The organism is Cellulomonas sp. RIT-PI-Y (assembly GCF_025642745.1).
Lineage (GTDB): Bacteria > Actinomycetota > Actinomycetes > Actinomycetales > Cellulomonadaceae > Cellulomonas.
The window spans coordinates 1-57,281 of record NZ_JANZKP010000019.1 but is presented as its reverse complement, the minus strand read 5'-3'; the positions used below and the strand labels follow the sequence as shown (position 1 = coordinate 57,281).

Below are 57,281 nucleotides of genomic sequence, written 5' to 3'. Positions count from 1 at the left end.
TGGCCGCGCCGGTGCACTGGACGGCCCCGAGCCAGGGGGCTCCGGCGGGGCTGCCGATGGGGGTGCAGCTGGTCGGGCGCCCGGGCGGGGAGCGGGTGCTGCTGGGGTTGTCGGCGCAGCTGGAGGACGTGCTCCGGTGGGGGGAGCGGCGGCCGCCGGTGTGGTGAGGCCGTCCCGGGTCAGGCCGGCGGCGCGGTGGAGTCGCGCACGATCAGGTGCGGGCTGATCACGACGCGGTGCAGCGGCCGGCCGGGATCGGCGCGGCGCGCGAGGACCAGGTCCACCGCGGCCCGGCCCACCCAGGTGCGCGGCGGGTGGACGGAGGTCAGCGCGGGGCTGAACAGCCCGGCGACCTCGTCGTCGTAGGAGACGACCGACAGGGCGTCCGGCACCCGCACCCCGCGCTCCTCGCAGTGCTGGACCACGCCCATCGCCTCCGGGTCGGAGTGCACCAGCAGGGCGGTCGTGCCGGAGGAGAGCGCCGCCTCGACGACATGCTCGATCCGGTCCTGCCAGTCGGGTGCGCGGCGGTCGGGCAGGTCGAGGTCGACCACGTCCCGGGTGCCGAGGCCGCAGCGGGCGAGCGCGGCGGCCCAGCCCTGCCGGAGGTCGGCGGCGTGCGGGCTGTGACTGCTGAGCGCGACGCCGATCCGGCGGTGACCCAGCCCGACCAGGTGCTGGACGGCGAGCTCGGCACCGACCCGGTGGTCGGTGACCACGGACTCCATCGCGACGTCCTGCGGGGCCCCGGCGACGGTGCGTTCGAGCAGCACGACCGGCAGGTCCAGCTCGGAGAGCCAGCGCAGCACGTCCTGGGCGTGCGGGCTGTCCAGCGAGGGTGCGGCGAGGATGCCCTGGACGCCGTCGCCGGAGGTGAGCAGGCGTTCGAGCTGGGGGCGTTCGTCCTCGGTCTCGTAGGAGGAGCCCCGCAGTCGCAGTCGCAGTCCGTTCTCCCCGGCCCGCTGCTCCGCGCCGCGGGCGACGCTCGGCCAGTAGTAGTCGAGGGAGGGGACCAGGAGGCCCAGCGCCCCGGTGGGCGGCACGGCGGCGGGCGGGTCCGGCCGGGGTGCCGGCGTGGCGTCCCGCACCGCGGTCGCCCCGCCGTGCACGCGTTCGGCCAGGCCCTCGTCCACCAGCTGGCCGAGGTCGCGGCGGACCGTCACCGGGGTGACGCCGAGCTCGGCGGCCAGGTCCGACACCCGGACGGTGCCCTGCTGCCGCAGTGCGTCGAGGAGCTGTGCGCGCCGGCCCGCGGCCAGGTGCCGGGTCGGTCCGTTCGACACGAGTCCATTCTCCGTTCTGCGGCCGGTCGGCTCCGGGCAGACTCTAGCCGTCCAGGTCGTCCGGCAGGCCTGATCGGGAGCGGGGTGCCGGGCCGGTCGAGTCGCGCACCCGGATCGACGGCCGGACCAGCAGCTGGTGGGCGGGACGGTCCGGATGCGCCGCGCGTTCCTGCAGCAGGGCGAGGGCGGCGTGGCCCAGGGCGCCGCGGTGCGGACGCACGGCGGTGAGCGGGAGGCTGAACAGCCCGGCGACCTCGTCGTCGTAGGCGACGACGGACATCTCGCCGGGGATGTCGACCCCGGCGTGCTCGAAGGCCTGGGTCAGGGCGATGGCGGTGGCGTCGGCGTGCACGAGCAGCGCGGTGGTGCCGGTGCGCAGGCACCCGTCGACGATCGCGGCGACGGCGTCCTCCCACCCGGGTCGGCCCGGGTCCGGGGTGGCCAGGTCGAGGGTGGGGGGGAGCCGCGTCGTCGCGTCGGCCCACCCGCGGCGCAGATTCGGCCCCGTGGGGCTGTTCGCGCTCACCACCAGGCCGACCCGTCGATGCCCCAGCTGCGCCAGGTGGTGCGCCGCGGCGGCGGCACCGGCCGCGTGGTCACTGTGCACCGAGTCGAAGGGCGCCGGTGTGGTCCCGGGCGCGGCCGAGCGCTCGGCCAGGACGGTCGGCACACCCGTCGCGGCGAGCCAGGCGAAGGTGTCGCGGGCGCTGGGGACGTCGGTCCGCGGGGCGATGATCAGCCGGTCGCATCCCAGGTCGGTCACCAGTCGTTCGAGCTGGGGCCGGTCGTCGTCGCTGTCATAGGAGCTGCCGCGCAGCACCAGTCGCATGCCCTGGCCGCGCGCGGCCGCCTGGACCGCGCGCGCCACCCCGGGCCAGTAGTAGTCGAGCGAGGGCACGAGCATGCCGATCGTCACGCCCGGCGCGTCCTGGCCGGAGCGGGTGGCCGCACGATCCCAGGAGGTGGCGCCCGGTCGTGCGGCAGTCCGGGGCAGCGCGACCCCGCCGTGCACCCGGTCGACCAGCCCCTGCTCGGCCAGCCGGGCGATGTCCCGGCGCACGGTCACCGGCGTCACCCGGAGCAGCGTGGCGAGTTCCGCCACCCGGATGGTGCCGCGCTGCTCCACCAGGTCCAGCACCTGGGCCCGACGGTCGGCGGCGAGCGGTCCGAGGGTCGTCACGCGGTCGGTTCCACGGTGACCCGCACCGCCCCGGCGGTCCCCGCGGCGAGGGTGAGGGTGAGCCGGGTGAGCACCGTGCCCCACACGTCGGTGAGCATGGGGTCGTCCAGCGCGCGTTCGTCCAGGTCGACGTGGTCGACGTCCCCCGACCAGCGCAGCCGGACCGTCCCGGCCCCGTCCAGCGCCTCGACACGCAGTCCGTCCTCGACCCGGATCACCCGCCCGGCCATCAGCAGCCGGACGCGGGACGGCGCGTCCCTGGTCCCGTCCAGCAGCCAGCGGTCGTCGACGGTCACCGTGCCGGTGACGCGATCGAGCCCGGCGGTCCGGTGCCACTCCAGCGCCCTGGAGTCCGGGTACGCGGCGGCGAGGTCGAGGTGCAGCGAGGAGCCGGTCCGGCTCACGGTCGCGGCGACGTCCCGCGCCGCGGCCCGGAGGGAGGCGGGCTGCCCGACGCCGGCGACCTCGGGCACGTTGTGCCAGGTGGACTGCATGGTCCAGATGTCGTACCGCGCGGGGGAGAAGGTCTGCCGGGTGTAGGTGGGGCGACCGGCGTCGACCAGCACGGGCACTCCGCCCAGCGCCACGACGAACGAGCCGACGTCGTTGTGGTTGTGGTGCTCGTCGTTGTGCCCGCCCTTGACGGCGAGCGTCAGTCCGGCGGTCGCGCCGGCCCGGGGGCGCGCGAGCAGGACCTGCACGGAGGGGAGCCACACGTCCCGGGGCAGCGGTGAGGTGGCCGGGGCGGCCGTGACCCAGTCGGGGTCGGTCAGGGCGTGCAGCAGTCGCCCCAACCCGGCGGTCTCGTCGGCGACCGGCGTCCCCGGCACCCGGTGCGCGGCGGCGTGCCGGACCGCGTCCCCGTCGTGGAAGGCCCGGGCGGCCCGGTGCAGGGCGTGCCAGGGCGGTGTCGCCGGCGGGCGGGCCTGGCCGTCGGCGACGTTGAGGTACCACCCCGCGCCGAGGTGCATCCGATGCGGGAAGGCGACCGTCTCCCGGAGTCGGTCGATCCCGGTGGCGTCGAGGCTCCCCGCCGTCGCGTGCCGCAGCAGGTCCAGTGCCTCCAGCGCCCGGCACGCGCCGTTCCACCAGTAGGCGTATCCCTCGTCGATCGCGCCGTCCACGGGCAGCGCGGCGACGTACCGGTCCAGGCCGGTGACGATCGCCGCGACCAGCTCCGCCCGGCGGGTGTGGTCGTCGACGAGGGCGAGCGAGGCGACCAGCAGGTTCCCGTGGATCCAGGGGTTCCAGTTGTGCACGTCGCCGTCGAGGCCGATCCAGTGCCAGTCGTCGCGTTCCTCGAACGGTCGCAGGACGCGCCGGTCCACCTCCTGCCGGATCCGCCGGCGCAGCCCCGGCCAGCGACGGTCGAGCGACTCGCCGAGCAGGTGGTCGATCCAGGCGAGCTCGGCGGCGACCTCCGCCGCCCCGAGGTCGAGGAAGGGGGCGTCGACGTCCGGCAGCACGTCGCCACGGTGCTCGGCGAACCGGTCGTGGGCCGGCCAGCACCAGGAGGTCTGCTCGCAGAGCAGGAGCACGCCGTCGGCGACCTCGTCGAGCCGGTCGTCGCCGGGCCGGGCGGCGGCGAGCACGGCGGCGCGGGCCAGGCGGTGCTGACGGGCGAACACCCGTTGCTCGTGATCATCCCGGTCCCCGTCGCGGAACAACCGGGCGACGGAGGTCGCGGTCGTCGCGGGCCAGGGGGTCCCGGCGTCGGCGGGCGCGTCGAGGGCGGCCAGGGTCGCCGGGTCGGCGTCGTCCCAGACGCTCCGGTCGGAGGCGGGCGGGACCGGCAGCGCGCTCGCCGAGGGCCGGAGCGCGGTCGCCAGTGCTGCAGCGCCCGCACGCTCGCCCCAGGCCGTGGTCAGCGGGCCGACGAACGGCTTGACCCTGGTCGCCATCTGTCCTCCGTCGTTCCGGTCCCGTCGTGATCGTTTGTGATCGTAACAGTTCGATGATCGTTAAAGTTCGCTTAGACGCTTGACATGTTCGAAACGTGGCGCTTCACTCAACTCCTGCCAGGACGAGTGATCCAGGACACAACCTGATCGCGATCCCGTCCCGTCCCGCACCGGCTTCGACGGAGAAGACCAGCACCGTGACCGCAACCGCAGCAGCATCCGACGCCTCCGACCGGCGTGTGCAGTCCCCGCACACCGGCTGGACCCGTGGGACCTGGCTGTCGCTCGCCGACAGTCTGCTCGCCGGGGTGCGTCCGTACGCCTCCGAGGGCCACGCCCGGATCACCCCGCCCGGTCCGGCCGGCGGCTACGGCCGGGACGTCGACGGACTGGAGGGCTTCGCCCGGACCTTCCTGCTCGCGGGCTTCCGCCTGGCCGGAGAGCGGGGAGCCGATCCCACGCACCTGGCGCAGTGGTACGCCGAGGGGATCGCCGCCGGCACCGATCCGCACGCCGCCGACCGCTGGGTGCGGCTCGACGAGCACCCCCAGGCCAAGGTGGAGGCCGCCTCGATCGCGCTGGTGCTCGACCTGACCCGGCCGTGGATCTGGGACCGCCTGACCCCCCGGGTGCAGGAGCAGGTCGTCGACTACCTGAGCCCCGCGGTCGGCGACCCCACCTACCCCCGGATCAACTGGGTCTGGTTCCGGCTGGTGGTGCAGACCTTCCTGCGCTCGGTCGGCGGCCCCTGGTCGGCGGAGGACGTCGCCGAGGACCTGGCCACCCACGACACCTTCGCCCGCGCGGACGGCTGGCTGTCCGACGGCGCCGAGCGGTCCTACGACCACTACGTCGGCTGGGCCCTGCACCTCTACCCGACCCTGTGGGCGCGGATGGCCGGTGCGACCGACCTGCGTCCGGCCGCCGCCCGTGCCGCCGACGTCACCGCGCTGGACCGCTACCTCGCCGACGCCGTGCACCTGATCGGCGCGGACGGCTCACCGCTGCTCCAGGGCCGCAGTCTGGTGTACCGGTTCGCGGCCGCCGCGCCGTTCTGGGTCGGAGCCCTGGCGCAGGTGCCGTCGCTCTCCCCGGGCCTCCTGCGCCGGGCCGCCTCCGGGGTGATGCGGCACTTCACCGAGGCCGGGGCACCCGACCGGCGCGGACTGCTCACCCTCGGCTGGCACGGCGCCTGGCCGCGCCTGGCGCAGTCCTACTCCGGGCCGGGATCCCCGTACTGGGCGAGCAAGGGCCTGCTGGGACTCGCCCTGCCGGCCGAGCACCCGGTCTGGACCGCGACCGAGGAGCCGCTGCCGATCGAGTCCGCCGACACCCTGCGGGCGGTCCGCGCTCCCGGCTGGGTGGTGGCCGGGACCCGGGAGGACGGGATCGTGCGGGTGCTCAACCACGGCACGGACCACGCCGTCCCGGGGGCGACCACCGGGGACTCCCCGCTCTACGCGTCGCTCGGCTACTCCACCGCCACCGCCCCGCTGCTGGACGAGGCCGCCTGGACCGAGCCGCTCGACGGAGTCGTCACGCTGGTCGACGCCGCCGGGCGGGTCGGCCATCGCACCGGCTTCGAGACGCTGGAGTGCCGGGTGGACGACGGGACGGTCGGCGTCGCCGCCTCGCGGTCGAGCACGCACTGGCTGGTCCCGGACGCGGTCCAGGAGCAGCACGGCTCCGGGCTGGCGGGCCACGCCGAACCCGCCGGGACGCTGGTGGTGATCTCGCTGGCCCGCGGCCCCCGGGAGCTCCGGCTGGTCCGGGTGGAGGAGGTCGCCCGCACCGGTCTGCGGCTGCGGTACGGCGGCTGGCCGGTCGTCGGCCCCACCACCGAGAGCGCCGTCACCGCCACCACCGTGCACGCCACCGCGGGCGGGCTCACCTCCGGTCTGGCCGTGATCCGGGGCGGACCGTCCCGGTCCGGTGTGCGACAGCGGTCCGACGCCAGCCCGCTCGGCGACCCGGCGCACGTGCCGTGGATCGACCAGCCCGCGGCGACCGGCACCTGGTCCGCGGTGCTGGTGACCCTGTCCCGGCTCGCCGCCGTCCCGGCCGATCCGGTGCGGGTCGAGGTCCGGGACGTCCCGGGTGCCACCGAGGTCCGGGTCCGGTGGCCCGACGGGGTCGGCACCCGGTCGGTCGTCGCGACCCGCGCACCGCACGACTGACAGCTCTGCCCGTTTTTCCCGGCCGGTCACCGTGGCCCGCCGGCACCGACCGGGTCCCAACGGTGGGACCCGGATCTGAGAAGGAGCAACGATGAAGCGCTCACAGATGACCGCTGTCGGCGTCGCCGCCGCGGTGGCGCTCTCCCTCGCCGCCTGTGGTGGCGGGGACGCCGGGTCGGACGACTCCGGCTCGGCCGGCCCGGTCACGCTGAAGATCTCGGGCTGGGCCCTGAACGCCACCCCCGAGTTCCAGGCGCTCGCCGACGGCTATCACGAGGAGAACCCGGACGTCACGGTCGAGGTCGTCGAGTACCGCGACGGCAACGACTACGACACCCAGATCATCTCCGACCTGGCCGCCGGGACCGCCCCGGACCTGTACGTCCTGAAGAACCTCAACAAGCTGTGGACCTTCCAGACCGGCGGGCAGCTGCTGGACGTCTCGGACGTGGCCGGTGAGCTCGACGGCGACGTGTCCGGCGTGGACAGCTACGAGATCGACGGCAAGACCTGGGCGATCCCGTACCGCCAGGACTCCTGGCTGCTCTACTACAACAAGGACCTGTTCGACGCCGCCGGGGTGGACTACCCGGACGGCTCCTGGACCTGGGACGACTACGCCGACGCCGCCGAGACGCTCACCGCGGGGCTGGGCGACCAGGGCGCCAAGGGCACCTACCAGCACTCCTGGCAGTCGCTGGTCCAGGGCTTCGCGCTCGCCCAGACCCCGGACGCGGACCTGCTCAGCGGCGACTACAGCTACCTCGAGCCGTACTACCAGCGCTCGGTCGACCTGCAGGACGCGGGGGCCCAGCAGACCTACGGCACGGTGACCACCAGCTCGCTGACCTACCAGGCCGAGTTCGGCACCCAGAAGGCCGCGATGCTGCCGATGGGCTCCTGGTACATCGGGACGCTGCTCGCGCAGCAGGAGAACGGCGAGGCCGACGACTTCTCCTGGGGCATCGCCCCGGCACCGCAGTTCGACGACAGCACCACCGGCACCGACAACACACCGGTCACGTTCGGCGACCCGACCGCGTTCGGGATCAACCCCGCGATCGACGACGCCAAGCTCGACGCCGCCAAGGACTTCCTGACCTGGGTGGCCGGTGAGGGCGGGGCCACCGTGCTCAGCGAGCTCGGCGTGACCCCGGCGCTGACCAACGACGCGGTCACCGAGACGTTCTTCGGCCTGGACGGCATGCCCGCCGACGACCTGTCGAAGTTCGCGTTCTCCACCCATGACACCCGGCCGGAGAACCCGGTCGCGGCCGAGACGGCCTCGGTGCAGAGCATCCTCAACGACGCCCACTCCGCGATCATGTCCGGCAGCTCGTCGGTGGCCGACGGGATCTCCGAGGCCGAGGACCGGGTCGCCTCCGAGGTCGGACTCGGCTGACCTGCCCGTTCTCCCGGTCGGCGCGCCACGCGGTGCGCCGACCGGGAGCCGGCCGGATCCGCTCCCAGGAGAAGACGAGACATGGCATCCCAGACCATCGCCACCACCCAGGCGGCCCGCCGCCGCCGAGGCCGGCTCCGGCGCCGCAACGCGCTGGTCGGCTGGAGCTTCATCCTGCCGAACTTCGTCGGCTTCGCCGTGCTGACCCTCGTGCCGGTCATCGCGCTGTTCTACCTGGCCTTCACCAGCTGGAACGCGTTCGGCACCGCCCCGTGGGTCGGGCTGGACAACTTCACCCGGCTGATCGGCGACACGTCCTTCCACACCTCGCTGACCAACACCGTCTACTACACGGTCTTCCACATCCCGCTGACCCTGGCGGCCTCGCTCGGTCTCGCGCTGCTGCTGAACCGCAAGCTGCGCGGCGTCGCGTTCTTCCGCACGGCGGCGTTCTTCCCGTACATCACCTCGATCGTCGCGATCGCCGTGGTGTGGAACATGCTGTTCAGCCCCGAGTTCGGGCCGATCAACCAGCTGCTCAGCTTCCTCGGCGTGCAGGACCCGCCCGGGTGGACCACCTCGGCCGACTGGTCGATGCCGGCCGTGATCATCGTCGCCACCTGGCGCGAGATGGGCTATTACATGCTGCTGTTCCTCGCGGGCCTGCAGACCATCCCGCCGGAGCTGTACGAGGCCGCCCGGGTGGACGGGGCGAACGCCTGGCAGCGGTTCCGGAACGTGACCATCCCGTCGCTGCGACCGACGACGTTCCTGGTGATGGTCCTGCTGACCATCGGCTCGTTCAAGATCTTCGACCTGATCCTGGTGATGACGAACGGCGGTCCGGGCCAGTCGACCCTGGTGCTGTCGCAGTTCATCTACCAGAAGGGCTTCGTCGAGAACCAGTTCGGCTACGCCTCGGCCAGCTCCATCGTGCTGTTCGCGATCTGCCTCGCGATCACGATCCTGCAGTTCGTCGTCAACAAGAGGAGGGAGCGCTGATGGCCACCTCGACCCTGCGGCCGGCTCCGCTGACCCGGAGCTCGCGCCCTCCCCGGACCGAGCGCAGCCGCCCGCTGTCGGTGCTCGGCCGCGTCCTCGGCTACCTGGTGCTGATCGCCGCCTCGGCCGCGGTGCTGCTGCCGTTCTACTGGATGGTGATGTCGTCCCTGAAGACGAACAACACCGTCTTCACCGCGCCGATCCAGTGGGTGCCCGAGGTCTTCCAGTGGCACAACTACGTGGACATCTTCACCCGGTCCGACATGACGACCTGGCTGAAGAACACGCTGATCCTGTCGGTGGTGGTGACCTTCCTGCAGGTGCTCACCGGCTCCTTCGCCGCCTACGGGTTCTCCAAGACCCGGTTCCCCGGCCGGGACGCGCTGTTCCTGACCTACCTCGGGACGATCGCGGTGCCCTGGCAGGCGTACATGATCCCGCAGTTCATCCTGTTCTCGAAGCTCCACCTGGCGAACTCGCTGTGGTCGATCATCGCGTTGCAGGCGTTCGGCGCGTTCGGCGTGTTCCTGATGAAGCAGTTCTACGAGACCATCCCCGAGGAGCTGTCCGAGGCGGCCCGGCTGGACGGGTTGTCGGAGTACGGGATCTGGCGGCGGATCATGCTGCCGCTGTCCGTCCCCGCCCTGGCGTCCCTGACCCTGCTGACCTTCGTCAACACCTGGAACGACTACCTCGGACCCCTGGTGTACCTGCGGGACAAGGACCTCTGGACGATCCAGCTGGGACTGCGGACCTTCATCTCGCAGTACAACGCCGAGTACGCGCTGATCATGACCGGCTCGGTGTTGTCGGTGCTGCCGATCGCGATCATCTTCCTGCTCGGGCAGCGGTACTTCGTCGAGGGCATCGCGACCTCCGGGATGAAGGGCTGAGGCGATGCACCGCTGGATCTCCCACGACACCCTGGCCACGGTGATGGACGGCGCGTACCGCATCCTGGTGACGAATTTCCTGCTCGTGCTCGGCACCGCACCGTTCACGGCCGCACTGGTCCTGACCGACCTCCGGCGGAGCTGGCCGGTGCTGATCGTGCTGGCGCCGCTGTCCTTCCCGGCCCTGACCGCCGTCTGCACGGTGTTCGCGGAGCGCCACGACGGCGTCCTGCGCACCTTCGCCCGCGCGTGGCGGGCGACCGCCTGGAAGGCTCTCGGGGTCGGGGCGGCCTCGACGGCCCTGCTCACCGTCCTGGTGGTCGACGTGCGTGCCCTGTTCGGCAGCACGGCCGGCGCGGTCGCGATCCCGGTGCTGGCCGTCGCGGCCGTGCTGGTCGCGGCCACCGGGGTGCACGCCGTGGTCGCGCTGGCGCAGGCACCGGAGGCCCGGCTGCGCGACCTGGTGCTCTGGTCCGCCTACCTGGCCGTGCGGCGCTGGTACCTGACCGCGGCGTCGCTGGTCGTCCTGGGGCTGCTCGCCGCCTTCGTCCTGGCCCGGCCGGCACTCGGCCTGGGCCTGGTCGCCGCCCCGCTGCTGTACGCGGTGTGGGCGAACTGCCGCCACAGCCTGCGCCCGGCCTTCGTCCGCGCGGAGCTCGCGACCGCCTGACCCCGCCGTCCTTTCCCACCGGGCGTGCTGAGACGCCCCCAGCCTGGAGTGACACCTCATGACGACGACCGACGCCCTGGCGTCCTCGACGCACGACGCCGTCGACGCCGCCCTGCGCACCGTCGACGCGAACCTCGCGTTCCTCGGCGACCGCTACCCGGACGACACCACCCGGGACGGGCGGTACCCGCTGCGACCGGCGACGCCCGACCTCCCGGAGGGGGCCAATCGCGGCTGGACCACCAGCTTCTGGCCCGGTCAGCTCTGGCTCGCGCACCAGCTGACCGGCGAGCAGCGCTACCTGGACGCGGCCTCGGGGCACGTCGCCTCCTACGCCGACCGGGTCGCACGCGAGGTCGACATCGACACGCACGACCTCGGCTTCCTCTACACGCTGTCCTGCGTCACGGCGGTCCGTCGCACCGGGGACGACCGGGCGCGGACCGCGGCGCTCGCGGCGGCCGACGCCCTGATGCGGCGGTTCCTGGAGCCCGCCGGCATTCTGCAGGCGTGGGGCGATCTGGCCGACCCCGCCCAGCGTGGCCGGACGATCATCGACAGCCTGATGAACATGCCGCTGCTGCGCTGGGCGACCGCCGAGACTGGCGACCCCCGCTACGCCCGGGCGGCCGACCGGCACACGGCCCAGCTGCGGGAGCACATCCTGCGGCCGGACGACACCACCTTCCACACCTTCTACTGGGACGCCGAGACCGGGGAACCGCTGCGCGGCGGGACGGAACAGGGGCTGTCGGACGGATCCTGCTGGGCACGCGGCCAGGCGTGGGGGATCTTCGGCTTCGCGCTGGCGTACCGGGAGACCGGCGACGCCTCGTTCCTGGCCGCCTCGCGCCGGTGCGCCGACTACTTCCTGGCGCACCTGCCCGCCGACCGGGTGGTGTTCTGGGACCTGGTCCTCACCGAGGGCAGCTCCGCCGAGCGCGACTCCTCCTCGGCTGCGATCGCGGCCTGCGGCCTGGACGAACTGGCCCGGCTGCTGCCGACGGACACCGAGGGCTCCGTGGCGACGGTACGGTACCGCGAGGCGGCGACCGCGATGGTCGACTCCCTCGCGGCGTCCTACACGCCCGGCCCGGAGGCCGGACCGGGGGCGCCCCTGCTGCTGCACGGGGTGTACGACATGCCCAAGGGCGTCGGCGTCGACGAGGGCAATCTCTGGGGCGACTACTACTACCTGGAGGCGCTGACCCGCCGACTGGTGCCCGGGTGGGAGTCGCCGTGGTGGGTCCGGGGCGTCGTGCCCCGGCCGGCGGACCGCTAGGCGGGCCGCCGTGCGTCTGGTGGAGTTCACCGCCCCCGGCCGGCGTGGGGCGGGCGCCATCGTCCCGGGTGGCGTCCTCGACCTGGCCAGGGCCGTCCCGGGAGCCCCCGAGTCCGTGGTCGGGGTGCTCGCCGCGGAGGGCGCCGTCCGGCATGCGATCCGGAGGGCGACGGAGGACGTGGACCCCACGCACGTCCTCCCGTGGCCCGGCGTGCGCCTGCTCGCCCCGGTCCCGCGTCCCGGTGCGATCTGGTGCATCGGCTACAACTACCGCGGCCACACCACCCAGGACGATCCCGCGTTCCCGGACGTGTTCACCAAGCCCGCCGCCGCGGTGGTCGGGCCGCAGGACGCGATCATCCTCCCGGTCGCCGCCGCCGAGGTCGACTACGAGGCCGAGCTGGCGGTGGTCATCGGCCGCCGTGCGCACCGGGTCGCCGAGTCCGAGGCGCTCGACCACGTCGGCGGCTACACGGTGCTGAACGACGTCAGCGCCCGCGACTGGCAGCGCCACGGCAGTCAATGGGGGCTGGCCAAGTCCTTCCCGACCTTCGCCCCGCTCGGACCGGCCGTCGTGACCCCGGACGAGATCCCGGACCTGGCCGACCTCACCGTCGAGGCCCGGGTCGACGGCGAGACCACCCTGCGCGGCTCCACCCGGGACCTGGTCTTCCCGGTGGCCTGGATCGTCGCGTACCTCAGCCGGGCGGTCGTCCTGGAACCCGGTGACGTCATCGCGACCGGCACGCCGCAGAAGCTCCCGCACGTCCTCGACCGCGGCCCCCGCTGGCTGCGGCCGGGGGACGTCGTCGAGATCACCATCAGCCACGTCGGGACCCTGCGGTCCACCGTGGTCGCACCCGAGTAAGGAGAACGCCATGACCGTCGCCCGCCTGTGGAGCACGCACCCCGAGGACGTCCGCGCCCTCGACGGAGAGGAGCTGAGAAGCCGCTTCGTGCTGTCCGGCCTGTTCACCGAGGGCACCGTGTCCTGGGGGTATGCCCACGACGACCGGCTGCTGGTCGGCGGCCTGACCGTCACCGGTGGCGCCCCGGTCGCCCTGACCGCGCCCGAGGAGATCGCCGCCGCCTTCCTGCTGGAGCGCCGGGAGCTTGCCGTGGTCGGCCTCGCCGGTCCGGTGCAGGTCACGGCGGACGGCGAGACGTTCCCGGTCGGGCCGCAGGACGTGCTGTACCTGCCCCTCGGCACCCGGGACATCGCGGTCTCCGGCACCGGCACGGTCTACCTGGTGTCGGCCCCCGCTCACCGTCGCACCGCCGCCGCGCTCGCCTCGCGCGACCAGGTCGAGGCGGTCGTGCTCGGCTCCGCGGAGCGGTCCAACCACCGCACGATCCGCAAGTACGTCCACGCGGACGGGATCGAGTCCAACCAGCTCGTCCTGGGCATCACGACGCTGGAGCCCGGCAGCGTGTGGAACACGATGCCGCCGCACGTGCACGCCCGGCGCACCGAGATCTACCTCTACGACGGCCTCGGCCCGGACGTGCTGGTGCACCTGATGGGCGAGCCGACCGCCACCCGCCAGCTGCTGCTGCACGACCGCGACGTCGTGGTGTCCCCGCCGTGGTCGATCCACACCGCGGCCGCCACCGGCGCCTACTCCTTCGTGTGGGCGATGGCCGGGGAGAACGTCGACTACGGGGACGTGGTCGCGGTGGACCCCCAGGACCTGCGATGAACCCGATCCACCACCACCGGAAGGACCGTGCACGATGATCCTCGATCAGTTCCGCCTGGACGGGAAGGTCGCGCTGGTCACCGGCGGCGGCCGCGGACTCGGCCTGGGCTTCAGCACGGCGTTCGCCGAGGCGGGCGCGGATGTCGTCATCGTCGACCGGCGGCCCGCACCGGAGGCGCTCGCGGCCATCGAGGCCACCGGTCGGCGGGCCTGGGAGATCACCACCGACCTGCTGGCCGCCGGCCCGGCCGACCTCGCGGCCCTGGTCGCCGACGTGGTGGACCGGGCCGGCCGGCTCGACATCCTGGTGAACAACGCCGGCATCATCCGGCGCGAGCCCGCCCTGGAGTTCTCCGCGGAGAACTGGGACGACGTGATCGACCTCAACCTGTCGACGGTGTTCTACCTGTCGCAGGCGGTGGCGCGGGTCCTGGTCGAGCAGGGCGAGGGCGGCAAGATCCTCAACATCGCCTCCATGCTCTCCTTCCAGGGCGGCAAGATCGTCCCGTCGTACACGGCGGCCAAGAGCGCGGTCGCCGGGCTCACCCGGGCCTTGGCGAGTGAGTGGTCCGGCCTCGGCATCAACGTCAACGCCATCGCCCCGGGCTACTTCGCCACCGACAACACCGCGCAGCTGCGGGCGCAGGAGGACCGCTCCGCGGAGATCCTGGCGCGCATCCCGGCGGGCAGATGGGGCACCCCGGAGGACCTGCAGGGTGCCGCGGTCTACCTGGCCTCGCCGGCCGCCGCCTACGTGCACGGGTCGATCCTCGCGGTGGACGGCGGGTGGCTCACCCGCTGACGTCAGCGCGACAGGTCGACCACGGCCCCCAGGTCGTCCCCGGCCGCCGCCCCGAGGAACCGGTACGGCCGCTCCGCGCCGTCCACGTCCGTGAGCTCGACGTCGGCCACCGCCAGGCTGATGTTGTCCCGGGAGTCGGCGGCGAGGGCGGCGGCCAGCAGGGCGTCGGCGGCCGCCTCCCGGTCGGCGGTGGCGGCCAGGATGCCGATGATCCGATCCTCGTCCACGTAATCGGTCAGACCGTCGGAGGTGACCAGCCACCGGTCGCCGTCCTGGGCGGGGACGTCCAGCACCGGCAGGTCGGCGGTGTCCTCGACGTGGCCGGACAACGACCGCATGATCACGTTGCGCAGCGGATGGGTGCGGGCGTCGGCGGGGTCGACGGCGCCGGAGTCGACCAGCATCTGCACGTACGAGTCGTCCCGGGTCACCCGGTAGCCGGCGCCGTCGCGGACCAGGTAGGCGCGCGAGTCGCCCAGGTGGCCGACCCGGACCGACTCCTCGCCGCCGAACAGCGCGGTGACCGTGGTGGACATCCCGTCGAGCGCCGGCTCGCGGCGGATCCGGTGCCCGATCTCCGCGTTGGCGGTCGCGATCAGCTCGGCGAGCTCGTCGGCGGTGAACCGGTGGGCGGGGCGGGCGGCCAGGGCGGACATCACGCGGTGCGTGAAGGTCCAGGAGGCGACGTTGCCCCCGACGTTCCCGCCGACACCGTCCGCGACCAGGGCGTAGTCGAGCGAGGCACCGACCGAATCCTGATTGTCGGCGCGGTGTGGACCTGTCTCGGAGCGGAGCGCGGTGTGGAGGGTGACCGGCATTGGTCGATCGTGCTCGGCGGAACGGGGGCGGGGCAAGTGGGGTGGCACCCCGGTGCGGACGCAGGCGGACGACTTGATCCCTGACCTGCGGCTTGATAGGCACGTCACCGGACATATCACCGAGATGAGACGGAGCACGTGATGGGCCTCTTCGACCGGATCAAGGGCGCAGCGAGCAATGCCCAGCAGGCCTCCCGGAATGCCGATGCCGACGTCGCGGCCGCCCGTGCCGCCTCCGGCGCGCCAAACGTGCCGGGCGTTGCCGGGATGAGCGCCGCCGAGCAGCAGGCCCTGATCGCCCAGGCGATGGCCCAGCCGGTCCCCACCCAGGCCGAGGCGGACTTCCGCAACACCGGCGGCAGCGCGGACGAGGCCGCGTTCGCCCCCGCCGCCAACGGGGTGACCTGGCAGCAGTACGCCACCGTGATCGCCCAGTCCCAGGCCGTCGGCTACGACCCCGCCGCGCTGGCCGGCCTGGCCGCCGGGCTCGGCATCTCCGGTGCCGACTGGACCGCCGCCACCGAGGAGTTCGCCGCCCGCGCGCAGACCAACCCCGCCGTCGGCCGGGAGATGGGCCGGATCGCTCGCGAGGGTCGCGCCTGACCATGGGCGCGCTGCGCGACCTGGTGGGCCTGGTCCGGTGGAGTCGTGCCCAGCCGCGGCCGTCGCTCGGCGACGCGTTGGCGACCGCAGCCCGGGCCACCGAGGACGCCCGGGCCTACCATGACGCGCTGGTCAGCGGCGTGGTGGGGCCCGAGAACGGGGTTGCAGGCACTGCGCTGGTGGAGTCCGCGCAGGTGCTGCCCGTGACCGGGGACGGGTCGGCACGGACGGCATTCGTGCTGCTGCTGGACGTGCCCGGCCATGCTCCGGTGCGGGTGTCGCACACCGAGGTCGCGCCGCGGGTGGTCTCGGCGGGGGAGCGGCTGGCGGTGTGGGCGGTGACGTTCGATCCGCGGCGGTTCACGATCGACTGGGCGGGGTCGTAGCGGGCTCTAAGGGAGGCCGCGCACGAGTGATCGGCGGGCGCGCTCGATCGCGTCGTCGCGTGCCGTGATCAAGCGTCGGCCACAGGTGTCGGCGATCGCGTCGATGACGAGCACCGCCGAGCCCACCGCCTCGTACACGACGAGGCGGTGCACGACCTGGTGGTGGTGTTCGGCGTACGTGCCCTGGGAGGGCGCCATCACGTAGTGCGTGGAGAACTGCATGGAGTCGAACGCCCAGTGCATGGCCGCAGCACTGAGCAGGCCGCTGGTCAGGAGCAGGCCGACTGCGCAGAGGGTGGCCGCGAGAGATTCGACCCATCCTCGGCTACCGGACAGCCATCGCCTGAGCCCGGAGTACGTGATGACGAACGAGCACACCACGATGGCCTGGGCAATGCGCCCGGGCCAAGACTCCAGCAAGGTCTGTCGACCCGACGGGACGAGCATGGCGAACACGACGGCATTCGCGAACCCGAGAAGGCCGACCGCCGTTCGGAGAAGGTCGATCAGCCGTCGCCCCCGCGCCCACCTGTCCTCGGCCCGCAAGAGGGTGGAGACGGCCGGGTCGACGCCCCCGGGGACTGCGACCCGGCCGACTCGTCTGCTTCTCACCAGCCGTAGTACCGCATCATGCGTCCGGAGTAGCGGCCGTTGATCGTGTAGCGCAGGCCCGCGATCGCCGCGCCGTCGATCATGTCCTTGATCATGGCTGCGTCGACCGACAGCACGGCGATCGCTGCCGGCAACAGGAAGCCACCCGCTCCGCCGGCGACGAGGAAGGCGACCGTCAACACGATGTCGCTCGCCGCCTCCGCGAGGGCTTGATCGGTCTCCTGCGCGATATTCGATTCGACCGCATCGATCAGCGCAGCGGGGTCGTCCGCATTGTTGAAGAGGCGGATCGTGCGGGGCACGGTCGTCGCGAGCGCGTCGCCGGAGGACGCCAGGTTCGCACCTGAGACGCCGACACGGACTCGTGCGGCGCCGTCGCTGACGCCTTGTCGCACGTCGCTGAGCACGGCGGAGCCTGACTCGGCCAGCCCGACGAGCGCGGTCCCGGCTTGCCGCAGGTCGTCGGCCATCCGCGTGTACCGACTGATCCGCAGGAAGCTGTCGTAGACCATCCGGTCGTCGTCGGTGATCCAGGCCGAGTAGTAGTCCGAGCGGTTGGACAGTGCGTCCACCGCCAGTGTGGTGGGGTCGACACCGGACTTCAGGTCCACGTAGTGCGACAGATACATGTAGGCGGTCTCGGAGCCGATGTCCCGGGCGTCGGGGTCGCGTGCCGCGTTGGTCTGCGCGACGGCCGCGGCGTAGGCGAGCCACTGTGGCTGGAGGTCCTTGCGGCCGACCGTCATGGTCGAGAACGCCGCCGCCTGGAAGGTCGCGGTCGGTGCGGTGGTTCGTGCGTCGAGCTCGTTCCTCAGATCAGCGAGGAACGCCGGGTCCCGCGCCTCGATCCCGGCGAAGTCCTCGATCGACAGCCCGATGCTGTTCAGCGAGGTCTCGATGTCCGCGATCGACTCGACGATCTGCACGACGTCGCTGTTCGGAGTGACGGTCGAGGCGGTGCGGACCGTGGGCGGGGTCGCGTCGGCCACCCCGACCCCGGTGAGAGCCATGACGGTGGCGGTGCTCGCGCCTATCAGGACGCGTAGTGCGGTGCGCATGAGGTCGACTCCTTCGTCGTCCCGTCCCACACAGCGCGGGAACAGGTCCCCACCCACGCTTCCGGTTCGGTTCGAGCCGGCTGTATACCCAGTGCGCGCTCTTGAGTGCTCGGTTCAGGCGTGTTGAGTGTCCCCGCCGCGAATCTCTGCCCCGGCACCTACGCCGAGCACCGCGGCCACCACCGCCTCGATCGCGAACGCCGACGCCTCCGCCAGCTCCACGTTCTCCGGGTCCAGCAGCCACTGCACCTGCAGTCCGTCCATCACCGCGAGGATCGCGGCGGCGGCCCGGTCCACGGTGGCGGGCTGGTCGATCCCGCGCTCGCGGCAGATCAGCTCGAAGGCCTCCCGGATCTCCTGGCGCAGCGTGCGGTACCGCTCCTGGAAGTAGTCGCGGGCCGGGTGGTCGTCGGTGACCGATTCTGCGGAGAGGACGGCGTAGGCCTGCACGATGCCGGGCCGACGCTCGTTGGCGAACGCCGTGCGGATCAGGTGCCGGAACAGCTCGACGCCGTTCGGGATGCGCTGCCCGGCGAAGTCCTCGACGTCGGAGCTGTCGCGGTACTTGAGCACCTCCAGCAGCAGCTGATCCTTGGACCCGAAGTGGTGCAGGATCCCGGCGTGGGTCATGTCGACCTGCTCGGCGATCTCGGTCAGCGGCCCGTTCTTGTAGCCCTTGGACCCGAAGGTCGACATCGCGGCACGCAGGATCTCCTTGCGGCGCTCGACCGTCTCCGGCCGCGCCTTGGGCGTGCGCTTGGGGGCGCTCATCGTCGTGCCTTCCCGCCGTGCTGATGAGGGGTCTGCTGCGCGACCCGGCAGTGAGTGTAGGGGCCGGTCGATCGTGACCATCCCGTGACCCATCGACTTACTGACAGTGTAGTAACCTTCCGCCCATCACGTCGCCGACGACGCTGGACGGGCGAGGAAGCCCTGACCTCACCGGTGGGCGGCGTGGCCCCCACCTGGGACATCCCGTTTCGAAGGAGAAACCGATGAAGGTCAAGATCCCCGTCGTCGCGCTGGGCCTGGCGGCGGCCCTGACGCTGGCGGCCTGTGGCACCGGTGGTGACGGCGGTTCGGACGGCGGCGACGGCTCCGGTGCGCCCCTGACGATCGCGAAGCCGGACGGTGCCATCGCCACCGAGTCGAACAACCCGTTCGTGGGCGACGCCTCGGCGATGAAGCTCGGGTACATCAACGCCCTGCTGGAGCCGCTCGGCTTCGTGAACCTGGTCGACCCGACGCAGGAGACCACGCCCTGGCTGGCGCAGGAGATCACCTGGAACGACGACTACACCGAGGTGGCCCTCACCGCCCGCGACGGCGTGCAGTGGAGCGACGGCGAGGACTTCACCGCCGAGGACATCCAGTTCACCTTCCAGCTGCTCCAGGACAAGCCGGAGCTCGACAACGCGGCACTGGGCATCACGGATGTCGCGCTGGCGGACGACACCGTCACCCTGACCTTCGAGAACTCGATGTACGCCAAGCGGGACAAGGTCATCCACAAGCTGATCATCCCGAAGCACGTCTGGGAGTCGGTCGACGACCCGGCCACCTACGAGAACCTGGACCCGGTCGGCACCGGCCCGTACACGGTGACCAGCTTCAGCACCCAGAGCGTCGAGCTCAGCGCCCGGGACGACTACTGGGGCGGCGAGCTGGCGGTCCCGACGCTGTACTACGTGTCCTACAACGACAACACCGCGCTCACCACGGCCCTGGCCAGCGGCGACGCGGACTGGGCGCAGGCGTTCATCCCCAACGTGGACTCGGCGTACCTGTCCAAGGACGAGGCCAACGTCTACTGGGCGGCCGCGGGCCTGGGCATCGACGCGATGTTCATGAACACCACCGCCAAGCCCTTCGACGACGTGGCGTTCCGGCAGGCGATGAACCTGGTGGTCGACCGGTCCAAGCACCAGCAGATCGCCCGGGAGGGCGGCGTGCCGGAGCTGACCTCGGTCACCGGTCTGCCGACGCCGGCCGGTGACGCCTTCATCTCCGACGAGTTCCAGGGCGAGGACTACACGGTCGACGTGGACGGCGCCAAGGAGATCCTGACCGACGCCGGGTACACCTGGGCCTCGGACAAGCTGGTCGACCCGGACGGGGAGAACGTCAGCTTCGAGCTCTCCGTGCCGCAGGGCTGGAGCGACTACGTCACCGGGATCAGCCTGATCGCGGACGCCGCCGCCGAGCTGGGCGTGGACACCACGATCGACACCCCGGACTCCGACACCTGGTGGGACATGAAGACCACCGGCGACTTCCAGGCGATCCTGCACTGGACCGACACCGGCGTCACCCCCTACGACCTGTACAGCGACATCATGGACGGTCGCTGGCTGGTGGCCGAGGGCGAGGCCGCGGACTACAACTTCGGCCGCTTCGACTCCCCGGAGGCGACCGCCGCGCTGAACGCCTACGCCACCGCCACCACCGACGAGGACCGCCAGGCGGCGCTGGACACCGCGCAGCAGATCTTCGTCGACCAGGTGCCGGCGCTGGGCATCGGCACGCGGCCGTTCATCGCCGAGTACAACACCCGCAACTACGTGGGCTGGCCGAGCGAGGACGACCCGTACACCAACCCGGACCCGACCCAGCCGACCGCGGCGCTGATCCTGACCCAGCTCACCGCGGCGAACTGACACCGGCGGGTGGTGGCCGTCCCGAGCGGCCACCACCCGCGCACCATCAGAGGGGAACAACGACGTGACCAGCGAGAACGTAGTGACCGTGGACGACTTCAGCGTCGTCTACGACGTCGACCCTCCGGTCCGGGCGGTGCAGCACGTGTCGCTGAGCATCCGGCGCGGGGAGATCCTCGGCCTGGCCGGTGAGTCGGGCTGCGGCAAGACCACCCTGGCCTACGGGGTGCAGCGTCTGCTCAAGCCGCCGGCCGTGATCAGCTCCGGCACCGCCACCTTCCACGACGCCGACTCCGGCCGGGACGTCGACCTGTTCGACCTGGACGCGGCGCAGATGCGCGCCTTCCGGTGGGACAAGGTGTCGATGGTGTTCCAGGGCGCCATGAACGCCCTCAACCCGGTCGTGAACATCGGCAAGCAGCTCGACGACGTCTTCCTCACCCACCGCCCGGGCCTGTCCGCGAGCGAGCGCCGCGAGGAGTGCGCGCAGCTGCTGGACCTCGTCGGGGTCGGCCGGGACCGGCTGCGGTCCTACCCGCACGAGCTGTCCGGCGGCATGCGCCAGCGCGTGATGATCGCGATGGCGCTGTCGCTGAAGCCGCAGCTGATGATCATGGACGAGCCGACCACCGCGCTGGACGTCCTGGTGCAGCGGGAGATCCTGCAGCAGATCAGCGATCTGCGGACGCAGTTCGGCTTCTCGGTCGTCTTCATCACCCACGACCTGCCGCTGCTGCTGGAGATCAGCGACCGGATCGCGGTGATGCGGGCGGGCCGGATCGTCGAGCTGGACACCGCCGAGAACATCTACCGCCGACCGCGGCACGAGTACACCCGCACGCTGCTGAGCTCGTTCCCGAGCCTGACCGGTGATCGCGGCGACTTCGTCCGGGGCCGGGGAGAAGGGGCCGCGTGATGACCACCCTCGAATTCGCGCACGTGACGAAGCGGTACCGGGTCCGTGGCTCCGGCGACATGCTGGCGCTGGACGACGTGAACTTCACGCTGACCTCGGGCGAGACGATCGCGCTGGTCGGCCAGTCCGGCTCCGGCAAGTCGACGATCGCCAAGATCATCACCCAGCTGGAGAAGGCCACCAGCGGGACGGTGCTGTTGGACGGCACCCCGATCCCGACCCGGGGCCGTGGGCTGCGCCGCTACCGGCAGACCGTGCGGATGGTGTTCCAGGACCCATTCGCCTCGCTGAACCCGTACCACACCATCCGGCACCACATCGAGCGTCCGCTGCGGCTGGACCGCGTGGTGCCGGCCGACCAGGTCGAGGCGGAGACACGCCGCCTGCTGGACCGGGTGCGGCTGGAGGCCGGGGTCATCGACCGGCGGCCGCACGAGCTCTCCGGTGGCCAGCGGCAGCGGGTGGCCATCGCCCGGGCGCTCGCCTCGCGGCCGAGGCTGCTGGTCGCGGACGAGCCGGTGTCGATGCTGGACGTGTCGATCCGGCTCGGGGTGCTGAACCTCCTGGCCGAGCTGCAGCGGGAGTCGGACCTGGGCGTCCTCTACATCACGCACGACCTGGCCACCGCCCGTCACTTCAGCGACCGGATCATGGTGCTGCACCACGGCGTCGTGGTGGAGCAGGGTCCCGCCGACGACGTGATCCTGCGCCCGCAGCACGAATACACCCGTGCGCTGCGCCACGCGTCTCCGGACCCGGACCGCCACTTCTCGACCACGACGACGGAGGGCTGACCGATGCGCTTCCTCCTGCGCCGTGCGGCGTTCTACCTGTTCACCGCGTGGGCGGCGATCACGATCAACTTCTTCCTGCCCCGGATGCTCAAGGGCGACCCGGTGTCGGCCTACCTGGCCAAGAACCAGGGCCGGATCAGCCCGGAGGCCGCGGACTCGCTGCGCACCCTGTTCGGGCTGGACGACGGCAGGTCGGTGTTCCAGCAGTACCTGGACTACTGGGGGCTGCTGTTCGACGGCGACCTGGGCCGGTCGTTCTCCAAGGGGCTCGCGCCGGTGACCGAGGTGATCGCCAGCGCGCTGCCCTGGACGGTCGGCCTGGTCGGCATCGCCACCGTCCTGAGCTTCTTCCTCGGCACGTCCATCGGCGCGTTCATCGGCTGGCGGCGCGGGTCGAAGGCGGACCTGGTGGTGCCGGTGGCGACCTTCTTCTCCACGGTGCCGTACTTCTGGATGGGCCTGATCGCAATCGCGCTGTTCTCCACCACGCTCGGCTGGTTCCCGGCCTCGCACGCCTACGACAAGGGCTCGGCGCCGCACCTGAGCCTCGACTTCGTCGCGCAGGTGATCCAGCACGGCACCCTGCCCGCACTGACCATCGTGCTGGCGTCGCTCGGCGGCTGGATCCTCGGGATGCGGAACATGATGGTGACCGTCCTGGACGAGGACTACGTGACCGTGGCGCAGGCCAAGGGGCTGTCCCAGCGGCGGGTGCTGGTGAACTACGCGGCCCGGAACGCGGTGCTGCCGCAGCTGTCCAGCTTCGCGCTGTCCCTGGGCTTCATCGTCGGCGGGACGCTGGTGATGGAGCTGGTGTTCAGCTACCCCGGCGTCGGCAAGCTGCTGCTGGACGCGACCACCGCCAAGGACTACCCGCTGATGCAGGGCCTGTTCCTGATCATCACGCTCACGGTGCTGGTCGCCAACATCCTGGCCGACGTCGCCTACGCCGTGCTCGACCCGCGCACCCGTCAGATGGAGGCCTGACCATGACCGCTGACGTCATCGCCGCCGAGCCGGCGCCGCCCGTCGACCACCGCACGTCCCCGCTGGCCGCACTGAGCCGTGCGTTCGCGATGTTCCGCAACGGCAAGTCGATCACCGGGCTGTGCATCCTGGGCTTCTTCGCGTTGCTCGCGGTCTTCGGCGACTGGATCGCGCCCTACGGCCCGCTGGACAAGGACTTCGACGCGCTGCGGCAGCCGCCGTCCGGCGCGCACTGGCTGGGCACCACCCACATGGGCGAGGACGTGTTCAGCCAGATCGTCTACGGCACCCGGGGTGTGCTGGTGGTCGGCTTCACCGCCGGGATCATCGGCACCCTGATCGCTGTGGTGATCGGCGTGACGGCGGGCTACATCGCCGGATGGCGGTCGGAGTCGCTGTCCGCGCTGACCAACGTGTTCCTGGTCCTGCCGGCGCTGCCCCTGATGATCATCGTGGCCTCGCAGTACGACAACCCGTCGCTGCTGCTGATCGCCGCGGTGCTGGCCATCACCGGCTGGGCCTGGGGTGCCCGGGTGCTGCGGGCACAGACCATGTCCCTGCGGAACCGGGACTTCGTCCAGGCCGCCCGGGCGAACGGTGAGCCGCTGTACCGGATCATCGCGGTGGAGATGCTGCCGAACCTCACCGCGATCATCGCCTCGTCCTTCGTCGGGACGGTGACCGCCGCGGTGCTCGGGCTGACCACGCTGGCGTTCATCGGGGTCATCCCGATCACCAACCTGAACTGGGGCACCATCCTGTACTGGGCCCAGCAGAACGGGGCGTTCCCGGACTTCTGGTGGTGGTACGTCCCGGCCGGACTGTGCATCGCCCTGCTGGGCATGGCCCTGTCGCTGATCAACTTCGGCATCGACGAGTACGTGAACCCGCGGCTGCGGTCGGCGGGTGAGCGGGCCCGGGCGATGCGGAAGCGGGGGCTGAGCCCGAGCAGCGGGGTGACGGCGGTCCGGACCGACCTGGAGCCGCCCGACCCCGATCCGGCGCTCTCCGCCGACACCCGCCCGGACCCGGGACGCGCCGACCCTGATCCGGACCCGGGACGCGCCGACCCCGATCCGGACGCGGGACGCGCCGACCCCGATCCGGACGCGGTGACCCCCGCACCCCCGGGCCGTCCGCCGGCCGACTGATCCTGGTCCCGGGGCGGGGTCCAGCGACCCCGTCCCAGGCCCTTCCGACCACCCCGCGTTCCGACGCACGACCTAGGGTGGTCACGCTCCCACACCGTCGATCGGCGGGTGGGGACGCCGACCCGACCGCGGCAACGCCGCCGACCAAGGACTCATCGTGACCGTCACCAGCACCACCGCCCCGTACCAGGACCCGACCCGCCCGATCGACGAGCGCGTCGCCGATCTGCTCGCCCGGATGACCCCGGAGGAGAAGGTCGGCCAGATGATGCAGCTGGATGCGCGGGACGGCGTGGAGGACCACATCCTGCGCACCCACGTCGGCTCGATCCTGCACACCTCGCCGGAGCGGCTGACCGAGGCGCACGACCTGACCGACCGCACCCGGCTGCGCATCCCGCTGCTGGTCGGCGAGGACTGCATCCACGGTCACTCGTTCTTCGTCGGGGCGACGATCTTCCCGACCCAGCTCGGGATGGCGTCGACCTGGGACGCCGAGCTGACCGAGCGGGTCGCCCGCGCCACCGCGGTCGAGGTCGCCGCGACCGGCGTGCACTGGACCTTCTCCCCGGTGCTCTGCATCGCCCGGGATCTGCGCTGGGGCCGGGTGGACGAGACCTTCGGCGAGGACCCGTTCCTGATCGGGGAGCTGGCGTCCGCGATGGTCCGCGGCTACCAGGGCACCGGCCTGGACGACCCGACCGCGATCCTGGCCACCGCCAAGCACTTCGCCGGGTACTCCGAGACCCAGGGCGGGCGGGACGCCTCCGAGGCGGACATCTCCCGGCGCAAGCTGCGCTCGTGGTTCCTGCCGCCGTTCGAGCGGGTCGCCCGGGAGGGCTGCGGCACCTTCATGCTCGGCTACCAGTCCACCGACGGCGTGCCGATCACGGTCAACGACTGGCTGCTGAACGACGTGCTGCGCGGCGAGTGGGGCTACACCGGCACCCTGATCACCGACTGGGACAACGTCGGCCGGATGGTCTGGGAGCAGAAGGTCCAGCCGGACTACGCACACGCCGCGGCCGCCGCGGTGAAGGCCGGCAATGACATGGTGATGACCACACCCGGCTTCTTCCAGGGCGCGCTGGACGCGATCGAGCAGGGCCTGCTGGCCGAGTCCGACCTGGACGCCGCCGTCAGCCGGATCCTCACCCTGAAGTTCCGGCTCGGCCTGTTCGAGGACCCGCGTCGCCCGGACGCCGCCGCCCAGGCCGCCGTGGTCGGGTCCGCCGCTCACGCCGAGCTCAACCTGTCGGTCGCCCGGCGCTCGCTGACCCTGCTGCACAACGACGGCGTCCTCCCGCTGGCCGGCGGCCTGACCGCGAGCACCACCGCCGGTCCCGCCGGGGCGCTGCGCGCGACGCCGACCGGCACCGCCCGGCGGATCGCGGTGGTCGGCCCCCTCGCCGACGACGCCCAGACCCAGCTCGGCGACTGGGCCGGCAACTCCGGCCAGGCCGACTGGCTGCCCGACGGACAGCCGGAGGAGATGATCACCACCGTGCTCGCCGGTCTGCGCGCCTCGGTGCCCGGCGACTGGACCGTCACCCACGCCCGCGGCGCGGAGATCCTCACCCTGGAGCCGGACCCCGAGGGCCGGTACTTCCCCGACGGTCAGCCGCGCCCGCCGGTGGTCGTCCCGGTGGAGCCCGACCCGGCCCTGATCGACGAGGCGGTGGCCGCGGCCCGCGACGCGGACTACGTGGTGGCCGTCGTCGGCGACCGGATCGAGCTGGTCGGCGAGGGCCGCTCCACCGCGACCCTGGAGCTGATCGGCGGCCAGAAGGCGCTGCTCGACGCGCTCGCCGCCACCGGCACCCCGCTGATCGTGGTGCTGCTCGCCTCCAAGCCACTGGTGCTGCCCGACTCCGCGCTGGACGCCGCCGCACTGCTCTGGGTCGCCAACCCCGGCATGCAGGGCGGCCAGGCCGTCGCCGAGGTCCTGCTCGGTCTCACCGAGCCCGCCGGACGCCTGCCGATCTCCTTCGCCCGGCACTCCGGCCAGCAGCCGACCTACTACAACCAGATCCGCGGTCAGCACGGCGACCGCTACGCCGACCTCACGCAGCGCCCCGCCTACGCCTTCGGCCAGGGCCTGTCGTACACCACCGTCGAGTACTCCGACCTGGTGCTCGCCGACGGCCCGTTGGACCGCACGGGCGTGGTGCGCGGACGGGTCACCCTGACCAACACCGGCGACCGCCCGTCCCGGGAGACCGTCCAGGTGTACGTCTCCGACACCGTCACCTCGGTGTCCTGGGCGGACAAGGAGCTCAAGACCTACCGCCAGGTGGACGTCGCGCCCGGGGAGGCGGTGACGGTCGAGCTGGAGCTGCCGGTCGCGGACTGCACGATCGTGGATGCGCGCGGGGACCGGGTGGTCGAGGCGGGGGCGTTCGAGCTGCTGGTCGGGCGCTCGTCGCGGGACGAGGACCTGCTGCGCGCGGAGTTCACCGTGGTCTGACACGGATCGGGCCCGGTCGGCCCCTGCTACCTAGGTGGCAGGGGCCGACGACTGAGTACCTGAGCCGGGGGCACCCGCGCACTCGGTGCTAGGTACGCCCGATAGTGCGGGCGACCCTACGTAGAAGCACGGTGGTCGCGAGGGAGTGGTGGCCGCGGGGACCGACGCTGGTCCGTGCCACCGTTCCCGGCCCTGACCTCTCCAGGGCGGACGGCGGGCAGACAGCCGTCCTACCCCCTGGAGTCCTCATGTCCGCACCTCGGAACGCCCGGCGTCCCGGCGACCGTCGCGCCCGCACGCGAGGTCGCTGGGCCGTCGCGGCCGTCCTCGCCCTGGTGATCGCCCCGTTCGCGGGCGTGTCGACCGCCGCCGCCGCCCCGACCGGGACGCTCAGCGAGGTGGGCCTCACCGTCACCGACGACGGGTCCGCGACGCTGGCCGGCCTGGACCCGGCATCCGACAACGGCGTGGTGGCCACGAACAACGCGGTCACCATGAGCTGGGCGCTGCGCGCGGACAGCCTGACCGATGGCGTCCTCAGCCAGACCCTGCCCGAGGGCTGGTCCTGGGTGACCTCCTCGCTCGGCAAGCTGAACTCCAACTCCTCGCTGTACCAGTCGAGCTACACGATCAGCGCCGACGGCCGGACCCTGACCGCGACGATCAGCGTGCCCGGTGCGAGCCTGGTGTCGGTGAGCGGGTTGCAGGCGATCCCGTCGCCGACCGTCGCGAACGGCAGCGTCTACCGGCCCGAGCTCACCGCCACGGACGAGACCCAGACCCTGACCGCCACCGGGACCGACCTCACCGTGGCGAGCGTGCCCCAGGCGGTCCTGGGCATGTCCGCGATCTACCGCTTCACCACCACCCACGACTTCGGCTCCGGCGCCGAGGCCGCGCAGCGGATGCAGATGCGCCTGCAGTACCGCGCGGACGCCTCGCTGGTGGGTCAGGTGCAGCCGCTGGAGCTGGAACTGCCTCAGCGCCTGGCCCTCAGCTACACCGGACCCGAGCCGGACGCGATCACGGTGTGCGACGGGCAGACGGAGCTGGTGCTGGTCTCCGCGGGCGACGGCACCGCCGTGGTCGACCTGACCGCCCAGCCGTCCTCCGGTGGCAGCTTCCCCTCGCTCTGCTTCTGGTACCGCAGCGCGGACCTGCCGGTCGGCGTCGCCAACGGCGAGACCCTCACCACCACCGTCGCCGTCCCGGAGCTCACCACCGCCGACGGACGGACGATCCTGCGCACCGGCGGCGACACCGCCTCGGCCGGGGTCTACGTGGACGAGCCGGTGAACCCGGTGGTCCCGCCCCGGGCCGCGACCCTCGCCGCCTCGGCCTACGGGTTCAACTGGTCCAGCTACCCCGCCGGCCCGACCTTCCCGACCCCGTGGCGCAGCGGCCAGTGGCGTGAGCTCGCGGAGTCGGGCGGCCACCTGCTGTCCCAGTCCGAGTACATCCCGTCCTACGACTACGCGACCAGCACCACCGTCGGTGCCGAGGACCTGATCGGCTACCAGTTCTGGGACCCGAGCACCGCGACCGTCCTGGACGACCCGGCCTCGATCTTCGTCGGCCAGTACCGGACGGCGATCGACCCCTCGACCTACCGGGTGGAGTTCACGAACACCCGCGTGATCACCGATCCGGCCACCGCCAACACCTGGTACGCCACGATCGACGAGGCCGGCGGCGCCGCCGCGGTGAGCGGTGTCCGGGTGGTCTACACCGGAGGTGTCTGGGCCGCGGGCTCCACCTCCGGCACCGCGAGCCAGATGTCGCTCACCGTGCCGCTGATCGCCCGCGCGGACGGGGTGCCGACACAGTTCCGCGCCACGCACGTGTGGACCGCGGCGGAGGAGACGCCGCTGGTCAAGTACGCGTCCATCGACATCCGGCCGTTCTCCGTCTACACGAACCTGAGCGGTACTCCCGGCTCCGTGGTGGGCGGCAGCCCGGTCACCTACACGGTGGGCACGGGCGCCGCCCACTCCATCGCCGGGCCGCCCACCGCCCCGGACTACGCGGTCACGGCCCTGGTCACCGTGACCCTCCCGTCCACGGTGACCTCCGTCGACGTGTCGACGGCGACCGCCGCGGGGTGGACCCTGGTCAGCGAGACCCCGGCCGATCTCGGGCCGGACGGTCTTCCCGGCACCTCGGACGACGGCAAGGGCATCGTGCTGGTGTTCAGCAGGGACGCCGTGGTCGGCGCGACGACCCGGGCCGACCTGCCGAGCTTCCAGCTGCCGGTGATGACCGCGCTGCACGCACCGGCCTCCCAGCGGATGACCGCGACCGCCGCGACGCGGTTCGAGATCACCTCGCCCACCCCGACAGCGCTGTCCTCCTCCGCCTCGGCCGCCACCACCGTGCTGCAGGGCGAGACGCTCACGATGGAGGGCGCCACCTCCACCCCGCGGATCGCGGCCACGGACGACACCGTGTCCTGGTCGACCCGCTGGTACAACTACTCGACCGTCGGCCACGAGGCGGAGACCCACATCCTGGACGTGCTCCCGTACGACGGGGACGCGCGCGGCACCAGCACCAGCGGCACGTTGACGCTCACCGGCATCGCACTGCTCGGCGGAGCGGCGGCCTCCGGCGCGGTCGTCGAGGTGACCACCGCCGACCCGGGCACGATCGGCGCGGCGCCCGGTGACGGTGCCACCTGGACCACCCTGACCGACGACACCGATCTCAGCTCCGTCACCGCTGTCCGGGTGGCGCTGTCCGGGCTCGCCACCGGCGCCGACGGCGGGTTCGGCCTCACGATGGCCGTCACCGGGCATGCGGTGGACGACGTGTTCGTGAACTCCGCGACCTCGGCCTCGGTCGGGAGCACCCTGACCATGGACACCGGTGACGTCCCGGTCGAGGTGGTCGGATCGACGATCTCCGGCCGGGTCCTGATCGACACCGACCGGGACGGGCTCGCCGGCTCCGACGGCGAGCCCGCGGTCGGTGCCGCCGTGCAGCTGATCGACATCGCCACCGACACCGTGCTGATGACCGCGGTGACCGGCACCGACGGTGCCTACGTCCTCGGCGGCGTCGGCGCCGGGACCTACCGGGTACAGGTGGTGCGGACCAGCATCGCCGGCACCTCGGTCACCCCGACGGTCGACCCGGACGAGGTGCTGGACGGCGCGACCGAGGTCACCGTCGGACTCCAGGACAGCGTGACCGATCTCGACTTCGCCTTCGCGGTCCGCAACCCGGCGCTCACCCTGGGCACCGTGGGCGAGGCCCCGTCCGGCTCGCTGGCCGCCGGGGACACCGTCACGTTCACGTCGACCGTGACCAACTCCGGTGACGTCGAGCTGTCCGGTCTGCGGGTGCAGGACTCACTGCCGACCGGCGGCACCTGGACCTGGCCCGGCGCGACCGGTGAGCTCGCGGTCGGCGAGTCCGCGACCTACACCGTCGAGCACGTGCTGACCCAGGCGGAGGTGGACGCCGGCCAGGTCTCCTCGACCGTGCAGGTCGCCGCGACCGACGACACCGGCGAGGAGGTCACCGCCACCGCTGCCGCGCAGGTCCTCGTGCCCTCGGGCGGCGCGCTGGCCGTGACCGGCGACGGTGCGCTGCCGGAGCGGATCGCCGCCGGCGAGCGGATCGCCTGGACCATGACGATCCGGAACACCGGCGCGGTCACCCTCGACCGGATCGACGTCACCGACGCGCTGGCCGGCATGTCGGACTACCAGCTCACCTGGCCCGGGCGGACCGGGACGCTGGCCCCGGGCGAGGAGGTGGTCGCGACCGCGACCTCCGCCCTCACCCAGGCCCAGGTGGACGCCGGGACGGTCACCGCCCGGGTCCGCGCGGTCGGCACCGCTCCGGACGGCGCGCAGGCCGCGACCTCCGCCGACGTCCCCGTCCGGTTCCAGGTGCCCGGCCAGGTCCGGATCGACGTGGAGCTCAACGGCAGCCATCCCGACCGGTCGCCCGGCGCGCAGCTGACCGTCGGGGACGCGATCGCCTGGACCTACCGGGTGACCAACACCGGGGCCGCGACACTGCGCGCGGTCACCGTCTCGGACGACCTGGGCACCGCGATCGGCGCGCCGGACGGGTTCTCCGGGGAGCTGGCCCCCGGCGAGTCGGCGGTGTTCACCGCGCGGACGTCCGCGGCCGAGGGCACCTGGTCCCCGGTGATCCGGGTGACCGCGACCGAGGGCGACACCGACCGGGCCGTCGTCGCGGCCGACACGCTCTGGTACACCGCGACCGCCGGCAGGGACGACCCGGGCACGGACACCCCGACCGACCCGGCCACGGACACCCCGTCCGACCCGGGCACGGACACCCCGTCCGACTCCGGGACGACGGGCACCGCGACCGTGCCGGAGTCCGCCGCGACCGCCGGCGTGCCCTCCAGCCAGGTGCTCGCCATCACGGGCGCCAGCGCGGCCGGCGTCCTGCTTCTGGCGCTGCTGGCGCTGGCGGTGGGCGCAGGTCTGACCCGGACCCGGACGCTGCGCGGCGGCGACGACCGGGGCTGACCCCCGTGCACGGCAGGGTCGTCCGGAGGGGGCGGCCCTGCCGTGTGCTATCGACCGGACCAGGCCGGGACCGGGGACGGTCCTGGACGGCCGGACCACTCCTCGGCGAGCACGGCGTACAGGTAGGCGTCGTGCCAGACCGGCCGGCCGTCCGGCCCGGTGCGGAACGACGCGCACCGCACCTCGTGACCCTCGCGCCGCATCCCGACCCGTTCCAGCAGCCGCCAGGACCGGTCGTTCCGGGGATCGCATCTCGCCGTGACCCGATGGGCGCCCTGCGACCGGAAGCAGTCGTCGATCACCGCCCGGGTCGCCTCGGTCGCGAAGCCCTGCCGACCGGACGCCGGATGGAAGACGTAGCCGACGGTCCAGGTCCGTGCGGACTCCGGTCCGACCGGGGCCCGGAAGACGTGGCCGATCAGCATCCGGTCGGGACCGCCGTCGACGGCGACGAACCGCGGGTCGGTCGCTCGGCGACGGGCCTCGGCGGCGGACTGCTCGACGGTGTGCGGACCGTAGGGCTCGAACCGCACCACTTCGGGATCGCCGAGGTAGGCGTGCAACGGTCCGGCGTCGTCGGCGCGGAACGACCGGAGCGTCAGGTGCGGGGTGCTGGGGGGCATGGCACGGACGCTAGGGCGACGCACGGGCCGGGTCCACGGGATTCGGGCGCGGCGCTCAGCCCCGTCGCCACCGCGAGTCGTCGTTCACCCACGCGTAGTAGAAACCGATCAGCAGTCCGCCGCCGAGGAAGTTCCCGACCAGCGCGATCCCGACGTTCCCCCACGCAGCCGCCAGGTCCAGACCGTCCCGCAGCCCCACGATCCCGAACAGCACGCTGTTGGCCACCGAGTGCTCCAGGCCGAGGAACGCGAAGATGAACACCGCGGTGATCATCACCAGGCACTTGACCAGGTCGGAGTCGATCAGGCCGTTGTAGACCAGCAGCATCGCCAGGTTGATGCAGAAGTTGCAGAGGATCGCGCGGATCAGCAGGTCGACCCAGCCACCGGGGCCGTCGGCCAGGTAGGCGAGCTTGTGCTCGACCGCGGCGGTCATCTCGGCCATCGCGCCGCCCTCGACGATGCTGGAGTACCGGAGCAGCAGCGCGACCAGCAGCCCGCCGATCAGGTTCCCGGCCAGGCAGAGGCCGAGCAGGCGCAGCGCCCGGGACCAACTGGTGCGGCGATGGTAGGCGCCGACGCACACGATCATCATGTTGCTGGTCAGCAGCTCAGAGCGGGAGTAGTAGATGAAGATCAGCGCCCAGCCGAAGATGATCGCGCCGATCAGCCGCCCGAGCTGGCGCAGGGTGCCGTCGCCGGCCGGCACGGTGTCGAAGGCCGCGATGATCGCGTAGTTGGTGGCGTAGAGCAGCCCGATGATGATCCCGGCCATCGCGGCGCGTTGCAGGTAGCGCCGGGTGAGGGCACCCGACATGGTGGTCTTGGCCTCCAGCACCTCCAGGGTGGTGCTGATGAACTGCTTGCCGGGGAACAGCGGATCAGCGGCGGCGGTGGTCACCGGCACACGGTGACATAGGTCCGGCCGATGCGCCTGGGTGGTCCACCCGCGTGCCCCGTCGGTCGCCCTCTGCCACGCTGACCTGGGGCGGGGCGCCGCGGCACCGCCCGGAGAACGAGGGGGCGCGGATGAGCACCGAGGAACCGACACCGGGCGTCGACGCGCGGGCGCTCGGCCTGCGGACCCGCGAGGGGTGGGTGTACCGGCACGTCGACGTCACGGCCGCCCCCGGCGAGGCGCTGGAGCTGTGCGGCTCCGGTGGCACCGGACGGTCGATGCTCCTGCTGACTCTGGCCGGCCGGGCGCGGCCCAGCACCGGCACGCTCCGGGTGCTCGGCCACGAGCGGGCCGCCGACATCCGTGCGCGGGCGGCGTTGGCCCGGGTGCACGACGTGATCGGGCTCGAACCTGAGCAGACGGTGCGCCAGGCGCTCGCGGACCGCGCGCGCTGGGACCGGGTGCGGCCCGGCGGTTCGGACGGTCTGGGCTACCGGCTGGACGAGGTCCGCGAGCTCACCGGTCTGACCGTCCCGGACCGGGAGCGGGTCGAGACGCTGTCCCGGGTGGAGCAGACCCTGCTCGCGCTGGCGGCGGCACTGCTGTCCCGGCCGGGAGTCGTCCTGCTCGACGACCTGGACGTCGGGCTGTCGGCCGTCGAACAGCTCCGGGTCTGGTCGGCTCTGCGCACCGCCGCCCAGGCCGATCACGCCGTCGCGATCGCCAGCACCTCCGGTGCGGTCCCGTCCGGGGCCGACCTGGTGGTCGAGCTGCACCCGAGCCACGTGGAGGAGTCGTGATCCACCTCGCCCTGTCCGAGCTGCGCCGCTACCGCCGACCGGTGCAGCGGATCGCGCTGGTGTTCCTGATCCTGCTGCCCTCGCTGTACGGCGGCCTGTACCTGTGGTCGAACTGGGATCCGTACGGGAACCTCGGCGACATCAAGGTCGCCGTGGTGAACCAGGACCAGGCGGTGACCGTCGAGGGCCGGGACGACCCGGTGCGGGCCGGCGACCAGGTGGTCCAGGAGCTGGAGGCCGACCCGGTGGTCGACTGGACCGAGACCGACGCCCGGGACGCGGCGACCGGGCTCGCGGACGGCACCTACCTGATGAGCATCACCATCCCGGCGGACTTCACCGCCAGGCTCGCGTCGGTGCAGTCCGGCGACCCGCAGACCGCTGAGGTGGTGCTGCGCCGGGACGGCGCGAACGGGTTCATCGTCGGGGTCGCCGCCCGCGGCCTGTCGATCGAGCTGCAGGAGAAGATCAACGCCGCCGCGACCGCCGCGTACTTCACCGTGGTCTTCCAGCAGCTCGGCGAGCTCCGCTCCGGGCTGGAGTCGGCGGCGGACGGCGCGCACCGACTCGAGGACGGCCTGGTCACCGCGCACGACGGCGCGGGCACCTTGGCCGGTGGTCTGGTCACCGCCCGGGACGCGGTGACGCAGCTGATCGACGGCGCGGGTCAGGTCGCCGACGGGAACCAGCGGATCGCGGACATCGTGGACCCGGTGGCGGACCGGCTGCTCCCGGCGATCGGTCCGGTCGCCGACGCCGCCGCGGGCCTCACCCGGAGCACAGCGGACCTGACGAACGTCGTCGCCGACGCCCAGGACGGGATCGGTGCCCGGACCGGCAGCGTCCTGGCCCAGTTGGATGCGCTGGTCGCCGCGGACCCGGACAACGCCGCCCTGGTCGCCGCCCGGGACACCGCCGCCCTGGCCGCGGACCGTGCGAACCAGGTGACCGCCATGACCGGTGCGGTGAACACCGCCGCGCAGGACGTGGCGGGACGGGCCGCGGCGGTGGACGCCCAGGTCCCGGCGATCCAGCAGGACATCCGGCAGGGCCGCGCCGACATCGACCGTCTCGCGTCCGGATCCCGGCAGGTCGTGGACGGCCTGGCCGAGCTCGGCACCGGTCTGGACACCGCCGTCGACGGGGCGGACCAGCTCACCGACGGCACCGGGCAGCTGCTCACCGGGGCGACCGACCTGGCCGACGGGCTGGACTCGGCGGTCGCCCGGATCCCGGACCTGGGTCAGGACGACCCGGAGGGGACCGCGTCGCAGGTCGCGAACCCGACCACGATCCGCACCGAAGCCGTGCACGACGCGGCGTTCTACGGCGAGGGACTGGCCCCGTTCTTCTTCGGGATCGCGCTGTGCGTGTTCGGGGTGGCCGGGTTCACCGTGCTGCGGCCGATCGACCCGCGCGGACTGGCCTCCCGCGCCCGCCCGGTGACCGTGGCCCTCGCGGGCTACCTCCCGGTGGCGGCGATCGGTGTCGCGGGCGGCTGGGTGCTGACCGCCGTCGTCGGACTGGGTCTGGGCCTGGACGCGCAGTCCTGGGTGGCGACGCTCGGGCTGGTCACCCTGGGCTCGCTCGCCTTCACCGCGATCGCGCACGCGCTGCGCACCGCCTTCGGGGTGGTCGGGTCCTCGGTGGCGCTGGTGCTGCTGATGGTCCAGCTGACCAGTTGCGCGGGCATCTATCCGGTGCAGACGCTGCCCGCTCCGTTCCGGGCCGTGCACCCGCTGCTGCCGATGACCTACGTGGTGGACGGGCTGCGGATCGCGATGACCGGCGGGCCGGCGGACCGGCTGCTGCGGGACGTCCTGGTGGTCGCCGGGATCGGGCTGCTCGGGGTGGCGGCCGGGATCGCGGCGGTCGCGTGGCGGCGACGCTGGACGATGGCGCAGCTCAAGCCGGTGCTGGGAGAGTGAGTGGCATGGACCTCGGTGTGATGCTCCCGCGTGACCTGCCCGCCGACCAGGTGCTGCCGTACGCCCGGAGCGCCGAACAGCTCGGGTTCGACGAGCTGTGGGTGGTGGAGGACCTCGGCTTCCGCGGCGGGATCGCCCAGGCCGCCGCCGTGCTGGCCGCCACCGACCGGATCACCGTCGGGGTCGGCATCCTGCCGGTCGCCGCGCGGAACGTGGCCTTCGCCGCGATGGAGTCGGCGACCCTGGCGGAGCTGTTCCCCGGCCGGGTGCACCTGGGACTGGGCCACGGGATGCCCGGTTGGATGCGGCAGGTCGGCGCCTGGCCGGAGAGCATCCTGACCCTGTTCGACGAGTACCTGACCGCCCTGCGCGGACTGCTCGGCGGCGGCACGGTCAGCATCGACGGCCGGTACGTGCAGCTGGACCAGGTGCGGATCGCCGCGCCCGGGCAGGTCCCGCCGCTGCTGGCCGGGGTGCGCGGACCCCGGTCGCTGGAACTCGCGGGCCGGGTGGCGGACGGGACCGTACTCGCCGAACCGGTCACCCCGGAGTACCTGCGGGCCGCCCGGGCCCGGATCGGCGACGTCCCCGGTCACCGGGTGGTGGGGTACGACGTCGCGGCGGTCGGACCGGACGCCGACGCCGCCCGCGCGCTGGCCCGCACCGGCCTGACCTGGATCGGTGACCCGGACTGGGCGGTGCACATCGACCCGCTGCCGTTCGCCGCCGAGCTCCGTGACCTCCGCGCGTCGAGCACCGACCGCGAGGCCTTCGCCGCCGCGCTGCCGGACGCGTGGGTCGATCAGCTGGCGATCACCGGCACCCCGGGACAGGGCCGTGCGCGCCTCACGGAGCTGGCCGAGGCCGGCGCCGACGCGATGGTCCTGATCCCGGCCGGGCCCGAGCCGCTGCTCGCGCTGGACTCACTGGGCGCTCTGGTCTGAGACGCAGAACGGCGATGCCAGCGCTGCCCTTCTCAGGACGCGCCGGGCACCGGCCGGCACCGTCCCGTGGTCGACTGGTGCCATGATCCGCGCCTCTGTCGCCACCCTGGGGGTCCTCGTGCTGGCCGCCTGTTCCGGGCCGTCGTCGGCGCAGGAGCACGATCAGACGGTGCCTGCGTCGGGGGTCGTTCCGAGTGGAGTGATCGACTACCAGCTCGGTGGCGGTTACGACCCGGCCGACGGGGTGGTCGGGGTGGTGCGCGACGTCACCGACCAGCCCGCGGACGGCCTGTGGTCCGGCTGCTACGTCAACGGCTTCCAGACCCAGTCCGCCGAGCGGCAGACCTGGCTGGACGACCACGCCGACCTGGTGCTCCGCGACGACGACGGGCAGCCGGTGATCGATCCGGGCTGGCCGGACGAGCTGCTGCTGGACATCTCCACGCCCGAGAACCGGACCGGCATCGCCGCGGTGCTCGGCCCGGTGATCGCGGACTGCGCCACCCGCGGGTTCGACGCGGTCGAGCTGGACAACCTGGACACCTGGACCCGTTCCGACGGTCGGCTGACCGAGGACGACGCGGTCGCGATGGCCACCCTGCTGGTCGCCGCCGGGCACGACGCCGGTCTGGCGGTCGGGCAGAAGAACGCCCCCGACCTGGGATCCCGGGGTCGGGAGGAGGCCGGCTTCGACTTCGCGGTCTCGGAGGAGTGCCAGCGCTACGACGAGTGCACCGCCTACACCGACGTCTACGGCCCGGCCGTGATCGACATCGAGTACGCCGACGACCTGGACGGCACCTGGGCCGAGGTGTGCGCGGACCCGCAGCTGCCCGCCTCGACCGTGCTGCGTGACCGTGACCTGACCACGCCGGACAGCGCGGACTACGTCTTCGACCGCTGCTGACGTGCCGACCGCCCGGGGCCGATCTACCGTGCGGGCATGCTCCCGCTGGTGGTGGACGTCGCAGCGCGGCGCATCCATGTCCAGGACCAGGAGATCCATCTGACCCGCAGCGAGTTCGACATCCTGCACGCGCTCGGCCGCCGACCCGGGGCGCCGGTCTCCAAGGACGCGCTCGCCCGCGCGGTGGGCAGCGAGCCCAGCGGGTCCGCGCGGCGTGGCATCGAGGTCCACGTGGCGAATCTCCGGCGCAAACTCGGCGACGGCCGCGATCATCCGGCCTGGATCAGGACCGTCCGCGGACGCGGCTACCTGGTTGAACGCGGCGTCTGCGAGATCCGCGACTAAAACCCTTGGCACCCCCCGATCGGCGGCGTACGTTCGTCGCACACCGGAAGGAGGTGATCCGAGAGATGAAGTCTTTTCGGACGCGTGAGGTGACTGTCCGCTAGTCGCCCGAGTACCTCGGACGGATTGTCCCGATCCGCTGGTCCCCGCATCGGGCGGGCCACTGGCGAATCCCCGGCAGTCACCGCAGCCCGTGGGAGCCGCGACCTCGTCCTTCGCGGCAGGACCCCCTGATCAAGGGTCCGGCCCACGGGCTGTTGCCTGCCCCGGTGTGGGAGGGTGTCGGGCGTGGCAGAACTGAAGACCCCCGCCGAGATCGAGGCGATGGGAGCCGCCGGGCGCTTCGTCGCCGGTGTGCTGACCAGCCTCCGTGACGTCGCCCGGGTGGGGATGACCCTGCGCGACCTCGACGCCCACGCCCACCGGATGATCGATGAGGCCGGTGCGCACTCGGTGTACCTCGGCTACCACCCGTCCTTCGGTGCGATGCCCTACCCGGGTGTGCTGTGCAGCAGCGTGAACGACGCGGCCCTGCACGGTCTGCCCTCCGACCAGGTGCTCGCCGACGGCGACGTGCTCAGCATCGACTTCGCCGCCGAGGTCGAGGGATGGGTCGCCGACTCCGCGCTCACCTTCCAGCTGGGCACCTCCGACCCCGAGGCGCAGCGCCTGATCGCCGTCACCGAGGAGGCCCTCGCCGCCGGGATCGCCCAGGCCCGCCCCGGGAACCGGATGGGTGACATCTCCGCCGCCATCGGGGAGATCGGTCGCGCCGCCGGGTTCGGGATCAACGCGGACTTCGGCGGGCACGGGGTCGGGCGCACCATGCACGAGGAGCCGCACGTGCCGAACCTCGGGCGCCGGGGCTCGGGGATGAAGCTCCGGCCGGGTCTGGTGATCGCGATCGAGCCGTGGTTCATGGCCGGCGGCGACGGGTACACCGTGGACGCGGACGGCTGGACGATCCGGACCGCGGACGGGTCGAACGCGGCGCACGCGGAGCACACGGTGGCGATCACCGCGGACGGTCCGGTGGTGTTGACCGCCCGCGGCTGAGCCTCAACGCCGCAGCCGGGACCAGCTGTCCGGGTTCAGGTCCAGCCACTCCGCGAACGACTGCGCCGGTCGGGCGGCCAGCCGCTTGACGGTGGGTGACGGCGTGGACAGCTCACCGCTGGCGATCGCCGCGTAGGACGACACCCAGCCGTCGACCTCCCAGCGCGCCGCGCCGTAGACCTCGCGGGAGGCGTACGCCTGCTCCAGGGTCTCCGGCTCGTAGCGGATGGTCCGGCCGGTGACGCGGCTGAGCACCTGGGCGGCCTCCGCGAGCGAGTACGCGGTCGGCCCGGTGACGTCGAGCGTCGCGCCGTCGAACAGGCGGTGGTCCTCGGCCAGCAGCGCGACGGTGGCGACGTCGGCCACGTCGTCGTGCGCGACGGCGGCGACGAGTCCGTCCCCTGCCGGCCCGCGGATCACGTCGTCCTCGCCGACGAACTGCGCGATGGCCTGGTGGTACAGGCAGTCGCGCAGGAACGTGAAGTGCAGGCCGGAGGCGCGGATGTGCTCCTCGGTCGCCCAGTGGTCCCGGGCGAAGGTGAAGGTGGCGTCGGGGGCGGCGCCCATGAAGGACAGGTAGACGATCCGCTGCACCCCGGCGTCGACGGCGGCGTCCACCGCGGCCCGGTGCTCGCTGACCCGGTTGACGTCCTCGCGGCCCGAGACCAGGAAGACGGTCTGCGCGCCGGAGAATGCCGCGCGCATCGACTCCGGGTCGCCGTAGCCGGGGCTGAGCGCGATCTCGGTGTCGGTGCCGGGCAGCTGCGGGGCGCGGTCGGCGGAACGCACGATCAGGCGCTGGTGCGCGCCCTCGGCGGCCAGCCGGGTCGCGAGTCGTCGTCCCACCTGGCCGGAGGCGCCGGTCACCGCGATCAGATCGTCCATGCCGTGACGGTAGCGGCCCGGCCGGGGTGCCGCGTGTCGGGCGCTCGTCTACCTGCTCTCGCTGGGCAGGGTCTCGTCGCGGCCGATGTCGAGGATGTCGAAGCCTTCCGCGCGGAGCGCTTCCAGGAGGTCGGAGCCTGATGAGATGTAGATCGAGTCGTGGTAGATCGGGCAACCGAGCAGGAACGCTCCGTCGGCCGGCATGGTGAACACGGGCATCAGGTTGTGGTGCCACCAGGGGTGTGGGCGCATGCGGTCGCTCAGCCAGGTCAGCGGCCCGGAGTGCAGAGCCATGCCGTCAAAGGGTCCGCTCAGTGCCTCGAGCTGAGGCGGGTAGTCCGCGAGCCCGACGCCAGCGCCGGCGTACTGGTCGTGGAACCACAGCGAGAAGAAGCACGATTCGGCCGTGGTCGTGGCCGCAGTGAGGGCTCGAACAAGGCGTTCGGTCGTAGGCGGAGCGAGCCACCCATAGGGGAGTTCCAGCTGCTCGACCAGATCTGCAGGAAGGGCCTGGCTGAGTTGGGACCATCGCGTGGTAGGGCTCAGCTGAAGGCCGGCGCGTGCACACAGTTCGGACCACGAGCAGATCGACTCGTCCGCCCCGATGAGTGGGAGGAAGAGCCGGGCAGTGCGCGGGTGCGAGCTGGTGGTGAACCTGGCAACGGTGCCTGGATCGGTGCCGAGCTCGATACCAAGATCAGATCGCTCGTCTTTCATGAGGACCTCACGTTCAGGCCATAGCTGACCAGGTTGTACGGCTGCTCCAGACCGAGCTCGGGAATGTCGTAGAAGACGTCGATGGTCACGAATACCGCAGCGGAGCTGAGAGGCACAGTGATGTCGACCTGCCCCTGTTGTGGCACGAGCGTGCAGATGGTGTCGTCGAAACAGTCGACGCCCGGCAGAGAGTCCTCCGGGATGCCGTCCGCGTCCACCGATCCGAACTCTCGCACGCTGACGCCAGCGGGTCGACTCCCATCCAGCAAGGAGAACGGCAGCCGTGACCGCACTGCGACCGTGGGGAGATCGAAGGCAGTGATCTCTTCATCGCGACTCGTGACGAAATCGCGGAGATCAGCGTCGAACCACGTCGAAGAGAGAGCCGTGACCGCCACGTCAGCGAGCTGCATCGTCGGTGGCTCCGCCGGTGGGGCGTCAACGGCCACCAGATCGAGGCCATCCGACGTTGCCACAGCAGTGGGCGTAGGACCCGGTGAGTGGGCGCAGCCAGCCAGGGTCATCAGTGAGAGAGCTGCGGCCGTGCTGATGACCCTGGCCATGGATGGATTCAGCACGTGAAGCGGCTGACGCCAGGAAGCTGCCAGTCGGCGTCACGGGACCTGTATCGGCGGCACGGATTCGTCGAGCTGGTTCGGGCGGCACGGTTTGCGCGCTCACGCTGTAAGCGGCGCTTCTCACCTCATGTGGCCCCCGGCGGGCGGGCCGCCGACGCTGCGCCCCACTGCCCCGACGCACGGCTGCCCCGCCGAGTCCGGCCCAGCCCCTGAGCTGGGAGCCCTCTTCGAGCAGATCACCGAGCATCTGGAGGTGACCTGATGAAGGCCGGACCACTCGATCGCCGGGTGTTCTGAGCGAAGGCGCAATATGCCCGTTCGGGCGCTTTGCTACTTATGTGCAAATAAGGCGATAGTTGCGCGATATCGGATGATTCCTCTAGATTCTCGAACGATTCGGTGCACGCAGAGGTGCTCCGGTAAACTCCGCCTCGGAGGCTCTCTTGAAATTGAACATCGTTCGTTGCGCCGTAGCCGCAGCCTCCGCCCTTGGTCTGATCGCGGCAGGGTCTCCTGCGATCGCCTCGACGGCTGGTAGCGAGATCGAAGAGACGGCTGCGTTGATCGCCAGGGTTGCACCCGATCAAGGCGTCGTCGTCGCCGGTGACGACATCGGTGGGGCCATCGTCGCCGAGGTGGGTGACGTGGTGGTCAACGTTCCGAGCGTCGCGAGTGAACCGATCGTGATCGACTCCCAGAACGGGGAGCATGATGGCGCCCAGCTCGCTGTGACGCTCCCCTCCGACCTGCCACTCGATCACGCGGAGGTGGCCGACGACGGCACGGTGGTCTATCCCGGTAGCAGTGTCAGCGCGGCGGTGCAGGTGCTCGACAACGGTTCGACTCGGTTGCAGACGGTGATCGAGAACAGCAGTGCACCCAGCGATTTCGCCTACTCGTTCGGAGGCGGCGTGGCTCCGGTCCAGGCTGAGGACGGCGCGGTGACTCTCTCCGTCACGACCGAGGATGCCGTTCTGCAGCTGGGCCAGGTGGACGACGCCTGGGCGGTCGACGCCAACGGTGCCCCCGTGCGGACCTGGTACACAGTGGAAGGTGACATGCTCGTTCAGCACGTGGACCTCAGCTCGACCACTGCGTTCCCTGTTATCGCCGACCCGAAGCTGACCTACGGTGTGGGCGTGTACCTGAACATGACCGGAGGTGAGTGGAAGGCGGCCGCTGCGGCCCTCGTCGGTGCCACTGTCGGCGGTGTCACCGCCGCGTGCTTGGGTGCGAAGCTCCCGGCTGGCATCGGCAGGATTATCAGCCAGGCGTGCACCATCATCGGCGTTGGGACCGGAATCAACGCTTTCATCTCGTCCATTCGGGCGGTCAAGAACATCAAATTGACTGGAACCGCTTGCTACCAGATGAAGATCGTTCCGCGCGGCCCGCTGGTGAAGGTCAACAGTTCGAATTGTAGGTGACCATGACTGACCGTTCGATCCCGGCTGCACGCCCGATTCCCGTCGAGGCCGTGAGCGAGGCCGATCGCACCGACTGGTACCGGAGCCTGGTGCAGGTCGCAGCGATCTGGATCGTGCTGGCTCTCGCATGGTGGGCCACCGGAGCAGACTTCACCTTCGGAGCCATCGTGGCGGTGACAGCACTCAGCGACCTCTACCGCGCGCCGGTCACTTGGAAGCGGGCGGCACGGCACCTCTCGCTGACGGCTGGCCTTGCCCTCGCGGGTGCGATCGCGCTCGGGCGCGAAGGGCTTGGCCTGACGTTCCTCGAGAGAGTCACCCAAGGCCTCGGCGGTCTGGCGCTTGCGGCATTCGTGTGGTCGGCCGCGGCCTACTGGCAGCATCGGACCACGGTCCGTGCGAGTTCGGCTGACAACTGAACAGGTTCACGGTTCGACTTCGCCGATCTGGCGCACCACGGGCGCGTCTGGGCGCGCTCAGGGATCGGTCTCGGGGGTGGGAGCCCGGAGGCGGTGGCGCCGATCGATGCGAAGACCCTGTCGCGCAGCACGGCGGCCTGCCACGCCTTCGGGTCGCGCGCCTTGACGCCAGCCAAGAACGCCGCACGCGCGGTCCTGACACTTTCGGGTGCCACGATGACGGGGTGTCGTCCTTCGCTGCTTATCGTCCCGATCAGCCGGGGTCGGTGGACCCCGGAGTCCGGGTCCGGATGGGCGCATCGGACGACCTGGCGGGCATCGTGGCGGTGGCGGCGTCCCGGGGTCGGTTGCCGGCGGACTTCGCGGAGCGGATCGACGCACGGATGACGGACGCGGATTGGCGGGTGCTGGTCGCGGAGCGGACGAACGCCCCAGGAGTGATCGGCTGGGCGATGGTCGGGCCGTGGACCGGGCTGGTCGATGCACCGGACGGCCGGTACGTGTCGGCGCTGACGGTGACCCCGGAGGCCCGGCGTTCGGGGATCGGCGGGCGTCTGCTGGGTGACCTGGTGGTCGTGGCGGGCGGGACGGTGTTCAGTGTGGTGAACGCCCGCAACCGGGCGTCGCTGGATCTGCATCGGCGGCAGGGATTCGTCGAGCTGGGTCGGGCGGCACGGTTCGCGGGCATCGACTTCGACGGCGGCAGCGGGGTCCTGCTGCGCCGGGACCAGGGAGGACCAGCGTGACCGAGCCCTACCGGATCATGACCGTCTGCACCGGCAACATCTGCCGCTCACCGATGGCGGAGGTGGTGCTGCGCGACCGGCTGGAACGGGCCGGGCTCGGTGACCGGGTGGTGGTGGACTCCACCGGGGTCAGCGACGAGGAGCGCGGCAACCCGATCGACCGCCGGGCCCGGACAGCACTGGCTGCTCGGGGGTACCCGGTGCCGGACCGCGCCGCCCGGCAGGTGCGCGCGGACGACCTGGCGCACCGGGACCTGGTGCTGGCGATGACCTCCTCGCACGCGCGGGCGCTCCGGCGGCTGGCGGACGGCGAGGCGGCCGTCGCGATGTACCGGTCCTTCGACCCGTCCGCGCCCCGGGTCGACGACGGGGAGCCGGAGCACCTGCTGGACGTGGACGATCCCTGGTACGGCGGTCCGGAGAACTTCGAGCACTGCCTGGACGAGATCGAGGCGGCCGCCGACGGCGTCGTCGCCCACGTCCGCGCCGCACTCACGGACCGTTAGTCCGCGGTAGCCCAGTACCCGTCGAGGTCGGCAGTTCCGGCCTGCCGCGCGGCGTGTCGCGTCGGCGCGTCGGCGCACATGCCGATCTCGGGGCGGAGTGCCGACCCCGGGCCGACCCAGTGCCGACCCCGGGCCGGGCTGGTGCCGGGCGTCACCCGGTCGTGACCGGCGGGGGGTCAGGCCAGGAACTCCGCAGCGCGGTCGCCCCAGCCGCGGATGGCGGTGAGGTCGGCGGCGATCTCCAGCCGGGCGCCGGGCAGCAGTCGGGCCAGGGCCGCGGCGGTGGTGACCGGGTGACCGGGGTCGGTGGTCCAGGGCAGTAGCAGCGTGGGGTGCGCGAGCCGCGCCAGCACGCTCGGGTCCGGGAGGTCGCTCGCGCCGGCACCGCGCAGCACGCTGGGCAGCAGGTCGGCGGCGATCGCGGGCTCGGGGTCGAAGTCCAGGCCCTCGAGCACCGCGGGGCCGACGGAGTTCGCGGCGGCGCGCACCCAGGGCTCGATGCCGTGCTGCTCCACCGAACGGGCCTCGTCCTGGTAGGCGGCGGCCTGGGCGGCCCGGGTGTCCCACGCGGTCGGCGGGATGCTCAGCACCAGGCGGCGGAACCGGTCGGGGCGCAACGCGGCGGCCCACAGCACGGTCGCGGTGCCCATGGACGCCCCGATCGCGTCGACCGGGGCGTCCGGGCTGACCTCGTCGATCAGCGCGAGCAGGTCGCCCGCGAGGGAGGACCAGGTGTAGTCGGCGGGCACCGGAGCGCCGGTCGAGCGGCCGTGGGCGCGCGCGTCGTACTCCACCAGGGTTCCGTCGGCCGCGACCGCGGACCAGTCGAACAGGCCCTCGGCTGCGGCCGCCTCCCGGCTGGAGGTGAGCCCGTGCAGGCTCACCACCACCGGTCCGGGACCGGAGTTCCGCACGGAGTAGTCGACGGCGGCGCGGGGGCGGGAGAGCGTGGGCATGAGGGGGACCGTAGCCCCGACCACCGACATCGTGGCCGGTACGGTCGAGGCATGGTCCTCACCGCGGCGCAGCGCGCGCTGGTCGACCGGTGGGTGCCCGGCGCCGAGCTGGTCGCCGACCTGAGCTGGCCCGAGGCGCTGACCCGGGTGTGGCATCTGCGGTCGGGCGACGTGGACGCGGTGGTGAAGGCCGGAGGCGAGGTCACCGGGCACCACATCGGCCGGGAGATCGCCGCCGGGCGGGAGCTGACCGGGCTGGGCGACGGGCTGCCGGTGCTGATCGACGGCTCGGCGCCGGAACGCGTGCTGGCGGTGCGCTACCAACCCGGTGCGCTGGTGCAGGACACCCCGGCGGAGGCCGATCCGGCGGTGTTCCACGCGGCGGGCCGTCTGCTGGCGCGGGTGCACGGGTCGGCGGCGGCGGAGATCTCCGCGGACTACCCGACGTCCCGGCTGGACCGGCTGCGGCGGCTGCTGCCCCGGGCGTCCACCCTGCTCGACCCCGATCTGGCGGCCCGGACCGCGGGGGCGGTCGACCGGATCCGCCCGGTGCCCGAACCCGCGGTCCGCACGCACGGGGACATGCAGCCGCGGAACTGGCTGGTGGACGACGCGGGGACGGTCCGGCTGATCGACTTCGGGCGGTACGCCCTGCGCCCGGCCTACACCGACCTGGTGCGGGTGGTGCACCGGTGCCCGCCCGGCGATCCACGGGTCGGCGCGCTGCTGGCCGGTCTGGGCGGGCCGGAGCCGTGGGACCTGCCGGGCTGGTGGGCGGAGAACCTCTACCAGGCGGTGATGACCGTGGTGTGGGCGACCGACGTCGGGTCCCCGGACTTCGCCGAGGAGGGCCGGGGGATGCTCCGGCGGACGCTGGACGGCACGATGGTGCGATGAAGGTCTCCCAGCGCTCGCACGTGCCGCCGTTCGCGGTGATGGACATCCTGGCCGCCGCCAACGCCCGCCGAGCCGCGGGGGCGTCGGTGCTGAACCTCTGCGCGGGGGAGCCGTCGACGGGGGCCTCCGACGTGGTGCGGGACCGGGCCGCGCAGCTGCTGGCGGGCGGCGACCTGGGATACACCGAGTCGCTGGGATCCCCGGCGTTGCGGGCCGCGATCGCCGGTCACTACCGGCGCTGGTACGACGTGGAGGTGGACCCGGCGCGGGTGGCGGTGACCACCGGGTCCTCCGGGGGGTTCATGCTGGCGTTCCTGGCGGCCTTCGACGTGGGGGACCGGGTGGCGCTGGCCCGGCCGGGGTACCCCGCGTACGCGAACATCCTGGCGGCGCTGGGCTGCGAGGTCGTCGACCTGGACTGCGGTCCGGAGACCCGGTACCAGCCGACGGTCGAGCAGCTCGAGGCGCTGGACCCGCCGGTGACCGGGTTGATCGTCGCCGGGCCGGCCAACCCCACCGGCACCCTGATCGACCCGGCGGCGCTCGCGGAGCTGACCGCGTGGTGCACCGAGCACGGCGTGCGGCTGATCTCCGACGAGATCTACCACGGCATCACCTACCCCACCTCGCCCGAGCCGGCCCCCGGTGCACCGACCGCTGCCCACGCGCTGGACGGCGGCGCCGTGGTGGTGAACTCGTTCTCCAAGTACTGGGCGATGACCGGCTGGCGGCTCGGCTGGCTGCTGCTGCCGGAGGACCTGGCCGGTCCGGTCGACGCCCTGGCCGGGAACGTCGCGCTCTGCCCGCCCGCGCTGGCCCAGCACGCCGGGGTGGCCGCGTTCAGCCCCGAGGGATACGCGGCGGCGCAGGCCAACGTGACGCAGTACGCGGCGGGCCGGCAGCTGGTGCTGGACCGGCTGCCCGAGCTCGGCTGGTCGCGGGTGGCTCCGGCGGACGGCGCGTTCTACGTCTACGCGGAGATCTCGGCCACCGGGCTGCGATCGCCGCAGTGGTGCGCGCGGGCGCTGGACGAGGCCGGGGTCGCGCTGACCCCCGGCACGGACTTCGACCCGGCGCACGGGGCGGACTGGGTGCGACTGTCCTTCGCCTCGGCGCCGTCGGTGGTCGCCGAGGCCGTGGACCGGATCGTCGACTGGCAGCGCGGACTCTGAGCCGCTGGAACCCGGCCGGGCCGCCGGACGTTGACCGCCCACACGACGACGAGGAGTCCGACATGAGGTGTCCCACCGACGGCGCGGAGCTGGTGATGTCCGAGCGCCAGGGGGTCGAGATCGACTACTGCCCGTCCTGCCGGGGGATCTGGTTGGACCGGGGCGAGCTGGACAAGATCCTGGAGCGCGTCGCCGCCACCCCCGGGCTGCCGGGGGACCCGCCGATCCCCGCCGCCGACCCGCGGTTGGCCGACCCGCGCTACGCCCCGGACCCGGCCTACCCGACCGACCCGCGCCGCGTCGCCGATCCCGGATACGCCGCCGATCCCCGCTATGCGCCGGATCCGCGCGCGGGCTACGAGACCGGCTACCGCGAGCCGGGCTACCGCGACGACCACGCGTACCGCGGCGACCCCCGCTACGGCGACCCGCGCCAGCCGTACGGCAAGAAGCGCAAGCGCCGGGAGTCGTGGCTGGAGGACCTGTTCGACTTCGACTGAGCCGCGTCATGCGCGCGACACATCCGTGCCCTAGCCTGCTGCGTCGTGGATGTGGCGGTGCTGGGTGCGACAGGTGACGTGGGGCGGCAGGTCTGCGCCCAGTTGATCGAACGGCGGGTGCTGCCGACCACGTCGCGCCTGCAACTGGTCGGTCGGCCCGGGGGCTCCTCCGGCCGCGCGTCCTACGGGCTGCGCGCCGACCTGATCGACGCCTACGACGAGCACGCCCCGTTGATCGACGTCGCGCTCGACCCCGCCGACGTGGTCGCGGACGTGATCGTGCTGGCCGCGGGCCGGACCGCCCCCGCCCGGGCCGGAGCGGTCACCGACCGTGCGGGGCTGGCCGCGGAGAACCTGGAGGTGTTCGCCTCCTACGCCCGGGCGATCGCCGAGCACGGCTCCGGGCACGAGGTCGTGATCGTGGTGTCCAACCCGGTGGAGCTGGCGGTCGCCACGGTGGCCGCGGAGCTCGGCCGGCACCGGGTGATCGGGATGGGCGCCTGGCTCGACACGCTCCGGTTCCGGCGGGAGATCGCGGTCGCCCTGGGCCTGCGCCGGCACCGGGTGGGCGGCTTCGTGGCCGGTCAGCACGGCGACGACCTGGTCCCGCTGTGGTCGACGGTGCGGATCAGCGGGCTGGACGCCGAGGAGCGCGCCCGAGCGGTCGCCGGCCTGCGCGGCGGTCGGTCGCTGGACGACTTCGGTGCGGAGATCGTCGCCGCCCAGGCGGAGGTCGCCGGGCTGATGGCCGACCAGCCGGAGCGGGCGTTCGCGCTGGTCGAGAGCTGGCCCGCGGACCTGCGTGCGGCGGCCCGGCCGTGGCTGACCCACCAGAGCGGGGCGAAGACGGCCTCCGGCACGGCGGCGGCCACCGTCGACCTGGTGGACACCGTGCTGGACGGCCGGGAGATCGTGGTCGCCGGACAGGTCGCGCTGGACGGTGAGGTCGAGGTGGCCGGGCAGCCGCTGCGCGGGGTGCTCGGCGTCCCGGTGGTGCTCGGGCCCGAGGGCTGGACCCGGGTCATCCTGGACGAGCCCGCCCCCGACGAGGCGCGACGGCTGCTGGCGACCGCGGACCGGATCGACGGCCTGCTGACCCCCTGGGGCCTGGGCCGGGACGGCGGCGTGCCCGGTGGCGGCGCGGTGGACCGGTGGGACGCGGGCAGTCCGCGCGCCACGACCGGCCTGCCGGCGACCGGCCCGGAACGCCGCTGGATCATGGAGCTGACCGGCGACGACCGGACCGGCACCCTGATGGCCCTGGCCAGTGTGTTCGCCAGTCGCGGGGTCTCCTTCGACTCGCTGAACACCGCCGAGGCCCGGGACGGCGCGGGCGAGGTCACGGTCACGTTCTCCGCGACCGAACGGCGGCAGCGACTGCTGATCCGGTCGGTGGCCCGGCTCCAGGCGGTGCGCACGGTGCGGGTGCGGGCGGTGTCCCGGTGATCGGCGACCTGACGATCGAGGTCGACGACCTGACCCGGCCCGCGGTGCACGCGTTGCTCGCCGAGCACCTGACGGACATGCGGGCCGGGAGTCCGCCGGAGTCGGTGCACGCCCTGGACCTGGATCAGCTGCGGCACCCCTCGGTCACAATGGTGACCGCCTGGGTCGGCACGCTGCTGCTCGGCTGCGGGGCGCTCAAGGACCTCGGCGACGGGCACGGCGAGCTCAAGTCGATGCGGACCACGGTGGCCGCGCGGAACCAGGGGATCGGGGCTGCGCTGCTGGACGCGCTGATCGGGATCGCCGCGGAGCGCGGGATGGGACGGCTGAGCCTGGAGACCGGCGCGGAGGACCAGTTCGCGGCGGCGCGCCGGCTGTACCAGCGGCACGGTTTCACCGAGTGCGCGCCGTTCGGGGACTACCAGCCGGATCCGTTGAGCGTGTTCATGACCCGGGCGGTCTGAGTCCGGGGTCCGATGCCGGATGCCGCCGGGTCACGGGCGCAGCTGACGGGCTCGGCGGCGCAGCACCAGGAGGGCCGTGCCGGTGGTGGACGCGGCGAGCGCGAGGCCGGCGAGGGCGAGGCCCGAGCCGGTGACGGCCAGGACCCCGGAGCGGTAGGGCGCGGCGCTGGTCGGGTCCGTGGCGGTGGTGACGGCCGGGGTCCGGTCCGGTCCGGGCGCGGTCACCGCGGGCTCGGGCTCGGGCTGGGGATCGGTCGCCGTGGGCGTGGGCGTGGGGTCGACGACGACCGTGCCGACCGTGCCGGACACCCGGGTCTCCGTGCGCGCGGGGTCCGCCGAGGGCAGCCCGGCCGCGACCGTGTCGTCGATGCCGGTGAGCTCGATCCAGGTCGAGGACAGGTCGGTGCGGGCCTGCCAGGTGACCGTGCCGGTGAGCGTCCCGCCCGGTGCCAGCTCGGCGTCGGGCAGCGTGACCTGGAGGTCGTCGACGACGGTGGCCGTGACCCGGAGCGGCACCCCGCCGGTGTTGGTGATCACCAGCGGCCGGGTCGCGGTCGAGCCCCGGTCGACGGTGCCGAAGTCGATCGGCTCCGCGGTCAGCTCCGCATGTCGATCCACGCCTGTGCCGGTCAGGGTGGGTGCGTTCACCCGGCTGGAGACGGTGCTGCCGACCGCGTGCGCCGTGATCGGGCGGGCCCACGTGCTGGTGGTGCCGGAGGCGCGCGGGGAGAACGCGACCCCGACCCGCACCGTCTCCCCGGGGGCCATGGTCAGGGTCCCCGGCTGGTCGTCGGCGAGGGAGAACCCTCCGGTGGGGATGCCGGTGAGATCGACGTCGATCGGGTGCGGGCTGATGTTGGTCAGCGCGAACCCGTCCTCGGCCGTGTCGCCGAACGGGACCGCGCCGAAGTCGATCGGGTCGCCGACCACCAGATGCTGGGTCGACAGCGACTGGCCGTAGTACGCCGTGGCCGAGGTGCCGTCGGCGGCGGTGGCGCTCAGGTTCAGGCCGGTGATGTACGAGTGCCAGGTGCCGAGCGCGCCCTCGGCATAGGTGAGCCAGTACGAGCACTGCTCACCGGCCCGCATCGCGACCGAGGGGGAGAACACCGATCGAGGACAGGTGCCGGACAGGTGGCTGACCACGTTCGGGCCGCTGTACCACCCCTGCATGGTCAGGGTGAGGTCCTGAACGGCCGTGACGGTCACGGCGGCGAGGGTGGCCTCGCTGCCGCCGAGCCCGGCGACGCCCGACCAGGACGACGCCGACATGCTGAACAGGTCGTTGCTGACCGGGGCGCCCCAGGTCTCGCCGACGAACCCGGTGCTGGTCGTGGGCGGGGAGTCGGCGGCGCTCGCGGCGAGCGGGGTGGTGAGGGTGACGACCGCCGCGAGGGCGACGGCGGTGAGGGTGCGGGGACGCGGCATGGTGGACTCCCGGTGGGCGGCTGAGCTCCCCCGACGAGCCGGTGGCCGGGGGCACGTCCAGCCTGGGAGCCGCGTGCGGGTGTCCGCGGACCGGACTGGGTGGTCCTCGGCGAAGGTGAGTGGCGCGATGTGCCGGGTCTAGGTGGCGGACGGGTACAGACGCCGCCGCGGTCGGCCGGTTAGGCTGTGCGCGGTCTCACAACTTCACACGCTGCTCGAACCGTGGCGGGAGAGTCCACCCGCCGGTGGCGCCGAAGGAGCAAACCCTCCCCGGGAATCTCTCAGGCACCCGTACCGTCACGGCCAGGCAACTCTGGAAAGCGACCGGCACGCACTCCGTGCCGGTCCACCGACGGTGCAAGTCGGCGCGCCCCGGGCTCGGATCGAGCCACGGCGGACCGGCAAAACTCTCAGGTCGTGTCCCCGGGCACGGATGACAGAGCGGGGAGGACGCCTCCCACCCGTCCGTCCCTGGAGCAGCCGCGTGACCCTCCCCCTGGATGACTTCGCCGACCGGCACATCGGTCCGCGTCGCACCGACACTTCCGCCCTGCTGGCGCCGGTCGGCGACTACGCCGACCTGGACGCGCTGACCGACGCCGCGGTGCCCGCCGCGATCCGCACCGACCGGCCGCTCGACCTGCCTGCCGCGCGGAGCGAGTCGGAGGTGCTGGCCGACCTGCGGGCGATCGCGGCCAAGAACACCGTGCGCACCCAGATGATCGGACTCGGCTACTCGGACACCGTGACGCCGCCGGTGATCCGCCGGAACGTGCTGGAGTCGCCCGCCTGGTACACGGCCTACACGCCGTACCAGCCGGAGATCTCCCAGGGCCGGCTGGAGGCGCTGCTGAACTTCCAGACCGTGGTCGCCGACCTGACCGCGCTGCCGGTGGCGAACGCGTCGCTGCTGGACGAGGCCACCGCCGTCGCCGAGGCCGTGGCGCTGATGCACCGGGCGGCCAAGGGGCGCACCGGTGTGGTCGTGCTGGACGCGGACTGCCTGCCGCAGACCCGGGCCGTGGCGGAGGGGCGTGCCGAGGCCGCCGGGTGGGGTCTGGTGGTCGCGGACCTGACCGACGGTCTGCCGGAGCTGGACCAGGATCTGGTGGGCGTCGTCGTGCAGGCGCCGGGCGCCTCCGGGGCGGTGCGGGACCTGCGCCCGTTGGTCGCCGCGGCCAAGGAGCGGGGCGCGCTGGTGACGGTCGCCGCCGATCTGCTGTCGCTGACCCTGCTCACCGCGCCGGGTGAGCTGGGCGCGGACATCGCGGTCGGCTCCTCGCAGCGGTTCGGCGTGCCGTTGTTCTACGGCGGTCCGCATGCGGCCTACATGGCGGTGCGCACCGGCCTGGAGCGGATGCTGCCCGGCCGGCTGGTCGGGGTGTCGATCGACGCGGACGGCGCGGTGGCGTACCGCCTGGCGCTGCAGACCCGTGAGCAGCACATCCGCCGGGAGAAGGCGACCAGCAACATCTGCACCGCGCAGGCCCTGCTGGCGATCGTGGCGTCGATGTACGCGGTCTACCACGGCCCTGACGGGCTGCGGGCGATCGCGGCCCGGGTGCACGCCCGCGCGGTGGCGGTGGCCGCCGGTCTGCGCGCCGCCGGGGTCGAGGTCGAGCACGCGGTCTTCTTCGACACGGTCCGGGCCGTGGTCCCGGGTCGTTCCGCCGAGGTGCTGGCGGCGGCACTGGAGCGCGGGATCAACCTGTACGCGCCCGACGCCGACCACGTGCAGATCGCCTGCGACGAGGTGACCACCGCCGTGCACGTCGCCGACGTGCTGGCGGCCTTCGGCGCCGGTGTGGTGGACGCGCCGGAGTCGGTGATCCCCGCGGGGATCGCGCGGACCAGCGAGTACCTGACCCACCCGGTGTTCCACCGGCACCGCAGCGAGACCGCGATGCTGCGCTACCTGCGCGCGCTCTCCGACAAGGACCTCGCGCTGGACCGGACGATGATCCCGCTGGGCTCCTGCACCATGAAGCTGAACGCCACGGTGGAGATGGAGTCGATCAGCTGGCCGGAGTTCGCGGGCCTGCACCCGTTCGCCCCTGCCGACCAGGCCGCCGGGTACGCCGAGCTGATCGACGACCTGTCCGGCTGGCTGGCCGAGATCACCGGCTACGCCGCGGTCTCGGTGCAGCCGAACTCGGGGGCGCAGGGCGAGTTCGCCGGGCTGCTGGCGATCCGGGGCTACCACCGGGCCCACCACGTCGAGGGCACCCCGGTGCGCGACCTCTGCCTGATCCCCGCCTCCGCCCACGGGACGAACGCCGCCTCCGCCGCACTGGCCGGGATGCGGGTGGTCGTGGTGGCCACCGCCGAGGACGGGTCGATCCTGCTGGACGACCTGCGGGCCAAGCTGGACCAGCACGGTCCCGAGGTCGCGGCGATCATGATCACCTACCCGTCGACCCACGGGGTCTACGAGCAGGAGGTCCGCACCGTCTGCGAGCTGGTGCACGCGGCGGGGGGCCAGGTCTACATCGACGGCGCGAACCTCAACGCCCTGGTCGGCCTCGCCCGGCCGGGGGACTTCGGCGGCGACGTGTCGCACCTGAACCTGCACAAGACGTTCTGCATCCCGCACGGCGGCGGCGGTCCGGGCGCCGGTCCGATCGGGGTGGCCGAGCACCTGATCCCGCACCTGCCCTCGCTGGACCTCGGGGTCACGGGCGCGCCGGCGGTCTCCGCCGCGCCGTTCGGGTCGGCGGGCATCCTGCCGATCAGCTGGGCGTACGTGGCGCTGATGGGCGCCGACGGTCTGCGCCGGGCCACCCAGACCGCGGTGGCGTCGGCGAACTACCTGGCCGCCCGGCTCACCGACCACTTCCCGGTGCTCTACACCGGCCCGGCCGGGCTGGTGGCGCACGAGTGCATCCTCGACCTGCGCGCGATCACCAAGGAGACCGGGGTGACCGCCGAGGACGTCGCCAAGCGGCTGATGGACTACGGCTTCCACGCGCCGACGCTGTCCTTCCCGGTGGCCGGCACCCTGATGGTCGAGCCCACCGAGAGCGAGGACCTCGCCGAGCTGGACCGGTTCGTCGACGCGCTGGTGGCGATCCGGGGGGAGATCGACGCGGTGGCCACAGGACGCTGGCCGCTGGCCGACTCCCCGCTGCGGAACGCGCCGCACACGGCCACCGCGGTGACCGCGGACGCGTGGGAGCACCCCTACGGCCGGGAGCTGGCCGCCTACCCGGTGGCCGCGTTGCGCGGTGCCAAGTACTGGCCCCCGGTGCGCCGGATCGACGGCGCTCGCGGGGACCGCAACCTGATCTGTGCCTGCCCGCCGATCGAGGCCTACGCCGAGGGAGTCGCCCTGTGACCACCACATCGCCGCTGAACGACGAGCACGTCGCGCTCGGTGCCACCCTGGTGCCGTTCGCGGGGTGGTCCATGCCGCTGCGCTACAGCTCCGACCTGGCCGAGCACCAGGCGGTGCGGACCGCGGCGGGGCTGTTCGACCTCTCGCACATGGGTGAGCTGCACCTGGACGGCCCGGACGCGGGCGCCGCACTGGACTACGCCCTGGTCGGCAACCTGACCGCGCTCGCGGTCGGCCGGGCCCGGTACACGATGATCGTGGCCGAGGACGGCGGCATCATCGACGACCTGATCGTCTACCGGCTGGCCGACGAGTCGTACCTGGTGGTCGCGAACGCCTCCAACGTGGCGGTCGTCGCCCAGGAGCTGGCGGAGCGGCTGGACGGGTTCGACGCGGCGCTGACCGACCGGTCGCTGGAGACCGCGCTGATCGCGGTGCAGGGTCCGGCCGCGGCGGCCTTGGTGGTGGGTCTGACCGATCCGGCCGCGGCCGACGCCGTGCGCGACCTGAAGTACTACGCCTCGACCCCGGCCGTGGTGGGTGGCGTCGAGGCGCTGGTCGCCCGCACCGGCTACACCGGCGAGGACGGCTTCGAGCTGTTCGTGCCCGCGGCGGCCGCGCCGGGCCTGTGGCGCACGATCCTGGCCGCCGGGCAGCCGCACGGGCTGGTGCCCGCCGGACTCGCCGCCCGGGACAGCCTGCGCCTGGAGGCCGGGATGCCGCTGTACGGCAACGAGCTGGACCGGACCACCGCCCCGCACGACGCCGGGCTGGGCCGGGTGGTCAAGCTGGACAAGCCCGGGCCGTTCGTCGGCCGGGACGCCCTGGCCTCCCGCGCGCACGCGAACCCGTCCCGGGTGCTGGTCGGCCTGGTCGGTTCCGGCCGTCGCGCCGCCCGGCACGGCTACCCGGTCGTGATGTCGACCGCCGACGACGCGGTGACCATCGGGCAGGTGACGTCCGGCGCCCCGTCGCCGACCCTGGGTGTGCCGGTGGCGATGGCCTACGTCAGCCCGGAGGTGAGCGCGCCCGACACCGAGCTCGCCGTGGACATCCGTGGCCGCCGCGAGCCGGTCCGTGTGGTCGCCCTGCCCTTCTACCGTCGATCCGAGTCCTGAGGAGCCCCCATGAGCGAGACCCCCACCCACCTGCAGTACACCGCCGAGCACGAGTGGATCGACACGACCGGCCCGGCCGGTGTGAGCACCGTCGGCATCACCGCCACTGCCGCCGACGCGCTGGGCGACATCGTCTACCTGGAACTGCCGGAGGTCGGCACGGCGATCACCGCGGGCGCCGTCATCGGGGAGGTCGAGTCCACCAAGTCGGTGTCCGAGCTGTTCTCACCGGTCACCGGGACCGTCGCCGAGGTGAACCAGGCGGCCGTCGACGAGCCCTCCGTGGTCAACTCCGACCCCTACGGCACGGGCTGGCTGATCAAGGTCGAGGTGGAGTCCACCGGTGCGCTGCTGAGCCCTCAGGAGTACGCCGCTTTGTCGGCCGGGTGACACCACCGGGTCCGCGGGCTGATCAGCGGGTGAGACGGTCTGCTTTCACCCGCTGCTCCGAACGGGTGTTTCTCACCCGCGGACCCGGCAAGCGTTTCCCCCGGAATGACCTGGGACTTCGGACCCAGATCTGTGGGCGATTTGGGCGGTTTGCCCGCCGGGCGGGTGAGTCGGGATCTCGGAGAACCCGTGGTGGTCGAGCACTATTGCCGATCACAACCGGTAGACGGCCGTTGGACCCCCTGCAGCCGCGCCTCGTCACCCACCGGAGGAACCGATGACCACCATGGAGATCGCCCCGAACACCAGGAGCGAGATCTTCGGCGAGCCCCTCACCACCCGTGAGCGGATCGTGCTGGCCGAACTGACCGAGGACGTCACGCTCGAGGACATCGCGCGCCGGCTCTTCGTCACCCGCAACACCGTCAAGTCCCAGGTGCGCAGCGTCTATCGCAAGATCGGCGCCTCGACCCGGGCCGAGGCCGTCGCCTGGGCACGCGCCGCCGGCATCCACTGACTCGTCGCTCCCTCACCCCCTCCGGGCACGACGACACAGCTCCGGACAGGACGGCTCCACCGGGATGGGCCGGGACACGCGGCCCGTCCCCGGTGAGGCGCTGTGCTACCGGGCGGTCGCAGCCATCACGTCCGCGGCGAGCTCCCGGACCGCGGCCGACGGCTGACGGCCCGCGGACCACACCATTCGGAGCCGGCGCCGCAGGTCGACCGTGGTCGGCGCCGCCACCAGCTCCCCGCGGGCGAGTTCGTCCACGACCGTGAGCTGCGACAGGACCGCGGCGATCCGCCCGGTGCGCACCATGGTCTTCACCGCCGAGGTGGAGCCGAGCTGGTGCACCGCCCGGCCGAGCGACGAGCCCGCCGCCGACAGGGCCTCCTCCAGCACCTCGCGCGTCCCGGATCCGGCCTCCCGGACCGCCAGGGGGCCGGCCGCCAGCGTCTCGGCGTCCAGCAGCCCTTCCCGGTCCGCCCACGGATGCCCGGGCACGACCACGACCACCAGCTCGTCGTCGCCGACCACGCGCTCCCGCAGACCGTCGACCACCCGCGGACCCTCGACGAACCCGAGGTCCGCGCGCCCGTCCAGCACCGCGGCCATCACGTCCCGGGAGTTCGCGACGGTGAGCTCCACCGCCGCCGCGTCCGCACCCCGGCCGGCGAGCCAGACCGGCACCAGGTACTCCGCGATGCTCAGGCTCGCGGCGACCCGGACCCGATCGCCCTGCCGGAGATCGGCGACCTCCCGCTCGAGCGCGTCGGAGGCGGACAGCACCGCCCGGCCGCGGCGGAGCACCGCCTCACCCGCCGGGGTCAGCCGGGTCCCTGCGGCGGAGCGGGCGAGCAGCGTCAACCCGGTGCGGCGTTCCAGGCGGCGCAGACCGGCGCTGACCGAGGGCTGCGCGATGCCCAGAGCGGCGGCGGCGGCGGTCAGCGAGCCGCGCGCGGCCACGGCGTCCAGCAGGTCGAGTGCGGCCAGCGGGATCCGCCCGCGGGTCGCGGGGGAGCCGAGAGCCTGGAACTCCTCCG

Annotated in this window: 53 protein-coding genes and 1 riboswitch (1 of these 54 running past the window's edge); of the genes, 38 read left to right on the top strand and 15 right to left on the bottom strand. The window is 72.6% G+C overall.

All coding sequences use genetic code 11. From position 1 onward, the window contains the following. Positions 1 to 167: part of an amidase coding region (locus OGL89_RS08290; protein WP_263119469.1), annotated on the top strand (this coding region is incomplete at its 5' end). 788 nt of the annotated region lie to the left of the window's left edge; the window shows 167 of its 955 annotated nt. Positions 168 to 179: 12 nt separating this feature from the next. On the opposite strand, the gene OGL89_RS08285 is transcribed toward OGL89_RS08290, so the two are convergent. From OGL89_RS08285 to OGL89_RS08275, 3 genes are read right to left on the bottom strand one after another with little or no spacing between them, the layout of a single operon-like run. Beyond that, a complete protein-coding gene (locus tag OGL89_RS08285) occupies positions 180 to 1,283 on the bottom strand; it encodes a substrate-binding domain-containing protein (RefSeq protein WP_263119468.1) in 1,104 nt (367 codons plus the stop codon). 43 nt (positions 1,284 to 1,326) lie between these two features. Further along, entirely contained in the window at positions 1,327 to 2,463 is a 1,137-nt protein-coding gene (locus OGL89_RS08280; protein WP_263119467.1) for a substrate-binding domain-containing protein, read from the bottom strand. Beyond that, positions 2,460 to 4,364, bottom strand: coding sequence for a heparinase II/III-family protein (locus OGL89_RS08275; RefSeq protein WP_263119466.1), 1,905 nt, complete (start codon positions 4,362 to 4,364; stop codon positions 2,460 to 2,462). The genes OGL89_RS08280 and OGL89_RS08275 overlap by 4 nt, the downstream gene beginning before the upstream one ends. A gap of 197 nt (positions 4,365 to 4,561) precedes the next feature. Between OGL89_RS08275 and OGL89_RS08270 the strand changes: the two genes are divergently transcribed. From OGL89_RS08270 to kduD, 9 genes are all read left to right on the top strand, one after another. Continuing rightward, positions 4,562 to 6,541, top strand: a complete 1,980-nt coding sequence (locus OGL89_RS08270; RefSeq protein WP_263119465.1) for a DUF2264 domain-containing protein — start codon at positions 4,562 to 4,564, stop codon at positions 6,539 to 6,541. Positions 6,542 to 6,632: 91 nt separating this feature from the next. Next, positions 6,633 to 7,943 (top strand): extracellular solute-binding protein, encoded by a 1,311-nt coding sequence (locus OGL89_RS08265; RefSeq protein WP_263119464.1) that lies wholly within the window; start codon positions 6,633 to 6,635, stop codon positions 7,941 to 7,943. An 81-nt stretch (positions 7,944 to 8,024) separates the two neighbouring features. Then, positions 8,025 to 8,945, top strand: a complete 921-nt coding sequence (locus OGL89_RS08260; protein WP_263119463.1) for a sugar ABC transporter permease — start codon at positions 8,025 to 8,027, stop codon at positions 8,943 to 8,945. Beyond that, a complete protein-coding gene (locus OGL89_RS08255) occupies positions 8,945 to 9,838 on the top strand; it encodes a carbohydrate ABC transporter permease (RefSeq protein WP_263119462.1) in 894 nt (297 codons plus the stop codon). The genes OGL89_RS08260 and OGL89_RS08255 overlap by 1 nt, the downstream gene beginning before the upstream one ends. Positions 9,839 to 9,842: 4 nt before the next feature. Further along, positions 9,843 to 10,508, top strand: a complete 666-nt coding sequence (locus OGL89_RS08250; RefSeq protein WP_263119461.1) for a ferredoxin-NADPH reductase — start codon at positions 9,843 to 9,845, stop codon at positions 10,506 to 10,508. A 58-nt stretch (positions 10,509 to 10,566) separates the two neighbouring features. Beyond that, positions 10,567 to 11,790 (top strand): glycoside hydrolase family 88 protein, encoded by a 1,224-nt coding sequence (locus OGL89_RS08245; RefSeq protein ID WP_263119460.1) that lies wholly within the window; start codon positions 10,567 to 10,569, stop codon positions 11,788 to 11,790. Between the two features lie 10 nt (positions 11,791 to 11,800). After that, entirely contained in the window at positions 11,801 to 12,658 is an 858-nt protein-coding gene (locus tag OGL89_RS08240; protein ID WP_263119459.1) for a fumarylacetoacetate hydrolase family protein, read from the top strand. Between the two features lie 10 nt (positions 12,659 to 12,668). Beyond that, the gene (gene kduI, locus OGL89_RS08235; RefSeq protein WP_263119458.1) at positions 12,669 to 13,490 is read left to right on the top strand and encodes a 5-dehydro-4-deoxy-D-glucuronate isomerase; all 822 of its coding nucleotides are present in this window, start codon (positions 12,669 to 12,671) and stop codon (positions 13,488 to 13,490) included. Between the two features lie 34 nt (positions 13,491 to 13,524). Next, the gene (gene kduD, locus OGL89_RS08230) at positions 13,525 to 14,292 is read left to right on the top strand and encodes a 2-dehydro-3-deoxy-D-gluconate 5-dehydrogenase KduD (protein WP_276582184.1); all 768 of its coding nucleotides are present in this window, start codon (positions 13,525 to 13,527) and stop codon (positions 14,290 to 14,292) included. A 2-nt stretch (positions 14,293 to 14,294) separates the two neighbouring features. Here the strand turns inward: kduD and OGL89_RS08225 are convergent, their stop codons facing one another. Further along, positions 14,295 to 15,110 (bottom strand): protein phosphatase 2C domain-containing protein, encoded by an 816-nt coding sequence (locus tag OGL89_RS08225; RefSeq protein ID WP_263119457.1) that lies wholly within the window; start codon positions 15,108 to 15,110, stop codon positions 14,295 to 14,297. Between the two features lie 141 nt (positions 15,111 to 15,251). Here OGL89_RS08225 and OGL89_RS08220 point away from each other — a divergent pair, with 141 nt between their 5' ends. Continuing rightward, positions 15,252 to 15,713, top strand: coding sequence for a hypothetical protein (locus OGL89_RS08220; RefSeq protein WP_263119456.1), 462 nt, complete (start codon positions 15,252 to 15,254; stop codon positions 15,711 to 15,713). 2 nt (positions 15,714 to 15,715) lie between these two features. Then, the gene (locus OGL89_RS08215; RefSeq protein ID WP_263119455.1) at positions 15,716 to 16,099 is read left to right on the top strand and encodes a hypothetical protein; all 384 of its coding nucleotides are present in this window, start codon (positions 15,716 to 15,718) and stop codon (positions 16,097 to 16,099) included. Positions 16,100 to 16,105: 6 nt separating this feature from the next. On the opposite strand, the gene OGL89_RS08210 is transcribed toward OGL89_RS08215, so the two are convergent. The 3 genes from OGL89_RS08210 to OGL89_RS08200 form a co-directional block, all read right to left on the bottom strand. Continuing rightward, entirely contained in the window at positions 16,106 to 16,555 is a 450-nt protein-coding gene (locus OGL89_RS08210) for a hypothetical protein (protein ID WP_263119454.1), read from the bottom strand. Between the two features lie 152 nt (positions 16,556 to 16,707). Beyond that, entirely contained in the window at positions 16,708 to 17,637 is a 930-nt protein-coding gene (locus tag OGL89_RS08205; RefSeq protein ID WP_263119453.1) for a hypothetical protein, read from the bottom strand. A gap of 246 nt (positions 17,638 to 17,883) precedes the next feature. Then, on the bottom strand, positions 17,884 to 18,540 hold the full coding sequence (locus tag OGL89_RS08200; protein ID WP_263119452.1) for a TetR/AcrR family transcriptional regulator: 657 nt from the start codon (positions 18,538 to 18,540) through the stop codon (positions 17,884 to 17,886). A gap of 224 nt (positions 18,541 to 18,764) precedes the next feature. Here OGL89_RS08200 and OGL89_RS08195 point away from each other — a divergent pair, with 224 nt between their 5' ends. The 7 genes from OGL89_RS08195 (at position 18,765) to OGL89_RS08165 (ending at position 31,252) form a co-directional block, all read left to right on the top strand. Continuing rightward, positions 18,765 to 20,426 carry an ABC transporter substrate-binding protein gene (locus OGL89_RS08195; RefSeq protein WP_263119451.1) on the top strand — a complete coding sequence of 554 codons (1,662 nt, stop codon included), beginning with the start codon at positions 18,765 to 18,767 and terminating at the stop codon, positions 20,424 to 20,426. Between the two features lie 64 nt (positions 20,427 to 20,490). After that, on the top strand, positions 20,491 to 21,342 hold the full coding sequence (locus tag OGL89_RS08190) for an ABC transporter ATP-binding protein (protein ID WP_263119450.1): 852 nt from the start codon (positions 20,491 to 20,493) through the stop codon (positions 21,340 to 21,342). After that, positions 21,342 to 22,136, top strand: a complete 795-nt coding sequence (locus OGL89_RS08185) for an ATP-binding cassette domain-containing protein (RefSeq protein ID WP_263119449.1) — start codon at positions 21,342 to 21,344, stop codon at positions 22,134 to 22,136. Before OGL89_RS08190 ends, OGL89_RS08185 begins: the two co-directional genes overlap by 1 nt. Positions 22,137 to 22,139: 3 nt before the next feature. Further along, entirely contained in the window at positions 22,140 to 23,123 is a 984-nt protein-coding gene (locus OGL89_RS08180) for an ABC transporter permease (RefSeq protein WP_263119447.1), read from the top strand. A 2-nt stretch (positions 23,124 to 23,125) separates the two neighbouring features. Further along, the gene (locus OGL89_RS08175) at positions 23,126 to 24,274 is read left to right on the top strand and encodes an ABC transporter permease subunit (RefSeq protein ID WP_263119446.1); all 1,149 of its coding nucleotides are present in this window, start codon (positions 23,126 to 23,128) and stop codon (positions 24,272 to 24,274) included. Between the two features lie 157 nt (positions 24,275 to 24,431). After that, a complete protein-coding gene (locus OGL89_RS08170; protein ID WP_263119444.1) occupies positions 24,432 to 26,741 on the top strand; it encodes a glycoside hydrolase family 3 N-terminal domain-containing protein in 2,310 nt (769 codons plus the stop codon). Positions 26,742 to 26,989: 248 nt separating this feature from the next. Further along, positions 26,990 to 31,252 carry an SdrD B-like domain-containing protein gene (locus tag OGL89_RS08165; protein ID WP_263119443.1) on the top strand — a complete coding sequence of 1,421 codons (4,263 nt, stop codon included), beginning with the start codon at positions 26,990 to 26,992 and terminating at the stop codon, positions 31,250 to 31,252. Between the two features lie 47 nt (positions 31,253 to 31,299). Here the strand turns inward: OGL89_RS08165 and OGL89_RS08160 are convergent, their stop codons facing one another. Together OGL89_RS08160 and OGL89_RS08155 are read right to left on the bottom strand one after the other, a co-directional pair. Beyond that, complete coding sequence (locus OGL89_RS08160; protein WP_263119442.1) at positions 31,300 to 31,875, bottom strand: GNAT family protein; 576 nt, start codon at positions 31,873 to 31,875, stop codon at positions 31,300 to 31,302. A gap of 55 nt (positions 31,876 to 31,930) precedes the next feature. Beyond that, positions 31,931 to 32,776: a formate/nitrite transporter family protein gene (locus OGL89_RS08155; protein ID WP_263119441.1), complete on the bottom strand. Its 846-nt coding sequence runs from the start codon at positions 32,774 to 32,776 to the stop codon at positions 31,931 to 31,933. 128 nt (positions 32,777 to 32,904) lie between these two features. Between OGL89_RS08155 and OGL89_RS08150 the strand changes: the two genes are divergently transcribed. From OGL89_RS08150 to map, 6 genes are all read left to right on the top strand, one after another. Further along, positions 32,905 to 33,573 (top strand): ATP-binding cassette domain-containing protein, encoded by a 669-nt coding sequence (locus tag OGL89_RS08150; protein WP_263119440.1) that lies wholly within the window; start codon positions 32,905 to 32,907, stop codon positions 33,571 to 33,573. After that, positions 33,570 to 35,501, top strand: coding sequence for a YhgE/Pip domain-containing protein (locus tag OGL89_RS08145; RefSeq protein WP_263119439.1), 1,932 nt, complete (start codon positions 33,570 to 33,572; stop codon positions 35,499 to 35,501). Before OGL89_RS08150 ends, OGL89_RS08145 begins: the two co-directional genes overlap by 4 nt. A 5-nt stretch (positions 35,502 to 35,506) precedes the next feature. Continuing rightward, entirely contained in the window at positions 35,507 to 36,445 is a 939-nt protein-coding gene (locus OGL89_RS08140; protein WP_263119438.1) for an LLM class flavin-dependent oxidoreductase, read from the top strand. Positions 36,446 to 36,527: 82 nt separating this feature from the next. Beyond that, positions 36,528 to 37,352, top strand: a complete 825-nt coding sequence (locus OGL89_RS08135) for an endo alpha-1,4 polygalactosaminidase (protein WP_263119437.1) — start codon at positions 36,528 to 36,530, stop codon at positions 37,350 to 37,352. A gap of 36 nt (positions 37,353 to 37,388) precedes the next feature. Then, a complete protein-coding gene (locus OGL89_RS08130) occupies positions 37,389 to 37,697 on the top strand; it encodes a winged helix-turn-helix domain-containing protein (protein ID WP_263119436.1) in 309 nt (102 codons plus the stop codon). Positions 37,698 to 37,985: 288 nt separating this feature from the next. After that, positions 37,986 to 38,753, top strand: a complete 768-nt coding sequence (map, locus tag OGL89_RS08125; RefSeq protein ID WP_263119433.1) for a type I methionyl aminopeptidase — start codon at positions 37,986 to 37,988, stop codon at positions 38,751 to 38,753. Positions 38,754 to 38,756: 3 nt separating this feature from the next. Here the strand turns inward: map and OGL89_RS08120 are convergent, their stop codons facing one another. From OGL89_RS08120 to OGL89_RS08110, 3 genes are read right to left on the bottom strand one after another with little or no spacing between them, the layout of a single operon-like run. Next, on the bottom strand, positions 38,757 to 39,638 hold the full coding sequence (locus tag OGL89_RS08120) for an SDR family oxidoreductase (RefSeq protein WP_263119432.1): 882 nt from the start codon (positions 39,636 to 39,638) through the stop codon (positions 38,757 to 38,759). A gap of 48 nt (positions 39,639 to 39,686) precedes the next feature. Beyond that, complete coding sequence (locus OGL89_RS08115) at positions 39,687 to 40,355, bottom strand: hypothetical protein (protein ID WP_263119431.1); 669 nt, start codon at positions 40,353 to 40,355, stop codon at positions 39,687 to 39,689. Then, positions 40,352 to 40,831: a hypothetical protein gene (locus tag OGL89_RS08110; RefSeq protein WP_263119430.1), complete on the bottom strand. Its 480-nt coding sequence runs from the start codon at positions 40,829 to 40,831 to the stop codon at positions 40,352 to 40,354. Before OGL89_RS08110 ends, OGL89_RS08115 begins: the two co-directional genes overlap by 4 nt. A 545-nt stretch (positions 40,832 to 41,376) precedes the next feature. Here OGL89_RS08110 and OGL89_RS08105 point away from each other — a divergent pair. From OGL89_RS08105 to OGL89_RS08090, 4 genes are all read left to right on the top strand, one after another. Further along, positions 41,377 to 42,360: a hypothetical protein gene (locus OGL89_RS08105; protein WP_263119429.1), complete on the top strand. Its 984-nt coding sequence runs from the start codon at positions 41,377 to 41,379 to the stop codon at positions 42,358 to 42,360. Between the two features lie 2 nt (positions 42,361 to 42,362). Further along, complete coding sequence (locus tag OGL89_RS08100; protein WP_263119428.1) at positions 42,363 to 42,779, top strand: hypothetical protein; 417 nt, start codon at positions 42,363 to 42,365, stop codon at positions 42,777 to 42,779. Positions 42,780 to 43,045: 266 nt separating this feature from the next. Then, positions 43,046 to 43,525: a GNAT family N-acetyltransferase gene (locus OGL89_RS08095; RefSeq protein ID WP_263119426.1), complete on the top strand. Its 480-nt coding sequence runs from the start codon at positions 43,046 to 43,048 to the stop codon at positions 43,523 to 43,525. Beyond that, the gene (locus OGL89_RS08090) at positions 43,522 to 44,031 is read left to right on the top strand and encodes a low molecular weight protein-tyrosine-phosphatase (protein ID WP_263119425.1); all 510 of its coding nucleotides are present in this window, start codon (positions 43,522 to 43,524) and stop codon (positions 44,029 to 44,031) included. Before OGL89_RS08095 ends, OGL89_RS08090 begins: the two co-directional genes overlap by 4 nt. 176 nt (positions 44,032 to 44,207) lie before the next feature. Here OGL89_RS08090 and OGL89_RS08085 read toward each other — a convergent pair whose 3' ends face one another. Then, positions 44,208 to 44,987, bottom strand: a complete 780-nt coding sequence (locus OGL89_RS08085; RefSeq protein WP_263119424.1) for an alpha/beta hydrolase — start codon at positions 44,985 to 44,987, stop codon at positions 44,208 to 44,210. A gap of 51 nt (positions 44,988 to 45,038) precedes the next feature. Between OGL89_RS08085 and OGL89_RS08080 the strand changes: the two genes are divergently transcribed. From OGL89_RS08080 to OGL89_RS08060, 5 genes are all read left to right on the top strand, one after another. After that, complete coding sequence (locus tag OGL89_RS08080; RefSeq protein WP_263119423.1) at positions 45,039 to 45,884, top strand: aminoglycoside phosphotransferase family protein; 846 nt, start codon at positions 45,039 to 45,041, stop codon at positions 45,882 to 45,884. Further along, positions 45,881 to 47,056: an aminotransferase class I/II-fold pyridoxal phosphate-dependent enzyme gene (locus tag OGL89_RS08075; RefSeq protein WP_263119421.1), complete on the top strand. Its 1,176-nt coding sequence runs from the start codon at positions 45,881 to 45,883 to the stop codon at positions 47,054 to 47,056. Before OGL89_RS08080 ends, OGL89_RS08075 begins: the two co-directional genes overlap by 4 nt. Before the next feature lie 62 nt (positions 47,057 to 47,118). Further along, positions 47,119 to 47,556, top strand: a complete 438-nt coding sequence (locus OGL89_RS08070) for a zf-TFIIB domain-containing protein (RefSeq protein WP_263119420.1) — start codon at positions 47,119 to 47,121, stop codon at positions 47,554 to 47,556. Between the two features lie 45 nt (positions 47,557 to 47,601). Beyond that, entirely contained in the window at positions 47,602 to 49,002 is a 1,401-nt protein-coding gene (locus OGL89_RS08065) for a lactate dehydrogenase (protein ID WP_263119419.1), read from the top strand. Beyond that, on the top strand, positions 48,999 to 49,466 hold the full coding sequence (locus OGL89_RS08060; protein ID WP_263119418.1) for a GNAT family N-acetyltransferase: 468 nt from the start codon (positions 48,999 to 49,001) through the stop codon (positions 49,464 to 49,466). Before OGL89_RS08065 ends, OGL89_RS08060 begins: the two co-directional genes overlap by 4 nt. A 30-nt stretch (positions 49,467 to 49,496) precedes the next feature. Here the strand turns inward: OGL89_RS08060 and OGL89_RS08055 are convergent, their stop codons facing one another. Next, entirely contained in the window at positions 49,497 to 50,894 is a 1,398-nt protein-coding gene (locus OGL89_RS08055; RefSeq protein WP_263119417.1) for a choice-of-anchor D domain-containing protein, read from the bottom strand. A 216-nt stretch (positions 50,895 to 51,110) separates the two neighbouring features. Beyond that, positions 51,111 to 51,201, top strand: a riboswitch (glycine riboswitch). Positions 51,202 to 51,327: 126 nt separating this feature from the next. Here OGL89_RS08055 and gcvP point away from each other — a divergent pair. The 4 genes from gcvP (at position 51,328) to OGL89_RS08035 (ending at position 56,253) form a co-directional block, all read left to right on the top strand. After that, complete coding sequence (gene gcvP / locus OGL89_RS08050) at positions 51,328 to 54,228, top strand: aminomethyl-transferring glycine dehydrogenase (RefSeq protein ID WP_263119416.1); 2,901 nt, start codon at positions 51,328 to 51,330, stop codon at positions 54,226 to 54,228. Continuing rightward, the gene (gcvT, locus tag OGL89_RS08045) at positions 54,225 to 55,346 is read left to right on the top strand and encodes a glycine cleavage system aminomethyltransferase GcvT (RefSeq protein WP_263119414.1); all 1,122 of its coding nucleotides are present in this window, start codon (positions 54,225 to 54,227) and stop codon (positions 55,344 to 55,346) included. The genes gcvP and gcvT overlap by 4 nt, the downstream gene beginning before the upstream one ends. Before the next feature lie 9 nt (positions 55,347 to 55,355). Continuing rightward, complete coding sequence (gene gcvH / locus OGL89_RS08040) at positions 55,356 to 55,736, top strand: glycine cleavage system protein GcvH (RefSeq protein ID WP_263119412.1); 381 nt, start codon at positions 55,356 to 55,358, stop codon at positions 55,734 to 55,736. Positions 55,737 to 56,013: 277 nt separating this feature from the next. Continuing rightward, on the top strand, positions 56,014 to 56,253 hold the full coding sequence (locus tag OGL89_RS08035; RefSeq protein WP_263119411.1) for a helix-turn-helix transcriptional regulator: 240 nt from the start codon (positions 56,014 to 56,016) through the stop codon (positions 56,251 to 56,253). A gap of 105 nt (positions 56,254 to 56,358) precedes the next feature. Here OGL89_RS08035 and OGL89_RS08030 read toward each other — a convergent pair. After that, positions 56,359 to 57,281: LysR family transcriptional regulator (locus OGL89_RS08030; protein WP_263119409.1), on the bottom strand; the 923-nt coding region annotated here is incomplete at its 5' end.

Excerpts from the sequence above, each read along its gene's own strand:
- OGL89_RS08260 (WP_263119463.1), top strand. The coding sequence starts at position 8,025 with ATGGCATCCCAGACCATCGCCACCACCCAGGCGGCCCGCCGCCGCCGA.
- OGL89_RS08085 (WP_263119424.1), bottom strand. The coding sequence starts at position 44,987 with ATGCCCACGCTCTCCCGCCCCCGCGCCGCCGTCGACTACTCCGTGCGG.
- OGL89_RS08100 (WP_263119428.1), top strand. The coding sequence starts at position 42,363 with ATGACTGACCGTTCGATCCCGGCTGCACGCCCGATTCCCGTCGAGGCC.
- OGL89_RS08220 (WP_263119456.1), top strand. The coding sequence starts at position 15,252 with ATGGGCCTCTTCGACCGGATCAAGGGCGCAGCGAGCAATGCCCAGCAG.
- OGL89_RS08200 (WP_263119452.1), bottom strand. The coding sequence starts at position 18,540 with ATGAGCGCCCCCAAGCGCACGCCCAAGGCGCGGCCGGAGACGGTCGAG.
- OGL89_RS08180 (WP_263119447.1), top strand. The coding sequence starts at position 22,140 with ATGCGCTTCCTCCTGCGCCGTGCGGCGTTCTACCTGTTCACCGCGTGG.
- gcvP (WP_263119416.1), top strand. The coding sequence starts at position 51,328 with ATGACAGAGCGGGGAGGACGCCTCCCACCCGTCCGTCCCTGGAGCAGC.
- OGL89_RS08150 (WP_263119440.1), top strand. The coding sequence starts at position 32,905 with ATGAGCACCGAGGAACCGACACCGGGCGTCGACGCGCGGGCGCTCGGC.
- OGL89_RS08255 (WP_263119462.1), top strand. The coding sequence starts at position 8,945 with ATGGCCACCTCGACCCTGCGGCCGGCTCCGCTGACCCGGAGCTCGCGC.
- OGL89_RS08165 (WP_263119443.1), top strand. The coding sequence starts at position 26,990 with ATGTCCGCACCTCGGAACGCCCGGCGTCCCGGCGACCGTCGCGCCCGC.
- OGL89_RS08115 (WP_263119431.1), bottom strand. The coding sequence starts at position 40,355 with ATGAAAGACGAGCGATCTGATCTTGGTATCGAGCTCGGCACCGATCCA.
- OGL89_RS08175 (WP_263119446.1), top strand. The coding sequence starts at position 23,126 with ATGACCGCTGACGTCATCGCCGCCGAGCCGGCGCCGCCCGTCGACCAC.
- gcvH (WP_263119412.1), top strand. The coding sequence starts at position 55,356 with ATGAGCGAGACCCCCACCCACCTGCAGTACACCGCCGAGCACGAGTGG.
- OGL89_RS08070 (WP_263119420.1), top strand. The coding sequence starts at position 47,119 with ATGAGGTGTCCCACCGACGGCGCGGAGCTGGTGATGTCCGAGCGCCAG.
- OGL89_RS08185 (WP_263119449.1), top strand. The coding sequence starts at position 21,342 with ATGACCACCCTCGAATTCGCGCACGTGACGAAGCGGTACCGGGTCCGT.
- OGL89_RS08135 (WP_263119437.1), top strand. The coding sequence starts at position 36,528 with ATGATCCGCGCCTCTGTCGCCACCCTGGGGGTCCTCGTGCTGGCCGCC.
- OGL89_RS08245 (WP_263119460.1), top strand. The coding sequence starts at position 10,567 with ATGACGACGACCGACGCCCTGGCGTCCTCGACGCACGACGCCGTCGAC.
- OGL89_RS08080 (WP_263119423.1), top strand. The coding sequence starts at position 45,039 with ATGGTCCTCACCGCGGCGCAGCGCGCGCTGGTCGACCGGTGGGTGCCC.
- OGL89_RS08265 (WP_263119464.1), top strand. The coding sequence starts at position 6,633 with ATGAAGCGCTCACAGATGACCGCTGTCGGCGTCGCCGCCGCGGTGGCG.
- OGL89_RS08035 (WP_263119411.1), top strand. The coding sequence starts at position 56,014 with ATGACCACCATGGAGATCGCCCCGAACACCAGGAGCGAGATCTTCGGC.
- OGL89_RS08195 (WP_263119451.1), top strand. The coding sequence starts at position 18,765 with ATGAAGGTCAAGATCCCCGTCGTCGCGCTGGGCCTGGCGGCGGCCCTG.
- kduD (WP_276582184.1), top strand. The coding sequence starts at position 13,525 with ATGATCCTCGATCAGTTCCGCCTGGACGGGAAGGTCGCGCTGGTCACC.
- kduI (WP_263119458.1), top strand. The coding sequence starts at position 12,669 with ATGACCGTCGCCCGCCTGTGGAGCACGCACCCCGAGGACGTCCGCGCC.
- OGL89_RS08130 (WP_263119436.1), top strand. The coding sequence starts at position 37,389 with ATGCTCCCGCTGGTGGTGGACGTCGCAGCGCGGCGCATCCATGTCCAG.
- OGL89_RS08225 (WP_263119457.1), bottom strand. The coding sequence starts at position 15,110 with ATGCCGGTCACCCTCCACACCGCGCTCCGCTCCGAGACAGGTCCACAC.
- OGL89_RS08275 (WP_263119466.1), bottom strand. The coding sequence starts at position 4,364 with ATGGCGACCAGGGTCAAGCCGTTCGTCGGCCCGCTGACCACGGCCTGG.
- OGL89_RS08250 (WP_263119461.1), top strand. The coding sequence starts at position 9,843 with ATGCACCGCTGGATCTCCCACGACACCCTGGCCACGGTGATGGACGGC.
- OGL89_RS08055 (WP_263119417.1), bottom strand. The coding sequence starts at position 50,894 with ATGCCGCGTCCCCGCACCCTCACCGCCGTCGCCCTCGCGGCGGTCGTC.
- OGL89_RS08075 (WP_263119421.1), top strand. The coding sequence starts at position 45,881 with ATGAAGGTCTCCCAGCGCTCGCACGTGCCGCCGTTCGCGGTGATGGAC.
- OGL89_RS08160 (WP_263119442.1), bottom strand. The coding sequence starts at position 31,875 with ATGCCCCCCAGCACCCCGCACCTGACGCTCCGGTCGTTCCGCGCCGAC.
- OGL89_RS08140 (WP_263119438.1), top strand. The coding sequence starts at position 35,507 with ATGGACCTCGGTGTGATGCTCCCGCGTGACCTGCCCGCCGACCAGGTG.
- OGL89_RS08120 (WP_263119432.1), bottom strand. The coding sequence starts at position 39,638 with ATGGACGATCTGATCGCGGTGACCGGCGCCTCCGGCCAGGTGGGACGA.
- OGL89_RS08215 (WP_263119455.1), top strand. The coding sequence starts at position 15,716 with ATGGGCGCGCTGCGCGACCTGGTGGGCCTGGTCCGGTGGAGTCGTGCC.